51 protein-coding genes and 2 pseudogenes are annotated in these 56,658 nt (G+C 59.4%); 17 read left to right on the top strand and 36 right to left on the bottom strand.

The window, feature by feature from the left end; translation table 11 throughout:
• Positions 1-58 precede the first annotated feature (58 nt).
• The 14 genes from BLU75_RS27495 to ccoN (BLU75_RS14450) form a co-directional block, all read right to left on the bottom strand.
• Positions 59-241, bottom strand: a complete 183-nt coding sequence (locus tag BLU75_RS27495; protein ID WP_130909374.1) for a hypothetical protein — start codon at positions 239-241, stop codon at positions 59-61.
• Between the two features lie 282 nt (positions 242-523).
• Positions 524-994, bottom strand: coding sequence for a hypothetical protein (locus BLU75_RS14510; protein ID WP_084378846.1), 471 nt, complete (start codon positions 992-994; stop codon positions 524-526).
• Between the two features lie 49 nt (positions 995-1,043).
• Entirely contained in the window at positions 1,044-1,430 is a 387-nt protein-coding gene (locus BLU75_RS14505; RefSeq protein ID WP_084378988.1) for a hypothetical protein, read from the bottom strand.
• A 1-nt stretch (position 1,431) separates the two neighbouring features.
• The gene (locus BLU75_RS14500) at positions 1,432-5,808 is read right to left on the bottom strand and encodes an RHS repeat-associated core domain-containing protein (RefSeq protein ID WP_090221487.1); all 4,377 of its coding nucleotides are present in this window, start codon (positions 5,806-5,808) and stop codon (positions 1,432-1,434) included.
• A gap of 90 nt (positions 5,809-5,898) precedes the next feature.
• Positions 5,899-6,309 carry a type II toxin-antitoxin system VapC family toxin gene (locus tag BLU75_RS14495; RefSeq protein ID WP_084381619.1) on the bottom strand — a complete coding sequence of 137 codons (411 nt, stop codon included), beginning with the start codon at positions 6,307-6,309 and terminating at the stop codon, positions 5,899-5,901.
• Positions 6,309-6,563, bottom strand: a complete 255-nt coding sequence (locus BLU75_RS14490) for a type II toxin-antitoxin system Phd/YefM family antitoxin (RefSeq protein WP_084381618.1) — start codon at positions 6,561-6,563, stop codon at positions 6,309-6,311. The genes BLU75_RS14495 and BLU75_RS14490 overlap by 1 nt, the downstream gene beginning before the upstream one ends.
• Before the next feature lie 147 nt (positions 6,564-6,710).
• Positions 6,711-7,694, bottom strand: coding sequence for a cytochrome-c oxidase, cbb3-type subunit III (gene ccoP, locus BLU75_RS14485; protein WP_084381617.1), 984 nt, complete (start codon positions 7,692-7,694; stop codon positions 6,711-6,713).
• Positions 7,691-7,876 (bottom strand): CcoQ/FixQ family Cbb3-type cytochrome c oxidase assembly chaperone, encoded by a 186-nt coding sequence (locus BLU75_RS14480; RefSeq protein ID WP_003175465.1) that lies wholly within the window; start codon positions 7,874-7,876, stop codon positions 7,691-7,693. Before BLU75_RS14480 ends, ccoP (BLU75_RS14485) begins: the two co-directional genes overlap by 4 nt.
• 5 nt (positions 7,877-7,881) lie before the next feature.
• Complete coding sequence (gene ccoO, locus BLU75_RS14475; RefSeq protein ID WP_084381616.1) at positions 7,882-8,490, bottom strand: cytochrome-c oxidase, cbb3-type subunit II; 609 nt, start codon at positions 8,488-8,490, stop codon at positions 7,882-7,884.
• Positions 8,490-9,932: a cytochrome-c oxidase, cbb3-type subunit I gene (gene ccoN / locus BLU75_RS14470; RefSeq protein ID WP_084381615.1), complete on the bottom strand. Its 1,443-nt coding sequence runs from the start codon at positions 9,930-9,932 to the stop codon at positions 8,490-8,492. Before ccoN (BLU75_RS14470) ends, ccoO (BLU75_RS14475) begins: the two co-directional genes overlap by 1 nt.
• A 464-nt stretch (positions 9,933-10,396) precedes the next feature.
• Complete coding sequence (gene ccoP / locus BLU75_RS14465; RefSeq protein WP_084381614.1) at positions 10,397-11,344, bottom strand: cytochrome-c oxidase, cbb3-type subunit III; 948 nt, start codon at positions 11,342-11,344, stop codon at positions 10,397-10,399.
• Positions 11,341-11,556, bottom strand: a complete 216-nt coding sequence (locus BLU75_RS14460) for a cbb3-type cytochrome oxidase subunit 3 (protein WP_084381613.1) — start codon at positions 11,554-11,556, stop codon at positions 11,341-11,343. The genes ccoP (BLU75_RS14465) and BLU75_RS14460 overlap by 4 nt, the downstream gene beginning before the upstream one ends.
• A gap of 3 nt (positions 11,557-11,559) precedes the next feature.
• Positions 11,560-12,168 (bottom strand): cytochrome-c oxidase, cbb3-type subunit II, encoded by a 609-nt coding sequence (ccoO, locus tag BLU75_RS14455; protein ID WP_084381612.1) that lies wholly within the window; start codon positions 12,166-12,168, stop codon positions 11,560-11,562.
• Positions 12,169-12,178: 10 nt separating this feature from the next.
• Entirely contained in the window at positions 12,179-13,603 is a 1,425-nt protein-coding gene (gene ccoN / locus BLU75_RS14450; RefSeq protein ID WP_084381611.1) for a cytochrome-c oxidase, cbb3-type subunit I, read from the bottom strand.
• A 79-nt stretch (positions 13,604-13,682) separates the two neighbouring features.
• On the opposite strand from ccoN (BLU75_RS14450), the gene BLU75_RS14445 reads away from it, so the two are divergent.
• Complete coding sequence (locus BLU75_RS14445; protein ID WP_084381610.1) at positions 13,683-14,375, top strand: alpha/beta family hydrolase; 693 nt, start codon at positions 13,683-13,685, stop codon at positions 14,373-14,375.
• Between the two features lie 83 nt (positions 14,376-14,458).
• Here the strand turns inward: BLU75_RS14445 and BLU75_RS14440 are convergent, their stop codons facing one another.
• The 3 genes and pseudogenes from BLU75_RS14440 to acnA all read right to left on the bottom strand — a co-directional run bounded on the left by BLU75_RS14440 (position 14,459) and on the right by acnA (position 19,061).
• Positions 14,459-16,024 (bottom strand): methyl-accepting chemotaxis protein, encoded by a 1,566-nt coding sequence (locus tag BLU75_RS14440; RefSeq protein WP_084381609.1) that lies wholly within the window; start codon positions 16,022-16,024, stop codon positions 14,459-14,461.
• A gap of 140 nt (positions 16,025-16,164) precedes the next feature.
• Positions 16,165-16,248: pseudogene (locus BLU75_RS27285) on the bottom strand (CPBP family intramembrane glutamate endopeptidase); the annotation flags it as partial.
• Between the two features lie 71 nt (positions 16,249-16,319).
• Positions 16,320-19,061 carry an aconitate hydratase AcnA gene (gene acnA / locus BLU75_RS14435; protein WP_084381608.1) on the bottom strand — a complete coding sequence of 914 codons (2,742 nt, stop codon included), beginning with the start codon at positions 19,059-19,061 and terminating at the stop codon, positions 16,320-16,322.
• 191 nt (positions 19,062-19,252) lie between these two features.
• Here acnA and rlmM point away from each other — a divergent pair, with 191 nt between their 5' ends.
• Positions 19,253-20,326 (top strand): 23S rRNA (cytidine(2498)-2'-O)-methyltransferase RlmM, encoded by a 1,074-nt coding sequence (gene rlmM, locus BLU75_RS14430; RefSeq protein WP_084381607.1) that lies wholly within the window; start codon positions 19,253-19,255, stop codon positions 20,324-20,326.
• Between the two features lie 27 nt (positions 20,327-20,353).
• Positions 20,354-20,605, top strand: coding sequence for a sulfurtransferase TusA (gene tusA / locus BLU75_RS14425; protein ID WP_084381606.1), 252 nt, complete (start codon positions 20,354-20,356; stop codon positions 20,603-20,605).
• Here tusA and BLU75_RS14420 read toward each other — a convergent pair.
• Positions 20,602-21,984, bottom strand: a complete 1,383-nt coding sequence (locus BLU75_RS14420) for an MATE family efflux transporter (protein WP_084381605.1) — start codon at positions 21,982-21,984, stop codon at positions 20,602-20,604. The two genes, tusA and BLU75_RS14420, sit on opposite strands and share 4 nt — an antisense overlap.
• 141 nt (positions 21,985-22,125) lie before the next feature.
• Here BLU75_RS14420 and pdxB point away from each other — a divergent pair, with 141 nt between their 5' ends.
• Positions 22,126-23,268, top strand: a complete 1,143-nt coding sequence (gene pdxB, locus BLU75_RS14415; RefSeq protein WP_084381604.1) for a 4-phosphoerythronate dehydrogenase PdxB — start codon at positions 22,126-22,128, stop codon at positions 23,266-23,268.
• A 198-nt stretch (positions 23,269-23,466) separates the two neighbouring features.
• Here pdxB and BLU75_RS27490 read toward each other — a convergent pair whose 3' ends face one another.
• Positions 23,467-23,640 carry a PA1571 family protein gene (locus BLU75_RS27490; RefSeq protein ID WP_165447458.1) on the bottom strand — a complete coding sequence of 58 codons (174 nt, stop codon included), beginning with the start codon at positions 23,638-23,640 and terminating at the stop codon, positions 23,467-23,469.
• Between the two features lie 253 nt (positions 23,641-23,893).
• On the opposite strand from BLU75_RS27490, the gene BLU75_RS14410 reads away from it, so the two are divergent.
• Entirely contained in the window at positions 23,894-25,660 is a 1,767-nt protein-coding gene (locus tag BLU75_RS14410; protein WP_084381603.1) for an ABC transporter transmembrane domain-containing protein, read from the top strand.
• Positions 25,661-25,731: 71 nt separating this feature from the next.
• Here the strand turns inward: BLU75_RS14410 and BLU75_RS14405 are convergent, their stop codons facing one another.
• Positions 25,732-27,660: a transglycosylase SLT domain-containing protein gene (locus tag BLU75_RS14405; RefSeq protein ID WP_084381602.1), complete on the bottom strand. Its 1,929-nt coding sequence runs from the start codon at positions 27,658-27,660 to the stop codon at positions 25,732-25,734.
• 213 nt (positions 27,661-27,873) lie between these two features.
• Here BLU75_RS14405 and BLU75_RS14400 point away from each other — a divergent pair, with 213 nt between their 5' ends.
• The gene (locus BLU75_RS14400) at positions 27,874-29,793 is read left to right on the top strand and encodes an ATP-binding cassette domain-containing protein (protein WP_084381601.1); all 1,920 of its coding nucleotides are present in this window, start codon (positions 27,874-27,876) and stop codon (positions 29,791-29,793) included.
• Between the two features lie 122 nt (positions 29,794-29,915).
• Here the strand turns inward: BLU75_RS14400 and BLU75_RS14395 are convergent, their stop codons facing one another.
• On the bottom strand, positions 29,916-30,353 hold the full coding sequence (locus BLU75_RS14395; protein ID WP_084381600.1) for a universal stress protein: 438 nt from the start codon (positions 30,351-30,353) through the stop codon (positions 29,916-29,918).
• A 105-nt stretch (positions 30,354-30,458) separates the two neighbouring features.
• On the opposite strand from BLU75_RS14395, the gene BLU75_RS14390 reads away from it, so the two are divergent.
• The 7 genes from BLU75_RS14390 to BLU75_RS14360 all read left to right on the top strand — a co-directional run bounded on the left by BLU75_RS14390 (position 30,459) and on the right by BLU75_RS14360 (position 38,872).
• On the top strand, positions 30,459-30,896 hold the full coding sequence (locus BLU75_RS14390; protein ID WP_084381599.1) for a hypothetical protein: 438 nt from the start codon (positions 30,459-30,461) through the stop codon (positions 30,894-30,896).
• Positions 30,897-31,383: 487 nt separating this feature from the next.
• Positions 31,384-33,531 carry a fatty acid oxidation complex subunit alpha FadB gene (gene fadB, locus BLU75_RS14385; protein WP_084381598.1) on the top strand — a complete coding sequence of 716 codons (2,148 nt, stop codon included), beginning with the start codon at positions 31,384-31,386 and terminating at the stop codon, positions 33,529-33,531.
• A gap of 29 nt (positions 33,532-33,560) precedes the next feature.
• Entirely contained in the window at positions 33,561-34,736 is a 1,176-nt protein-coding gene (gene fadA / locus BLU75_RS14380) for an acetyl-CoA C-acyltransferase FadA (protein WP_084381597.1), read from the top strand.
• 96 nt (positions 34,737-34,832) lie between these two features.
• Entirely contained in the window at positions 34,833-35,069 is a 237-nt protein-coding gene (locus BLU75_RS14375; RefSeq protein WP_084381596.1) for a DUF1653 domain-containing protein, read from the top strand.
• Positions 35,070-35,183: 114 nt separating this feature from the next.
• The gene (gene topA / locus BLU75_RS14370; protein ID WP_090221486.1) at positions 35,184-37,805 is read left to right on the top strand and encodes a type I DNA topoisomerase; all 2,622 of its coding nucleotides are present in this window, start codon (positions 35,184-35,186) and stop codon (positions 37,803-37,805) included.
• Between the two features lie 205 nt (positions 37,806-38,010).
• Positions 38,011-38,532 carry a DUF6586 family protein gene (locus BLU75_RS14365; protein ID WP_084381594.1) on the top strand — a complete coding sequence of 174 codons (522 nt, stop codon included), beginning with the start codon at positions 38,011-38,013 and terminating at the stop codon, positions 38,530-38,532.
• Between the two features lie 103 nt (positions 38,533-38,635).
• Complete coding sequence (locus tag BLU75_RS14360; protein ID WP_084381593.1) at positions 38,636-38,872, top strand: hypothetical protein; 237 nt, start codon at positions 38,636-38,638, stop codon at positions 38,870-38,872.
• Positions 38,873-39,026: 154 nt separating this feature from the next.
• On the opposite strand, the pseudogene sulA reads toward BLU75_RS14360, so the two are convergent.
• Together sulA and lexA are read right to left on the bottom strand one after the other, a co-directional pair.
• A pseudogene (gene sulA / locus BLU75_RS14355) lies at positions 39,027-39,501 on the bottom strand (SOS-induced cell division inhibitor SulA).
• A gap of 10 nt (positions 39,502-39,511) precedes the next feature.
• Positions 39,512-40,120, bottom strand: a complete 609-nt coding sequence (gene lexA, locus BLU75_RS14350) for a transcriptional repressor LexA (RefSeq protein WP_003172575.1) — start codon at positions 40,118-40,120, stop codon at positions 39,512-39,514.
• Between the two features lie 263 nt (positions 40,121-40,383).
• On the opposite strand from lexA, the gene BLU75_RS14345 reads away from it, so the two are divergent.
• Positions 40,384-41,091 carry a TetR/AcrR family transcriptional regulator gene (locus BLU75_RS14345; protein WP_084381591.1) on the top strand — a complete coding sequence of 236 codons (708 nt, stop codon included), beginning with the start codon at positions 40,384-40,386 and terminating at the stop codon, positions 41,089-41,091.
• 156 nt (positions 41,092-41,247) lie between these two features.
• Positions 41,248-42,258: a beta-N-acetylhexosaminidase gene (gene nagZ / locus BLU75_RS14340; RefSeq protein ID WP_084381590.1), complete on the top strand. Its 1,011-nt coding sequence runs from the start codon at positions 41,248-41,250 to the stop codon at positions 42,256-42,258.
• A 54-nt stretch (positions 42,259-42,312) separates the two neighbouring features.
• Here the strand turns inward: nagZ and BLU75_RS14335 are convergent, their stop codons facing one another.
• The 5 genes from BLU75_RS14335 to minC all read right to left on the bottom strand — a co-directional run bounded on the left by BLU75_RS14335 (position 42,313) and on the right by minC (position 46,625).
• The gene (locus BLU75_RS14335) at positions 42,313-43,602 is read right to left on the bottom strand and encodes a M18 family aminopeptidase (RefSeq protein WP_084381589.1); all 1,290 of its coding nucleotides are present in this window, start codon (positions 43,600-43,602) and stop codon (positions 42,313-42,315) included.
• Positions 43,603-43,776: 174 nt separating this feature from the next.
• Positions 43,777-44,412, bottom strand: coding sequence for an RluA family pseudouridine synthase (locus BLU75_RS14330; protein ID WP_084381588.1), 636 nt, complete (start codon positions 44,410-44,412; stop codon positions 43,777-43,779).
• 193 nt (positions 44,413-44,605) lie between these two features.
• Complete coding sequence (gene minE, locus BLU75_RS14325) at positions 44,606-44,860, bottom strand: cell division topological specificity factor MinE (protein WP_084381587.1); 255 nt, start codon at positions 44,858-44,860, stop codon at positions 44,606-44,608.
• 3 nt (positions 44,861-44,863) lie between these two features.
• A complete protein-coding gene (gene minD, locus BLU75_RS14320) occupies positions 44,864-45,676 on the bottom strand; it encodes a septum site-determining protein MinD (RefSeq protein ID WP_084381586.1) in 813 nt (270 codons plus the stop codon).
• Between the two features lie 211 nt (positions 45,677-45,887).
• Entirely contained in the window at positions 45,888-46,625 is a 738-nt protein-coding gene (minC, locus tag BLU75_RS14315) for a septum site-determining protein MinC (protein WP_084381585.1), read from the bottom strand.
• A 118-nt stretch (positions 46,626-46,743) separates the two neighbouring features.
• Here minC and BLU75_RS14310 point away from each other — a divergent pair, with 118 nt between their 5' ends.
• Positions 46,744-47,676, top strand: a complete 933-nt coding sequence (locus BLU75_RS14310) for a lipid A biosynthesis lauroyl acyltransferase (RefSeq protein ID WP_084381584.1) — start codon at positions 46,744-46,746, stop codon at positions 47,674-47,676.
• A 32-nt stretch (positions 47,677-47,708) separates the two neighbouring features.
• Positions 47,709-48,863, top strand: a complete 1,155-nt coding sequence (locus tag BLU75_RS14305) for a patatin-like phospholipase family protein (RefSeq protein ID WP_084381583.1) — start codon at positions 47,709-47,711, stop codon at positions 48,861-48,863.
• Positions 48,864-48,984: 121 nt separating this feature from the next.
• Here the strand turns inward: BLU75_RS14305 and BLU75_RS14300 are convergent, their stop codons facing one another.
• The 8 genes from BLU75_RS14300 to puuE all read right to left on the bottom strand — a co-directional run bounded on the left by BLU75_RS14300 (position 48,985) and on the right by puuE (position 56,271).
• Complete coding sequence (locus BLU75_RS14300) at positions 48,985-49,770, bottom strand: outer membrane protein OmpK (protein ID WP_084381582.1); 786 nt, start codon at positions 49,768-49,770, stop codon at positions 48,985-48,987.
• Positions 49,767-50,162: a hypothetical protein gene (locus tag BLU75_RS27280; RefSeq protein WP_130909294.1), complete on the bottom strand. Its 396-nt coding sequence runs from the start codon at positions 50,160-50,162 to the stop codon at positions 49,767-49,769. The genes BLU75_RS14300 and BLU75_RS27280 overlap by 4 nt, the downstream gene beginning before the upstream one ends.
• A gap of 59 nt (positions 50,163-50,221) precedes the next feature.
• Positions 50,222-51,577 (bottom strand): nucleobase:cation symporter-2 family protein, encoded by a 1,356-nt coding sequence (locus BLU75_RS14295; protein ID WP_084381581.1) that lies wholly within the window; start codon positions 51,575-51,577, stop codon positions 50,222-50,224.
• 188 nt (positions 51,578-51,765) lie between these two features.
• Complete coding sequence (locus BLU75_RS14290; RefSeq protein WP_084381580.1) at positions 51,766-53,064, bottom strand: urate hydroxylase PuuD; 1,299 nt, start codon at positions 53,062-53,064, stop codon at positions 51,766-51,768.
• Positions 53,065-53,115: 51 nt separating this feature from the next.
• Positions 53,116-53,619 (bottom strand): ureidoglycolate lyase, encoded by a 504-nt coding sequence (locus BLU75_RS14285; protein WP_084381579.1) that lies wholly within the window; start codon positions 53,617-53,619, stop codon positions 53,116-53,118.
• A gap of 176 nt (positions 53,620-53,795) precedes the next feature.
• Positions 53,796-54,791 (bottom strand): allantoicase, encoded by a 996-nt coding sequence (gene alc / locus BLU75_RS14280; protein ID WP_084381578.1) that lies wholly within the window; start codon positions 54,789-54,791, stop codon positions 53,796-53,798.
• 41 nt (positions 54,792-54,832) lie between these two features.
• Positions 54,833-55,348 (bottom strand): 2-oxo-4-hydroxy-4-carboxy-5-ureidoimidazoline decarboxylase, encoded by a 516-nt coding sequence (gene uraD, locus BLU75_RS14275; RefSeq protein ID WP_084381577.1) that lies wholly within the window; start codon positions 55,346-55,348, stop codon positions 54,833-54,835.
• A complete protein-coding gene (gene puuE / locus BLU75_RS14270) occupies positions 55,345-56,271 on the bottom strand; it encodes an allantoinase PuuE (RefSeq protein ID WP_084381576.1) in 927 nt (308 codons plus the stop codon). The genes uraD and puuE overlap by 4 nt, the downstream gene beginning before the upstream one ends.
• Between the last annotated feature and the right edge of the window lie 387 nt (positions 56,272-56,658).

Genomic DNA, 56,658 nt, shown 5'->3' with positions numbered 1-56,658 from the left:
AATTTGAAGTTGGTATGAATTTTGAGTTGTTTCCGTTGATAGTTGTTTTCATTCTGGCTCAGAAAGCATATACCCAAAGTTCCTCGAATATAAAATCGAGTGCCAAGCTGTCGGTTAGAGACTCAAAGTCATCATGTTCCTCAGGCAGCGAAAGACCAATGCCACTGACTTTATCTGTTTGCACGAAGCCAGACCATGCTGTTTGCTCTTTAGAGTGTTTAAGTACTTCTGCTACGCTCATGCCGGCCCATAATTTATTTTGGTAGTTTCCGGTGAACGTTTGGTTGCAGGAAACTGCTGTGATAATTCCATCTGCGTCATGGTACGCCCTGATAAAGCCATCATGGGCGTTGGCGGCGTTTCAGCATAGTAGGGGACGGATCACATAAGGTTGGCGGACCGGAACGACAGGAACCGCATCCCTGCAGGGATCCTTTCGAATATCGGGTCGCCATGTCCGTTCGATGAGTGTGCCCCCTCGCCGTAGAAGCTTGGGTGCTACCGTGTTCGGGTTAGGCTGCTGTTATTGCGGTGTATTAATCCAAGAAGAAAAGTCGGATATGTAAATTTCATCCAGAGTTATCATCGGCGGTATATTTTCGATGTTGTCGGCTATCTCATCATAAGGCGCGGGTAAGACATAGCAGAGGCCGAAATCCTCATTGAGGATTAAAGCTCCATTAAAGATGCGCTGGCGTTCTGTAAGCTTCTTTATCTGGCTAAAAGGCATTCCTGTGGAAAGCATGTTTTTGTAAAGGCCTTTGTAGTGCGCGTTACAACCTATTGAAAATATTGTTCCGTCAGGTAGGGTAGAAATAGTGAGTGTGCGATCCACTACATACGCTGTTCTTGTTTCGCCGTCAGGGAGGTTATAGGTTTTTATCTCGATTTTATGGTTCTCATAAAGGTCGTTGATATAGCTTGAGATGTTGTCTTGCAATAAAACGTTCGCAATTGAGTGCTTGGATTTTATGTCGGCTGCGAAGTAAATCATTTGGGCGTCTCCGCTCAGCAGTGTCCAAGTTGTGTGGGCTAGGTAGTCTTTATTGTTCTGTTGTGTACACATAGATTGCATCTTCTGAAATGTATATTACCTCTCTGTCGGGTTGTGCTCTCACTGGAGAGATTAATAGCTCGCGCAAATCGCCTGAAGTGATAGCGTCATCAAGAAAACTCAAAATATCATTTTTTTTTGCCTTGCATAGTTCACCGTTGAAGATTATTTTTTTACCTCGACGAGTATGGAGTTTGTGTGCTATGTAATAACAATCCGAAGTCATGTGGGGCTTCAGGTCTTCGAGTGAATCGAGTGCTTGATCGAAATTGCCTGAAATTGTTGGTTGTAACATAAACGAATAGATGGTTTCTCTGTTTTCATTCGGACTTAATTCAATTTTTTTCAGTTTTTCTAATCGATAGTTATTTTTCATGTTAGTTAGGAATGTCATAGAATATATGACCGTCCCCTCCATTGTTGTACCACTTGATATGAGGTGTATCCCCAAAACCGCCCTCTGGAGCCATGTGTTGTTCATATCCCTTCGGATACTTTGCTACGCCATCAGCGCGAGCACTTTGCGTATGGGCTTTGTAGCGGTTCATATTGCCTTGTGATTCTTTCAAGAAAGCCTTGGCGTCTGAGCTTGAGTTTACTTTTACCTGGAATTTTTCCCCATTGGCCATGGCTGTCCGGCTATCTATGACTGCTTGTTTCCACTCTTTTGAGCCCTTAGTCATTGCACGCATCTGGGATGCTTTTTGATTCAGTTTTCCCCTATAAGCACTGCACGCCAAGCCTTTAGGGTCGACCCACCCAAAAGGGTTCGGCGAATATTGATAAAGGTTAAATCCCCCTACCAACCCAATCGGATCCGGCGTCGTAAACCGCCCCACATCCGGATCATAAAACCGAAACGTATTAAAGTGCAGCCCCGTCTCCCGGTCCAGATACTGGCCCTGAAACCTTAGGTTCTGCTCCTCGATGTAATACGGCTCGCGCACTTCTTCCAGCGTGTTGCCCCACACCCGATACGTCGCTTGCCAAACGTTATGTCCATCCGCTTCGGTGAGTTGTTCCGGCAGGCCGTTGAGGTCGTTGTGGTAGTAGCGGATTTTTTGCAGCGGGCCGCTGCCGTCGACGCGGGCCAGGGGTTGGTAGCCTTCGTCTTCGTAAACATAAAGGCTGGTCTGGCTGTGTTTGTGTTCCTGCAGCAGGCGCAGGCCGTCCCAGGTGAAGCGGGTTTCGCCGAGGGGATAACCGTCGCTGCCGTGTTCGGTTTTTTCGATGCGCCGGCCCAATGGGTCGTAGGTCATTTTGACCACGCTGGCGTTGTCGTTGCGCACTTCGATCAGGCGACCTTCGGCGTCGTAGGCGAAGCGTTGCAGGCCGCGTGTGGCGCTGCGTTTTTCGATCATCCGGCCAAAGGCGTCGTAACGGTAGCGCTTGTCCTGGTAGGTCAGCAGTTTGTTGTGCACCACCAGCCCGGCACCGGTTTGCGGGCCGTCGAGCAGGTTGGCGGCGGCGTCGTAGGCGAAGGTTTCGCGCTGGCCGTGCTGGCTGTCTTGGCTGGCGATGATGCGGCCGGTGGCGTCGTAGTGCAGCAGTTGGCGCTGTTGCGCGGCGGGCTGTTGGTCGAGTTTGCCGATCAGGTTGTCGGCGGGGTCGTACTCGAAGTGTTTTTGCAGCGCCGCCGGCATCAGCGCGGGTTGGCTGCTGTGGCGGCGTTGGCGGGCGCGCAGGCGGCCGGTGCGGTCGTATTCGCTGCGGGTGCTGATCTGGCCCTGGGTGCGCAGCACTTCGCGGTGCAGGCGGTCGCGTTCGAAGTCGCTGATGACCTGGCCGTCGAGGTTGATCTGGTGCAGGTGGCCGCTGCCGTAGTACAGGCGATTGAGCCAGCGGCCGTCGGGCAGTTGGCTCTGGATGAGGTTGCCGAGTTCGTCGTAGTGATGCTGCAGGCTGCCGGTGGCGCTGTGTTCGCTGAGCAACTGGCCGAGCGGGTCGTAGGCAAAACCCAGGGTTTGCGCGGTGCCGTGCAGATCGGTGAAGGTGACGGCGGTGAGCTGGTCTAGCGCATCGTAAGTGTATTCGGTGCGGCCATCGTCGGTGACCTTGGCGATCAGTCGGCCCACGGCGTCGCGTTCCAGGCGGTGGACGATGGGCGCTGGCGGCGCTTCGGGAATGACTGCCAGGCCCGTGCCGTAGGGCGCGGGGAGCGCCGTCAGCGCCGCGACGTTGTCGAGTAAATCGTAGGCGTAGCGCTTGGCGCTGCCGTCCAGATCCTGCTGCTCGGTTAGCCGATCGCCGGCATCCCAGGCGAACCGATAACGCTCGCCGTTTTCGTTGGTCAGCGTTTGCAGCCGCCCGTAGCTGTCGTAGCCGAATTGCACCTGCCGCCCATGGGCGTCGGTGCGCTGGCGGACCTGGCCGCGGCGGTTGTGTTGGTAGAGCGTGGTGTGCCCGGCGGGATCGGTGTAGCCAGTCAACTGCCCGGCGATGTCGCGTTGGTAGTGCTCGGTGCGGCCGTCCGGCAATTGGCTGCTGAGCAAACGCCCCTGGGCGTCGTAGCTGAACTGGGTGCGCTCGCCGAGGGCGTCGGTGATGGTCTGTAAATAGCCGCGTTGGTCGTAGCTGAAGCGTGTCGGGTAGCCCGAGCAATCGATGTGTTCCACCAATTGGCCGAAGGGATTCCAGCGTAGTTTTTTACTTTTGCCGCTGGCGTCGATGATTTCCACTACTTGGCCGTGGGCGTCGTAGCGGTAGCGGGTGACATGCCCCAGCGGATCGGTTTCGGCGGTGCAGTTGCCGCGCTGATCGTAGCGGTATTTCCAGCTGTGGCCAGCGGCGTCGGTGTCTACCAGCGGCAGGGCCCAGTGTTCCAGCCATAACGTCGAATCGCTGCGGCCCAACGGATCGGTTTCGCCGATCAGGTTGCCAGCTTCATCGTAGCTGTAAGCATAGCGCCCGCCTTGCGGATCGGTGGCGCTGAGCATCTGGCGTTCGTCGTTCCACTCGAACAGCCAGGTCTGGCCGAGGTTGTCGCTGTAGCGGGTGATCTGGTGCTGGCTGTTCCACTGCCGCGTGCTGACCCGCTGCAAACCGTCGGTGATGCGGGTGAGGCCGGCCTTGAGGTCATAGTCGAACTGGTAGGCGTCGCCCTCGTCGGTCCAGTGGCGGACCACGCGCCATTCCAGCTCGTCGATCAACCCCCATTCGTAGAAGCAACGCAGCCCTGTGGGCAGTTGGTGTTCCACCATGCGCTGGCCGGCGTCGTAGCTGAAGCGCCGTTGCACCTGGCCGCTGGCGTCGCGCACTTCGCTCAGGTTGTGCGTCGCGTCGTAGGCGTAGCTGACCAGCACTTCGCGCTGTTGGTCGGGGTAGAGGCGTTCCAGGCGGCTGAGGTGTTCGCCTTCGCGGATCAGCTCGACGTGCACCTGATCGAAGGTGTCGCGCAGGCGTATCAGGCGTCCGGCGGCGTCGTAGTCGAGGAAGATGCGGTTGTCGTTGCGGTCGCCGAGCTGGCTCAGGCGCAGCCGTGAGGGGTTGGCGGGCGTGGGTTCGAACAGGCGATACAGGCCGTCATCGCTTTCGATCAGCATCTGCCCGTTGAGGTGGCGCCGCACGGCGAGGCCTTCACCGGGGCTGAACACCGCGCCGCCCAACGGGATCGCGCCCATGTCGATGAGCCGCGCCTGTTCGTCGGTGTAGACCAGGGTTTCGCCGCCTTCGGGGTGCGGACGGCTCTCGACGCACACTTCATAGGGCACGCTCCAGCCCGCACCCAGCAGGCTGCCCGAGCGTTCGTCGCGGCTGTTGTAGAAGCGCTGCCAGTCGATCGGCAGCACGCCGGGCAAGACGAAGTCCAGCTCTTCATCGCGACCCAGCACCTTGGCCCCGGTCGCGGCATGCACCGGGTTCGACGAGCCCATGGCGGCATTGGCCGCCGCGCCCATGGCGCTGCTGACCGCCATCGACGCCGCGCCCCCGGCCAGCATGCACGGCAGTTTGCTGAAGAACTTGCCCTTGCCACCCTTGAGCATCAGCAACGCGGTGACCGCCAGGCCCACGCCCGGGGTCTTGCCGCTGCGGATCTCACGCACCACCACCGAACCGCCGCCAATGGTCACGTTCGAGGAAATCAGCCCGGCTGACACCACCGTTGCATCGCAGGTGCTGCGATCACCGCTGCGCACCGCGGGCTGGCCGTTGATGGTGACCTTGTCCGAGCCTTCGGCCATGAATTGCGGCGGCATCGGCGGGTGCTTGGTGCAGATCACCAGGTCTTCCGGCCGGGTCTCGGTGCCGGGGGCGGGCGTGGCGACGGTGGGGCGCCACATCTGCGAGAAGAAATTGCCGGCCATGTCCAGGTAACTGGGCTCGGGTTGTTCTTCCGGCTCGAGCATCTCCAGCTCGGTGCCGGCCGGCGCCACATGCGACATCACGGCGCCGGCGGCGCGGGCCGAGGCGATATTGTTGGTGAAGGTGTCCTTGGAGCCGGTGAGGATGTTGGCCTGCACCGTGGGCGGAAACAACGCGTTGCCAATGCCCTCGCACATATCGCTCAGGCCTTCATCGGCGCCGGTCTTGCTCATGGCGATGCCAACGACCGTCCCCACCACTGCGCCAAGCAGGAAGCAACCCAGCCCGCCGGTGGCCACGGTGATACCGGTGGCCGCGACCACGGCAGCCGTCGCCAGGGCAGTGATCGCGATATTGGCCGCCACCTCCAGCACACCGCCGAGAATGTCGGCCATCATCGAGGTGTGGTTGAGCGCGTCGCCCATGCGGGCGGCCCAGAGCGCGTCAGACATGCAGGGTGCTCAGCGTTACGCGCTTAAGTGTTTCGATATCCATTGCGCCTATTTCCTTGGCGGTAATTGAGGGTCCGTCGCGAGGTTATATTAGCTTGACCACGGATTGAGCAGCGCCACGCCACTGTTTTGGAAGTCCGTCACGTTGCGGGTGACCACGGTCAATCCATGGACCAGCGCGGTGGCGGCAATCAGTGCATCGCATTGATTGCTGCGATCCGCTACGTGCAGGTGAGCGCAACGCAACGCGACGGCGCGGTCGACCGCCAGGATTCTGCCCGCAAACGCCGGCAGGACATGGTTATCCAGCCATGCCCGCAGGCGGCCGCCTTGTAGCGGATCCTTGCGTTCGAACCGCAACACACCGGTTTCCAGTTCCAATACGGTAATTGCCGAGACATACAGATTGGAGGCGGGCACGCTACGTGCCCAAGCCTGTACGTGTTTATCGGCCTGGGGTTTGCGCAATTCCGAGATGACGTTGGTGTCGAGCAAAAACATCAGGACAGGTCCACCGGCCGGGGAGTGATGACGGCGCGTTCGGTCTCGAAATCGATATCCGACGCATCGGGCATGACCAGCAACTCGACAAGGCTTGCGCCGATGCCGGTCAGTTTCTGGTACTCCTCAATACTTAGCAGCACATGGGCCGGCTTGCCACGGTCGGTGATGATGACCGGCCCCTGGCGGGAGGCTTTTTTGGCACCACTTGTGTCGTGGTTGAATTCGCGGCTGGAAATGGTGGTGATGGACATGACGGTGCCCTCGGAACTCGAATGTAGGCACGTTACTACCTGTGGCGGCTGTGAGCAAGCCAGACCGCCCCGACTCGTGGCGCCCACCCACAAAAAAGGCCCCGCCAACATTGCTTGACGGGGCCTTGAGTGTAACCAGCGGATGCCTTACTCGGCGTTCGCCGCTGGAGCCTGCTCGCCATGGGACAGGCTGTAAACGTAGGCAGCCAGCAGGTGCACCTTGTCGTTGCCTTGCAGGTGTTCCTGCGCAGGCATCTGGCCCTGGCGGCCGTAACGGATGGTCTGCTGCAACTGCGCGAAGCTCGAGCCGTAAATGAATGCGCCCGGATGAGTCAGGTCGGGTGCGCCCATCGCTGGAGTACCTTTACCGGCTGGGCCGTGGCACGCCACGCAGTTGGCGGCGAAGAGTTTCTCGCCGTTGGCCACGTCGGCCTTGGCGCCTTCCGGCAGCTTGCGGCCATCGAGCTGGGTCAATACGAACGCGGACACGTCGGCCACGCCTTGTTCGCCAATGACTTCGGCCCAGGCTGGCATCACCGCGTGACGGCCGCCCATGATCGAAGCCTTGATGGTTTCCGGCTCGCCGCCCCAGCGCCAGTCGGCGTCGGTCAGGTTCGGAAAGCCATAAGCGCCCTTGGCGTCGGAGCCGTGGCACACCGAGCAGTTGGAGGCGAACAGACGGCCGCCCATCTTCAACGCTTGCGGATCCTTGGCCACTTCTTCAATCGGCATGGAGGCGAACTTGGCGAAGATCGGCCCGAACTTGGCCTCCGAGCGTGCCATTTCCTTTTCCCACTCGTGCACGCCGGTCCAGCCGGTCTGGCCGTTGGCGAACGGGGTTTGCTTTTCGTTGTCGAGGTAGGCGTAGCCCGGCAGCAAGCCTTTCCAGTTGCCCAGGCCGGGGTACAACGCCAGGTAGCCCAGGGCGAAAACGATGGTGCCGACGAACAGCATGAACCACCACTTTGGCAGCGGGTTGTCGTATTCCTCGATCCCGTCGAACGAGTGGCCAACCGTCTCGTCCGTTTGCTCGGCGCGCTGGCCCTTGCGGGTCGACAGCAGCAGCCAGGTCAGGGCAAAAATGGTACCCAGACTGAGGACTGTGACGTACAGACTCCAGAACGTAGTCATTCTTTGTTACTCCTAGAAGCTTGCTCGACGTGCTTGATGGCTTCGGGATCATCCGCGAAAGGCAGCAAGGTCGCGTCTTCAAACTCTGACTTGCGCTTGGGGCTGAATACCCACAACGCCAGACCGATAAAGGCCACCATCACGACAACGGTGCCCAGGCCTCGAATCATCCCGATATCCATCTAAATCACCGTTTGCTTTTGATGATGGTGCCCAGGCCTTGCAGATAGGCCACCAGCGCGTCCATTTCGGTCTTGCCCTTTACAGCGGCCTCGGCACCGGCGATGTCTTCGTCGGTGTAAGGCACGCCCAGGGTGCGCAAGACTTGCATTTTCTTCGCCGTGTCTTTGCCGTCGAGCTTGTTTTCCACGAGGAACGGGTAGGCCGGCATTTTCGACTCGGGCACCACGTTGCGCGGGTTGTACAAGTGCGCACGCTGCCAGTCATCGGAGTAACGCCCGCCGACGCGCGCCAGGTCCGGCCCGGTGCGCTTGGAGCCCCACAGGAACGGGTGATCCCATACGCTTTCACCGGCTACCGAGTAGTGGCCGTAGCGTTCGGTTTCGGCGCGGAACGGACGGATCATCTGCGAGTGGCAGCCGACACAACCGTTGGCGATGTAGATATCGCGGCCTTCCAGTTCAAGGGCGGTGCGCGGCTTCATGCCTTCCACCGGCTTGTTGGTGACGTCCTGGAAAAACAGCGGGACGATCTGGGTCAGGCCGCCGATACTCACGGCGATGACCATGAAGAAGGCCAGCAGGCCGATATTCTTCTCTACGGCTTCATGCTTCATCAGTGCGCTCCCACAACGGCGATCTTGGCGGCGGCTTCGGCCTCTACAGAGTTGGAGGCACGCACGGTGCGCCAGACGTTGTAGGCCATGAACAGCATGCCGCTGGCAAAGAACGCACCACCGATGGCACGGACGATGAAACCAGGGTGGCTGGCTTGCAGCGCTTCGACGAAGGAGTAGGTGAGGGTGCCGTCATCGTTGATTGCACGCCACATCAGGCCCTGGGTGATGCCGTTGACCCACATCGAGGCGATGTAGAGCACGGTACCGATGGTGGCCAGCCAGAAGTGCGTATTGATCAGGCTGGTGCTGTGCATCTGCGCACGGCCGTAGAGCTTGGGAATCATGTGGTACAACGCGCCGATGGAAATCATCGCGACCCAGCCCAGGGCGCCGGCGTGTACGTGGCCGATGGTCCAGTCGGTGTAGTGCGACAACGAGTTGACGGTCTTGATCGCCATCATCGGACCTTCAAAGGTCGACATGCCGTAGAACGCCAGGGACACCACGAGGAAGCGCAGGATCGGGTCGGTGCGCAGCTTATGCCAGGCGCCCGAGAGGGTCATCATGCCGTTGATCATGCCGCCCCAGCTCGGTGCCAGCAGCACGATCGACATCGCCATGCCCAACGACTGCGCCCAATCCGGCAATGCAGTGTAGTGCAGGTGGTGCGGGCCGGCCCAGATATACAGGGTGATCAGTGCCCAGAAGTGCACGATGGACAGGCGATAGGAGTAGATCGGACGCTCGGCCTGTTTCGGCACGAAGTAGTACATCATTCCCAAAAAGCCGGTGGTCAGGAAGAAACCCACGGCGTTATGACCGTACCACCATTGGATCATCGCGTCCGTTGCCCCGGAGTAGGCCGAGTAGGACTTGAAGAAACTCACGGGCAGCGACGCGTGGTTGACGATGTGCAGCATCGCCGTCACGACGATAAACGCACCGTAGAACCAGTTGCCCACGTAGATGTGCTTGGTCTTGCGCTTGACGATGGTGCCGAAGAACACGATGCCATAGGTCACCCAGACGATCGCCAGAAGGATGGCAAGGGGCCATTCCAATTCCGCGTATTCCTTGGTGGTGGTGAAGCCCATTGGCAGGGTGATGATGGCGCCGATGATGACCGCTTGCCAGCCCCAGAAGGTGAAGGCGGCGAGACCGTCGGAAATCAGTCGCGTCTGGCAGGTTCGCTGCACGACATAGTAGGAAGTGGCAAACAGTGCGCATCCGCCGAAGGCGAAAATCACCAGGTTGGTGTGCAGCGGGCGTAGGCGTCCAAACGTCGTCCATGGCAAGTCGAAGTTCAACTCCGGCCAGACCAGTTGCGAGGCGATGAAGACTCCGAGCCCCATGCCAAGGATCCCCCAGACCACCGTCATGATGGCGAACTGGCGGACTACCTTATAGTTATAAGCAGTCGGACTGATTGCTGTGCTCATTCTAAGGTTCCACGGTTTAGGTGTTTTATTAGGATAAAAATCGGTCGCAAGTATGGAGAAAGCGGGGTGCCATTGCAACGTAACGCTGACCTGTGTCAAGGCGTTCCAAACCAGATTCTGCGCCCTTTCCATGTTTTGCGTAAGGACAAAATCCGAAATATAAAGTTGATCAAGTGGACAGGTTTTTCTCTGGTCGCGACGATTGTAGCCGCGTACGCCAAAACCGCTCCGCTGTGAGAGCAAGCGTAGACCCGAATGGCAGGAGGGGAAAGGTGTGCTTTGGAAGGGTGTGACACTTTGTCGCGTGTAACGGATTGCTGTAGGAGCGAGCTTGCTCGCGAAGATCGTCAACGATAATGCGCCAATCCTGAATGAGCGCGGTACCTTTGAGGTTTTCGCGAGGCTTACCCCTCGCTCCTACAGAAAAACCAGTTGCCGCCCCGGATCGGAGCGGCAGTCAACGCTTATTGCCCGGGGCTTTCAGGCGTTGCGCCATCAGCGTTGTGGGACAGACTGTAGACGTAGGCCGCCAGCAGGTGAACCTTGTCATTGCCTTGCAGCGCCTGCTGGGCCGGCATCTGGCCCTGGCGCCCGTGGCGGATGGTTTGTTGCAACTGCGCCAGGCTGGTGCCGTAGATAAAACCGGCAGGCTGCGTCAGGTTCGGCGCGCCCATGGCTTCGACACCATGACCTTCAGGACCGTGGCACGCAACACATGTGGTGGCGAACGCTTGCTGCCCGGCCGCCAGGTCGACCTGGCTGTCAGCTGGCAGCGGTAACTTGGCCAGGTCGTGACGCACATAAGCGGCGACGTTCTTGACGCCCTCTTCACCCAGCACTTCACCCCAGGCCGGCATTGCGGCATGGCGACCGTTCATGATGCTCTGCTTGATCGCTTCGGCCGAACCGCCCCAGCGCCAGTTGCTGTCCGCCAGATTCGGAAAGCCGTAGGCGCCCTTGGCATCCGAGCCGTGGCACACCGAACAGTTGGAGGCAAACAGACGGCCGCCCATTTTCAAGGCTTGCGGGTCTTTAGCCACTTCTTCTACGGGCATGGCTGAAAATTTGGCGAAGATAGGCCCGAACTTGGCGTCAGCCCTGGCCATTTCCTTGTCCCATTCCTTGGTTTGAGTCCAACCGTCTTCATAGCCTGGCAATAGGCCTTTCCAGTTACCCAGGCCCGGATACAGGATCAAGTAGCCGACGGCAAACACCAGCGTGCCGACGAACAACAGGAACCACCATTGGGGCAGGGGATTATCGTATTCCTCGATCCCGTCGAAAGCGTGGCCCATGGTCTGGTCGGCGCTGCCCTTGGTCTCGCCCCGGCGGGTGCCGAAAAGCAACCAGGTCAGGCCGATCAGGCTGCCGAGGGTCAGTACACAGATCCATGTACTCCAAAAGGTAGTCATGGCCGGATGCTCCTTGTTACAGGCTCTTCTTGAGCGTCGGATGGGGTGGCGATGTCCGGTGACGGTTCATCGGCAAATGGCAGCAGGCAGGCTTCGGCGAACTCCGGGTTGCGCTTGGCGTTGAACACCCACAGGGACAGGCCGATGAAGGCAAGCACCACCACCAGTGTGCCGAGGCCGCGGATCATTCCGATATCCAGTTCAAGTCCCATGGTTCACCTCTTGCTCTTGATCGCAGTGCCGAGCACTTGCAGATAGGCGACCAACGCGTCCATTTCGGTCTTGCCCTTGAGGCTGTCCACTGCGCCACTGATGTCGGCGTCGGTGTACGGCACGCCGAGGGTCCGCATGACCTTGAGCTTGGTTTCGGTGTGGCTGCTGTCGACTTGGGCGGTGACCAGCCATGGATAGGCCGGCATCTTCGATTCCGGCACTACGTTGCGCGGGTTGTACAGGTGCGCGCGATGCCAGTCGTCCGAGTAGCGAGCGCCGACGCGCGCCAGGTCCGGCCCGGTACGTTTGGAGCCCCACAGGAACGGGTGATCCCACACGCTTTCCCCGGCGACCGAGTAGTGACCGTAGCGTTCGGTCTCGGCGCGGAACGGCCGGATCATTTGCGAGTGGCACTGTACGCAGCCTTCGCGGATGTAAATGTCGCGACCTTCCAGTTGCAGCGCGGTGTAAGGCTTCATGCCTTCCACCGGCTTGTTGGTGACGTCCTGGAAGAACAGCGGCACGATCTGCGTCAAGCCACCGATGCTCACGGCGAGCACCATCAGCAGCATCAGCAGGCCGACGTTTTTTTCAATGGTTTCGTGTTTCATCACTGACTCCTCAGGCCATCTGCGCCGCAGCGGTGATTTCGGCGGGTTGCGCCGAACGCACGGTGCGCCAAGTGTTGTAAGCCATCAGGAACATGCCGCTGAGGAAGATCGCGCCACCCACCAACCGCACGATAAAGCCTGGGTGGCTGGCCACCAGGGTTTCGACGAAGGAGTAGGTCAAGGTGCCGTCTTCGTTGACCGCACGCCACATCAGGCCCTGGGCAATGCCGTTGACCCACATCGAGGCGATGTAGAGCACGGTGCCGATGGTGGCCAGCCAGAAGTGCGCGTTGATCAGGCCGAGGCTGTACATCTGCTCGCGACCGAAGACTTTCGGGATCATGTGGTACAGCGCGCCGATGGAAATCATCGCTACCCAGCCGAGGGCGCCGGCGTGTACATGGCCGATGGTCCAGTCGGTGTAGTGGGACAGCGAGTTGACGGTCTTGATCGCCATCATCGGACCTTCGAAGGTCGACATGCCGTAGAACGCCAGAGAGACCACAAGGAAGCGCAGGATCGGGTCGCTGCGCAACTTATGCCAGGCGCCTGAGAGGGTCATCATGCCGTTGATCATGCCGCCCCAGCTCGGGGCCAGCAGCACCAGCGACATCACCATGCCCAGCGATTGCGCCCAATCCGGCAGCGCGGTGTAGTGCAGGTGGTGAGGGCCGGCCCAGATATACAGGGTAATCAGCGCCCAGAAGTGCACGATGGACAAACGATAGGAATACACCGGACGCTCGGCCTGTTTTGGCACGAAGTAGTACATCATCCCCAGGAAGCCGGCGGTCAGGAAGAAACCTACCGCGTTGTGGCCATACCACCATTGCACCATGGCATCTGTCGCACCGCCGTACAGCGAGTAGGACTTGGTCAGGCTGACCGGAATTTCCAGGTTGTTGACGATATGCAGGATTGCCACGGTGAGGATGAAGCCGCCAAAGAACCAGTTACCGACGTAGATGTGTTTGGTGTTGCGCTTGGCCACGGTGCCAAAGAACACGATGGCGTAGGCCACCCAGACAATGGTGATCAGAATATCGATGGGCCATTCCAGTTCGGCGTATTCCTTGGAGCTGGTGTAGCCCAGCGGCAAGGAGATCGCAGCCAGGACAATGACCAACTGCCAGCCCCAGAAGCAGAACGCGGCGATTTTCGGCGCGAACAGTTGTGTCTGGCAGGTGCGCTGTACCGAATAGAAAGAGCTGGCGAACAGCGCGCAACCACCAAAGGCGAAGATCACCGCGTTGGTGTGCAGCGGGCGCAACCGACCGAAACTGGTCCAAGGCAAGTTGAAGTTGAGTTCGGGCCATACCAACTGGGCCGCGAGAAAAACCCCGAGGCCCATGCCGACGATGCCCCACACCACCGTCATAATGGCGAATTGGCGGACCACCTTGTAGTTATAGGCGGTACTTAAAGTAGTGTTCATGGTTCCCCATCCACGGTTCAACCCAAGTCGATGCGGCACTTGGGCTGGAGTTATAGGCAGACTAAAAAGCGAGGCAAGCATGGGCAAAGAGCACAAGGCCAGTATTGACGGGGATCAATGGGCGCAGTGTGTGCGTGAGCGCGGCTGGCTGTGGGATGTGGCCTCGGGCGCAGCGCCGGGCCACGGCGCGACGCTGATTCTGGCCCACGGCGCCGGTGCGCCGATGGACTCAGGTTTTATGAATGACATGGCTGCACGCCTTGCCGGGCATGGGGTCAACGTATTGCGCTTCGAGTTTCCCTACATGGCCCAGCGGCGTCTGGACGGTGGCAAGCGACCGCCAAACCCGGCACCTAAACTGCTGGAGTGTTGGCGTGAGGTATATGCCCAGGTGCGACGCCATGTCACGGGGCGACTTGCCGTCGGTGGCAAGTCCATGGGCGGGCGGATGGCCAGTTTATTGGCCGATGAGCTGGCGGCTGATGGGCTTGTGTGCCTGGGCTACCCGTTCTATGCGGTGGGCAAGCCGGAAAAGCCGCGGGTCGAGCATCTGGCCGGGCTGAAGACGCCGACGTTGATTGTTCAGGGCGAACGGGATGCGCTGGGGAATCGAGCGGCGGTCGCGGGGTACGCACTGTCGCCGAGCATCGAAATGCTCTGGCTGGTGGCGGGGGATCATGATTTGAAGCCGTTGAAGGCCTCGGGGTTCAGTCATGCACAGCATCTGGAGGCTGCGGCAGTGCGAGTGGCGGGATTCCTCGGCGCCTGTTAGGGCCGCATCGCAGGCAAGCCAGCGCCTACATTTGAATGTATTCGCAATTCAAGTGTAGGCGCTGGCTTGCCTGCGATAGCGATCTATCGGTTAAAACGTTCCACCAGGGAGTACTGCGTATTCGCCGTGTGGGTCAGCTCTTCACTCAACTGCGCCGAGTTCAAGGCCTGTTCCGAGGTCTGATCCGCCAGCAGTGCGATGGTGCTGATGTTGCGGCTGATCTCTTCAGCCACCGAGCTTTGTTCTTCGGTCGCGGCGGCGATCTGGGTGGTCATGTCGGTGATATGCGCTACGGCTTCGCTGATGCCCACCAGCGCCTGATCCGCCTCCATGACACGGGCCACGCCTTCTTCTGCCTGACGATGCCCGGCGTCCATGGTTTGTACGGCGGTGCTGGCGGTCTGTTGCAGCTTGGCGATCAGCGCGTGAATCTGCCCGGTGGATTCGCTGGTGCGTTGGGCCAGTTGCCGCACTTCGTCGGCGACCACCGCAAAACCACGGCCCATCTCACCGGCACGGGCCGCTTCGATGGCGGCGTTCAGGGCCAGCAGGTTGGTCTGGTCGGCGATGCCTTTGATCACATCCACCACGCCGCCGATTTCGTCACTGTCCTTGGCCAGTTGAGTCACCGTTGCACCGGTTTCCCCGACCACTACTGACAAGCGCTGAATGGCTTCGCGGGTTTCCCCGGCGATATCGCGACCGCGACCGGTCAGGCGATTGGCTTCCTGGGTGGCATCGGCCGTGCGCTGCACATGGCTGGCGACTTCCTGGGTGGTCGCGGCCATCTGATTGATCGCCGTGGCCACCTGCTCGGTTTCCACCCGCTGGCGTTCCAGACCGGTGGAACTGTTATGCGCCAGGGTATTGGACTGCCGCGCCTGGTCGTTGAGGTGCTCGGCGGTGTCCTGCAAACGTGTCAGACAGGTTTTCAAGCGCGCTTCCTGGCTTAGGATCGACATCTCCAGTCGTGCTTGTGCACCACGGCTGTCGGTGTACATCTGCGCGATCAGCGGGTCCGAGGTGGTTTGCTCGGCCAGGCGCAACAAACGCTTCAGACCGCGCTGTTGCCAGCTCAGGCCGAGCAATCCCAGCGGCACCGAGAGGGCAGCGGCCAGGGCGAAACCCCATTGGGAATTGAGCCAGATGCCGATCAGGAAACTCAGTTGGCTGACCAGAATAAAGGGTAGCCAGTCCTGCAGTACCGGCAGCCATTTGTCGCTGCGTGGAATGGCCGACTTGCCTTGGTTGATGCGCAGATACAGCGCTTCGGCCCGACGGATCTGCTCGGCCGTGGGTTTGACCCGCACCGATTCATAGCCGACCACCTGTTGGCCCTCGAAGACCGGTGTCATGTAGGCATTGACCCAGTAGTGGTCGCCGGACTTGCAGCGGTTTTTAACGATACCCATCCAAGGCAAGCCTTGTTTGAGCGTCACCCACATGTGTGCGAACACCGCCGTCGGCACGTCCGGGTGACGCACCAGGTTGTGCGGGGCACGGATTATTTCTTCCCGGGAAAACCCACTGATCTCTACAAACGCATCGTTGCAGTAAGTGATCACGCCTTTGGCGTCAGTGGTGGAGATCAACCGTTGCTGAGCGGGGAAGGTACGTTCGCGCTGGGTAACGGGCTGGTTATTACGCATGACTGTTCAATCCGCAAGGCTTTGATAGGTTGTCGACCAGCCGCGCCTTTTATTTAACTTGTTTTTGCAATAATTAGCGCGGCTTCGCGCATCCCTCAGCCGCTGCTGGCGTATGTCGCAATCGTTGTGTGATCAGGCTTTCAGCCCGCCAGCAGCGGATAGGTGAATAATCCGAAATGCAGCAAATTCAAGCCAAAATGAGTGGCAATAGCCGCGACCAAACCGCTAAGCCACCGCACACGGCAGCCCACATGAAAACACCGCCCGAAGGCGGTGTCTTGTCAGGCGTGGTGCCTTATGCCTCGATCAGTTGGCGCAGCACGTAGTGCAAGATCCCCCCGGCCTTGAAGTACTCCACCTCATTCAACGTATCGATCCGGCACAGCACCTCGACCTGCTCGCGATTGCCATCTTCGCGGGTTATCACCAGCGTCAGGTTCATTCGAGGGCCAAGCGTCGCACCGGTCAGGCCGAGGATGTCGATCTTTTCCTTGCCTGTCAGCTTCAAGCTCTTGCGGTTCTGATCCAGCTTGAACTGCAGCGGCAGCACGCCCATGCCTACCAGGTTGGAACGGTGAATCCGTTCAAAACTCTCGGCAATCACCGCCTTGACCCCCAGCAGATTGGTGCCCTTGGCGGCCCAGTCGCGGCTCGACCCGGTGCCGTATTCCTGGCCGGCGATGACCACCAGTGGCGTGCCGGAGGCCTGGTATTGCATTGCGGCATCATAAATCGGCATTTTTTCCCCGGTAGGGATATACAGCGTGTTGCCGCCTTCTTCGCCGCCCAGCATTTCATTGCGGATGCGGATATTGGCGAAGGTGCCGCGCATCATCACTTCATGGTTGCCGCGGCGTGAACCGTAGGAGTTGAAGTCCCGAGGTTCGACACCCTGTTCGCGCAGGTAACGACCGGCCGGGCTGTCAATCTTGATGTTGCCGGCAGGGGAAATGTGGTCGGTGGTCACCGAATCGCCAAGCAAGGCCAGGACATTGGCGCCCTGAACATCCTTGATTACCGGCAAGGGCCCGGCAATATCATCGAAGAACGGCGGATGCTGGATATAGGTGGAATCGTCCTGCCACACGTAAGTCGCGGCTTGCGGGACTTCGATGGCCTGCCATTGTTCGTCGCCGGCAAACACTTCGGCGTATTCCTTGTGGAACATGCCAGTGCTGACTTGGGCCACGGCGTCGGCGATTTCCTGGCTGCTGGGCCAGATGTCGCGCAGGTAAACCGGCTTGCCATCCTTGCCTTCGCCCAGCGGCTCACTGCTGATGTCGATACGCACGGTCCCTGCCAGGGCGTATGCCACGACGAGAGGCGGCGAGGCCAGCCAGTTGGTTTTCACCAGCGGATGGACGCGGCCTTCGAAGTTACGGTTACCCGACAGCACGGACGCGACGGCGAGGTCGGCTTTCTGGATAGCTTTCTCGATAGGTTCCGGCAATGGGCCGGAGTTGCCGATACAGGTGGTGCAGCCGTAACCCACCAGGTCGAAACCCAACTGATCCAAATAGTGGGTCAGGCCGGCGGCCTTGTAGTAATCGGTGACGACTTTGGAGCCAGGTGCCAGGGAGGTCTTTACCCACGGTTTGCGGGTCAGGCCTTTCTCCACGGCTTTTTTCGCGACCAGGCCCGCCGCCATCATCACGCTCGGGTTGGAGGTGTTGGTGCAAGAGGTGATCGCGGCGATCACCACCGCGCCATTTTTCAGGCGATACGTCTGACCTTCAAAGTCATAGTCCGCTTCGCCCACCATATCCGCGTTGCCTACTGCGACGCCGCCGCCGCCTTCGCTTTCCAGGCGGCCTTCTTCTTTGGTGGCGGGCTTGAACTGCAAGTCGAGGAAGTCGCTGAAGGCCTGGCCGACATTTGGCAGCGATACGCGATCCTGAGGGCGCTTCGGTCCGGCGAGGCTGGCTTCGACGGTACCCATGTCCAAGGCCAGGCTGTCCGTGAACACCGGCTCCTGGCCAGCGTTGCGCCACAAGCCCTGGGCTTTGGTATAGCTCTCCACCAATTTGATGGTTTCAACGGGGCGGCCTGACAGGCGCAGGTAGTCCAGCGTCACCTCGTCCACCGGGAAGAAACCACAGGTGGCGCCGTACTCCGGTGCCATGTTGGCGATGGTGGCGCGGTCGGCCAGCGGCAGATCGGCAAGGCCATCACCGTAAAATTCGACGAACTTGCCCACCACGCCTTTTTTACGCAGCATTTGCGTCACGGTCAGCACCAGGTCGGTGGCGGTGATGCCTTCCCTGAGTTTGCCGGTGAGCTTGAACCCAATGACTTCGGGGATCAGCATCGACACTGGTTGGCCGAGCATCGCGGCTTCGGCTTCAATCCCGCCCACGCCCCAGCCCAGTACGCCAAGGCCATTGATCATGGTGGTGTGGGAATCGGTGCCGACCAGCGTGTCGGGGAAGGCGTAAGTGCGGCCGTCTTCATCCTTGGTCCATACCGTACGACCGAGGTATTCCAGGTTTACCTGGTGGCAGATGCCGGTGCCGGGCGGCACCACGCTGAAGTTGTCGAAGGCGCTTTGGCCCCAACGCAAGAAAGCGTAGCGTTCGCCGTTGCGCTGCATTTCGATGTCGACGTTCTGTTCGAAAGCGTCGGCGTTGCCAAATTTGTCGACCATCACCGAGTGGTCAATCACCAGGTCGACCGGTGACAGCGGGTTGATGCGCTGGGGATCGCCTCCGGCCTTGGCCATGGCGGCGCGCATGGCGGCCAGGTCGACCACCGCGGGCACGCCGGTGAAGTCTTGCATCAGCACCCGCGCCGGGCGGTACTGAATCTCGCGGTCCGAACGGCGCTCCTTGAGCCAGGCGGCAATCGCCTTGAGGTCGGCACCGGTGACGGTTTTTTCGTCCTCCCAGCGCAGCAGGTTTTCCAGCAGCACTTTCAGGGACATCGGCAGCTTATCCAGATCGCCGAGGCTCTTGGCGGCTTCGGGCAGGCTGAAATAATGGTAGGTCTTGTTGTCTATTTCGAGTGTCTTCAGGGTTCTCAGGCTATCAAGGGATGACATTACATGACTCCTTTAGTCCGCACGGCTACGGACCTGACGGGACAAACAGAACTTCTAAACTAGCGCTGTTTTAGGTAGCTGGCTAATAACTGGACTCTATGGACATAACCAAGGTTCCGAAGTCAGCTATCATGCGCGCGTTTTCATGACAGGCTTTGCGCCAGAGCAAGGTCGGTGATCCAGGAGAATCGATGAACACCCTTTTTATGCACTGCCGCCCGGGCTTTGAAGGCGAAGTCTGTTCCGAGATAGCGGAGCACGCTGCCCGCTTGAATGTCTCGGGCTATGCCAAGGCCAAGACCGGCAGCGCTTGCGCCGAATTTATCTGCACCGAGGAAGAGGGCGCGCAGCGCTTGATGCACGGCCAGCGTTTTGCCGAGCTGATCTTCCCGCGGCAGTGGGCGCGCGGGGTCTTTATCGACTTGCCGGAGACTGACCGCATCAGCGTGATCCTCGCTCACCTGCACAGCTTCCCGGTATGCGGCAGCCTGTGGCTGGAGATGGTCGATACCAATGATGGCAAGGAGCTATCGAACTTTTGCAAAAAGTTCGAGGTTCATCTGCGCAAGGCGCTGCTGGCCGCCGGCAGGTTAGTGGAGGATGCCAGCAAGCCGCGCCTGCTGTTGACCTTCAAGAGCGGCCGTGAAGTGTTCATGGGGCTGGCCGAGTCAAATAACTCGGCAATGTGGCCAATGGGTATTCCGCGCCTGAAGTTTCCTCGCGAGGCGCCGAGCCGTTCGACCTTGAAGCTGGAAGAGGCCTGGCACCACTTCATCCCGCGCGATCAGTGGGAAGATCGCCTGCACGGCGACATGACCGGTGTCGATCTGGGGGCCGCACCGGGTGGCTGGACCTGGCAATTGGTCAATCGCGGCATGCTGGTCACGGCCATCGACAACGGACCGATGGCCGAAAGCCTGATGGACACCGGTCTGGTGCAGCACTTGATGGCCGATGGTTTTGTCTTCACACCCAAACAGCCGGTGGACTGGATGGTCTGCGACATCGTCGAAAAGCCCGCGCGTAATGCGGCGCTGCTGGAAACCTGGATCGGCGAGGGTCATTGCCGCGAAGCGGTGGTTAACCTCAAGTTGCCGATGAAACAGCGTTACGCCGAGGTAAAACGCTTGCTGGAGCGGATCCAGGAAGGCTTCAAGACGCGTGGCATTCGTGTGGAAATCGGTTGCAAGCAGCTGTACCACGACCGTGAGGAAGTGACCTGCCATTTGCGTCGATTGGACGTAAAGAAAACCAAGGCCCGTTGAACGTGTGGCCAGTTTCAGGAGTGAATGATGAGCGAGATTTTTGACCCCGTCGTTGACGGCACCCTCGACGCCACCGGCCTGAATTGCCCGGAGCCCGTGATGATGCTGCACCAGCACATCCGCGACCTGGCCCCTGGCGGCCTGCTCAAGGTGATCGCGACCGATCCGTCGACCCGTCGCGACATTCCCAAGTTTTGTGTGTTCCTCGACCATGAACTGGTGAACCAGCAAGAGCAGGCGGGGACCTATCTGTACTGGATTCGCAAGAAGTCCGATTAAACCGCGTGAATCCGCCTGCGCGCACTGCGTGCCAGGCGCACCAGCAACATGGCCGCCGCGCAACTCAAGCCAACGATCAGCCCTTGCCACAAGCCGCTCGGGCCGTTGGCCTGGCCCAACCAATCGGTCAGCCCCAATGCATAGCCCACCGGCAGGCCCACGCCCCAATAGGCGAACAGGGTCAGGACCATGGTCACCCGCGTGTCTTGATAACCCCGCAAGGCGCCGGCGGCCGTGACCTGGATCGCATCGGAAAACTGGAACAGTGCGGCAAACACAATCAGCATCGCCGCCACCTGGATCGCTAACGGGTCCGAGGTGTAGATGCTGGCAATCTGTTCGCGGAACACCAGCATCAAGCTGCAGGACACGCAGGCATAAGCCAGCGCGGTGCCCATTCCCACGCCCGCGGCAAAGCGTGCCTCGCGGGGGTCGCTGCGGCCCAGGGCCTGGCCGACCCGAACGGTCACGGCCATGCTCAGGGAGTAAGGAATCATGAACACCAACGAGCTGAAGTTCAGCGCAATCTGGTGTCCCGCCACCACTGTGGCGCCGAGGCTGCCGATCAGCAGGGCAATCACCGCAAAGATGCTCGATTCGGCAAAGATCGCGATGCCGATCGGCAGGCCAATATTCAATATGCGTTTGATTACCTTCCATTGCGGCCAGTCGAAACGCGTGAACAACTCGCTGGCCTGATACACCGGTGCCCAACGGGTCCAGCCGGCCAAACCGAGCATCATCACCCACATCACGATCGCCGTGGCCCAGCCGCAGCCGACGCCGCCCATGGCCGGCACGCCAAAATGACCATAGATGAATATGTAGTTCAGCGGGATGTTCAGTGCCAGCCCGCACAGACCGAGGACCATGCTCGGCCGCGTGCGCCCCAGCCCATCACTGAAACAACGCAACACGTAATACAGCGCAACGGCGGGCATGCCCGAGGCGATCCCGTGCAGATAGCCCATGCAGGGGGCGATCAATTCGGGATCGACGTTCATCGCATGCAGGATCGGTTCGGCGCTGATCAACAACAATAAGGCGATGACCCCGACCAGCAATCCCAGCCACATCGACTGACGCACCAGCGGGCCGATCTCCTTGTGGGCACCGGCGCCGAAGCGCTGGGCGACTTTAGGCGTGGTCGCGAGCAACGTGCCGGTCATCAACAGATACACCGGAATCCAGATCGAGTTGCCCAGGGCGACCGCCGCCAGGTCCCGCGCGCTGACCCGCCCGGCCATTACCGCATCGACAAAGCCCATCGCGGTGGTTGCCAGTTGCCCGATCATGATCGGCAAGGCCAGGGTCAGCAAACTGCGGACTTCCAGGCGGACGCGGGCGGGACGGGAGAGGGCGTGGGTGGCAGTGTTCACGTGCAGGTGTCCGATAAGGGGAACGCAGGACGGCGCATTCTACGCCTTGACGTGTCAGTCAGGAAAAAACCTGTGTTGCTGATTTGTAAACGCTTCAGCGAGTGGTGCCTGTACACTGCTGATCCGCTAAAGGAGCCTGCCATGCTGATTGTTGCCGACGAAAATATTCCGCTGCTCGATGCTTTTTTTGAGGGCTTTGGCGAAGTTCGCCGGGTGCCTGGCCGAGCCATCGACCGCGCTACTCTTGAGCAGGCGGATGTGCTGCTGGTGCGTTCGGTGACCAACGTCAATCGGCAACTGCTTGAAGGTACGCCAGTGCGTTTTGTCGGTACGTGCACCATCGGCACTGATCACCTGGACCTCGATTACTTGCAAAAAGCCGCTATCCGCTGGTCCAGTGCGCCGGGTTGCAATGCCCGTGGCGTGGTCGACTATGTGCTGGGCAGCCTGCTGACCCTGGCCGAAATCGAAGGCGCGGACCTGAACCAGCGCACGTATGGCGTGGTGGGCGCGGGTGAAGTGGGTGGCCGACTGGTCAAGGTGCTCAAGGGCCTGGGCTGGAATGTGCTGGTGTGCGATCCGCCGCGACAGCTTGCCGAAGACGCCGATTACGTCAGCCTGGAGCAGATTGTCGAGCAGTGCGATGTCATCAGTGTGCACACGCCGCTGAAAAAGTCCGGCGATGATTCGACTTGGCATCTGTTTGATCGTCAGCGCTTGAATCAGCTCAAACCGGGTACCTGGCTGATCAACGCCAGCCGTGGTGCGGTCGTGGATAACGCTGCGCTCAAGGAAGTGCTGCTGGAGCGTGAAGACTTGCAGGCGGTGCTGGATGTCTGGGAGGGTGAGCCCGAAGTGGACGCCGCGTTGGCCGACTTGTGCGTACTGGCGACGCCGCACATTGCCGGTTACAGCCTGGATGGCAAGCAGCGCGGCACCGCGCAAATCTATCAGGCGTTTTGCGAGCATCTAGGGCAGGCGCCCAGCGTTCAACTGAGCGAGTTGTTGCCGCCGCCGTGGCTTGCCGAGGTCAGCCTGGACGCCAACACGGATCCGGCCTGGGCGCTGGCCATGCTGTGCCGCAGTGTCTACGATCCGCGGCGTGATGATGCGGATTTTCGGCGCAGCCTGGTGGGAAGTGTGGACGAGCAGCGCCAGGCGTTCGACCTGCTACGCAAGCATTATCCGTTGCGCAGAGAGATTGATGGTTTGAAAGTGCGGATCAACGGTGAGTCGAAGGATTTGTCGAGGATCGTAGCGGCGTTGGGCGCGCAGCACGCGTAGAAAAAGGTCAAAAAAGCCGGCCTTGGCTTTTTGTAGGAGCGAGCTTGCTCGCGAAGAACTCAAAGGCGCCGCGTTTATCCAGAATGCACGCGTTATCGTTGACGTTTTTCGCGAGCAAGCTCGCTCCTACAGGATGTCTCATTCGCTTAACTGATCGACATTAGGCCCGCAGGCCGGTTTCAATCGAATTGGGGTGTGTCAGCCTTGGCGGGCAGGCGTGACCAGTTTTTTGTCCAGTTCAGCACACGCGCTCTGGATCATTTCTTCAGTGATCTGCACTTCGCGGCCCTGGGCATCGATATACGAGCAAGGCAATTGTTGCGGTTGGCGGATGACTTCAACTTTTTCAGTGCTGCTGGTTTGCAAGGACATGCCTGTCTCCTCATCAGGTTGTGTTCCCACTTTAATTCCACCGCATGACCGAGCTATGACAACTCCTTACAAGATCAGCGGATCAAGTGCCCAGTCCAGCAGAAACCACTCGGGATTTCCACCTTCGCTTTAGAACGATAGTTTCTAGCGCTCAGTCATACGGGGCATAATTAACCTGACTCATTGTGATTTACCCAAGTTCCATCTATTTGCAGTGTAGGCTTGAGGCTGTATCCCTCAGGTGGTGTCATCCATGCTTTCTGCCCGTCAACGTCGCGCCATTCGCCTGGCCAGCCGCTTTATCGCCCCTTATCGCTGGCAGGCGCTGGGCGCCCTGCTGGCACTGATCGTTACCGCCGGGATTACTTTGTCCATGGGGCAAGGCATTCGTTTGCTGGTGGACCAAGGCTTCATGACCCAATCGCCGCACCTGCTCAATCAGTCCATAGGTCTGTTCATGGTGCTGGTGCTGGGCTTGGCGGTAGGTACCTTCAGCCGCTTTTACCTAGTGTCATGGATTGGCGAGCGCTGTGTCGCGGACATTCGCCGGCAGGTATTCAATCACCTGATTTACCTGCATCCGGGCTTCTACGAAAACAACCGCAGTTCCGAGATTCAGTCGCGGTTGACCGCGGACACCACGTTGCTGCAATCGGTGATTGGCTCTTCACTGTCGTTGTTTCTGCGCAATGCGTTGATGGTGATCGGTGGTGTAGTGCTGCTGTTTATCACCAATCCCAAGCTCACCAGCATCGTCGTGGTGGCGCTGCCGCTGGTGCTGGCGCCGATCCTTATCTTTGGCAGGCGCGTGCGCAGCTTGTCGCGTCAGAGCCAGGACCGTATCGCCGATGTCGGCAGCTATGTGTCCGAAACCCTCGGCCAGATCAAGACCGTGCAGGCTTACAACCATCAGGCGCAGGATGAGCAGCGGTTCGCGCTGACCGTGGAAGAGGCCTTTGCCACCGCGCGCAAACGTATCGTCCAGCGCGCCTGGCTGATTACCCTGGTCATCATGCTGGTGCTGGGTGCCGTGGGTGTAATGCTCTGGGTGGGCGGCATGGACGTGATTGCCGGGCGTATTTCCGGGGGCGAACTGGCGGCCTTCGTGTTCTACAGCCTGATCGTCGGCAGCGCCTTTGGCACCTTGAGCGAAGTGATTGGTGAACTGCAACGGGCGGCCGGCGCGGCGGAGCGGATTGCCGAACTGCTGCAGTCGAGTAATGAAATCCAGGCGCCGGACAACGCTCTGGTCAAGTTGCCCGAGCGGGTCAGTGGTCGACTGGAGCTGCAAGACCTACGATTTTCATATCCGTCGCGTCCCGATCGCTATGCCATCGATGGCCTTGACTTGACCATTGAGCCCGGTGAAACCCTGGCGTTGGTCGGGCCGTCAGGCGCTGGCAAATCAACGATTTTCGACCTGCTGCTGCGCTTCTACGATCCGCAACAAGGACGCGTCCTGCTGGAAGGCCAGTCGCTGACCGAGTTGGACCCGTTGGATGTGCGTCGCTGCTTTGCGCTTGTGTCCCAGAGCCCGGCGTTGTTTTTCGGCAGTGTCGAAGACAACATCCGGTATGGCAACCCGTCGGCCACTTTTGCCCTGGTCGAGGCGGCGGCGCGTATTGCGCATGCTCACGACTTTATCCTGCAAATGCCTGATGGTTATCAGACGCATCTGGGCGACGGCGGCATCGGCCTCTCCGGCGGTCAAAGGCAACGCTTGGCTATCGCCCGGGCGTTGTTGGTGGACGCACCGATTCTGTTGCTGGATGAGGCCACTAGCGCGCTCGATGCCCAGAGTGAGCACTTGATCCAGCAGGCGTTGCCGCAATTGATGCATGGGCGGACCACGCTGGTGATTGCCCATCGTCTGGCGACGGTGAAAAACGCCGATCGAATCGCGGTGATGGATCAAGGCAAATTAGTGGCGGTAGGTACGCACCAGCAATTGATCGCGAGCAATCCGTTGTATGCGCGACTGGCGGCGCTGCAATTTAGCGATGGGCATGACCAAACCTAAAAAAATGCCCGCATCTGACAATGCGGGCATTTCACTTGCAGCCTCAAGCCTGGAACTTTTAGCGGTTTTTTTTACTGATCATCGAAGTAGCGTTCATGCCAATCCACCAAGGGTTGCGGCGAGTTGAGCTTCTGACCGTAGATCACCGAATAGGACAGCACGTTCTGCACGTACTGGCGTGTTTCGTCGAAAGGAATGCTCTCTACCCAGACGTCGAAGCTCAAGTGGTCGGCGCCGCGCAGCCACTGGCGCACGCGCCCTGGGCCGGCGTTGTAGGCGGCGGAGGCGAGCACACGGTTGCCATTGAACTGGCTGTGGACCTGGCTCAGGTACGCTGTGCCGAGCTGAATGTTCTTGTCCGGATCCAGCACTTGTCGCGGTGATGCCAGGGGAATGCTGAACTTGCGCGCGGTTTCCTTGGCGGTGGCGGGCATCAGTTGCATCAGACCGGTGGCGCCAACGCCAGAGCGGGCGTCGTCCATGAAGGCGCTTTCCTGGCGAGTAATGGCGAACACCCAGCTCGAATGCAGGCCACGTACCTTGGCCTCGCGCACCAGTGTGGCGCGGTGGGCCATGGGGAAGCGGATATCCAGGTCGTCCCAGTACTTTGCCTGGCTGATAGTGCGGATCGCCGGGAAATACCATTTCATGTCATAGGCAAGTTTGGCCTGGGCGACCATTTCGTCACGGTTGAAGTGGCGGGTGACGTGATACCACTCGCGACGGCCATCGACAATCTGGCCGCGGGCGTAGAACTCCAGGGCGCGCCGCACGCCGGGGGTGTTACGTACTTTATTGAGCAGCGCCTGGCTCAACACCAAAGGTCGATTGTTCAGTTGGTACGGCGCCTGGGAGCGATCCGCCGCGAGGAAACCATAGAAGTCCCGCTCCCGTGCCAGGTCTTTGTACAGCACCAGGGGCTGAGGGTTCTTGGGTTCGGCCAGTTCCAGCGCGCGGGCCTGCCAGTAGCGCCAGCGGCTGGTGGTGGCCAGGTCCTCGGGCAGCTTGCGGGTCAGTTGGTAAGCATCCTCCCGGCGGGCCAGGCGCAACAGCAGGCGCAGGCGCCATTCGGAGACTGTGTTGTCACGCAGTTCCGGGTCGTACTTGGTCATTACGTCGAGGGCGCGAGGGTCGAAGCGGCGCGCCAGAGTCAGGCCGATCTCTCGGGCAATCGAGACTTTTTCGTCACGGGAGAAGTGCATGCTGGCGGCGTAACCGTCCAGCAGCGCCATGGCCTTTTCGGGATCCTGGCGAGCCAGGCGACGAAGGCCCAGGCCGACTGCGTCGGACATGGCTTCGCTGGCTGGCAGGAAGCGTGACGGGTCGTTCAGCAAGGCAGGCTTTTGCGCGACATCGACCATCAGGCGACCTTGGGGCGCGAGGGTGGTCAGGGTTTTCACCAGGCTGTTGGCCAGGCCGTAGTTACGGGCTTCGGCGGCCAATTTAGTGCGCTTCCAGCGTTTCTGTTCGGTCAGTTGGCCATCGGCGGACCACTGTGCGAACAGCGCATCACAGGCCGCCGGCTGGGATTTGCCGCTCAACCACAGTTTTTCGGCGCTGGCGTAACCCTCGGCCTTGAGGTTGTGGCTCAGTTGGTATTGACCGTGGAGGCAGTCCAGTTCCGTGAAGTTAAGCTTGGCGTCGTAATACTTTTCAAACGTCTGCCATTCGCCACGTTCGGCCAGCCAGCGCAACCAGCGCAGTTTCATCCAGTTGGCCTGGGGCAGATCGCCATGCTTGCCCAGGAACTGTTCGATTTCCTGATTACTGGCGGTCTTCAGGCGGGCGGTGAGCTCGTCGTACGCCAGATACGGTGTCAGCGGATAATCGGCCAGGGCTCGGCTGTATTGCATGTAGGGCCCGCTGTCGCCTTTGGCCAGCGCGCGCTTGGCTTGATCGTAATATTGGCGTTGAGTGGTCAAATCCACGGCCTGGGCGCTTTGAACGGCGGTGGTAGAAAGAAGCAGGCAAGATAAGAAACTGAAAAGGCGACTGCGCATGAGACGTCCGTGCAAAGAAATCAGGACTAGTGCCGACGCGGGTCGACACTGATTGCCCCTAGCTTAGCCTTTTGCCGGCGGCCGTTGAAAGCTTTGCCGAATGCTTCGTCCAAGTTATCGGGAAATGTCCTTCAGAACGTGTCAAGGATGAAAATGCCGGCCGCTTAACCCCCCAACTCAGGTAGAATGCGCGCCCGGTTTTTGGAGAAGCTCATGACCCTGCTCAAATTCAGCGATGTGTCCCTTGCTTTCGGCGCTATGCCGTTGTTGGACAAGGTGTCCTGGCAGATCGCCCGTGGTGAGCGGGTGTGCATCATCGGCCGTAACGGCACTGGCAAATCCAGCATGATGAAGCTGGTGAAGGGCGATCAGAAGCCTGATGAAGGCTCCGTTTGGCGTGCCCCAGGCCTCAAGATCGGCGAATTGCCGCAAGAACTGCCAGTGGCCGACGGACGGACTGTGTTCGACGTGGTCGCCGAAGGCCTGGATGGTGTTGGCGCGTTGCTCGCCGAATACCATCACCTGAGCCAGAACATCGTTACCGACGCCGACCTGGACAAGCTGATGCATGTCCAGCAAGACCTCGAAGCCCGTGACGGCTGGCGCTTGCAGCAATTGGTCGACAGCACGTTGAGCCGCCTGCAACTGCCGGCCGACAAAACCCTTGCAGAGCTGTCCGGCGGCTGGCGTCGTCGTGTCCTGCTGGCCCAGGCCCTGGTTTCCGAACCGGACCTGCTGCTGCTCGACGAGCCGACCAACCACCTGGATATCGGTGCAATCGCCTGGCTGGAAGAAGCCCTCAAGGACTTCCAGGGCGCCGTGTTGTTTATCACGCACGACCGTTCCTTCCTGCAAAACCTGGCCACGCGCATCCTCGAACTGGATCGCGGCGGTCTGATCGACTGGAACGGCGACTACGCCAGCTTCCTGGTGCACAAAGAAGCGGCCCTGGCCGCCGAAGAAACCGCGAACGCGTTGTTCGACAAGAAACTGGCCCAGGAAGAAGTCTGGATTCGCCAGGGCATCAAGGCTCGCCGCACCCGCAACGAAGGTCGCGTGCGTGCTTTGAAAGCCCTGCGTGTCGAGCGCAGCGAACGTCGCGAGCGCACCGGCAAGGCCAACATTCAGCTTGATACCGCCGACAAGTCGGGCAAGCAAGTGATGGTGCTGGAAAACGTCAGCTTCCATCACCCGGAGGGTCCATTCCTGATCAAGGACTTCTCCATGGTCCTGCAGCGCGGCGATCGTATCGGCCTGTTGGGCGCCAACGGTACCGGCAAGACTACCTTGCTCAAGTTGATGCTCAGCGGTCTGCAGCCGACCAGCGGCACGGTGGAAGAGGGCACGCGCATCGACGTGGCCTACTTCGACCAGTTGCGCCACCAGTTGGACCTGGAAAAGACCGTGATCGACAACGTCGCCGAAGGTCGCGACTTTATCGACATCGACGGCCAGAGCCGCCACGTACTGAGCTATCTCGGTGACTTCCTGTTCAGCCCGCAGCGTGCCCGTACGCCGGTCAAGGCATTGTCTGGTGGTGAGCGTGCGCGCCTGTTGCTGGCCAAGTTGTTCAGCAAGCCAGCCAACCTGTTGGTGCTCGACGAACCGACCAACGACCTGGATGTGGAAACCCTCGAGCTGCTGGAAGAGGTTTTGCTGACCTTTAATGGCACCGTGCTGATGGTCAGTCACGACCGGGCATTCCTTGACAACGTGGTCACCAGCACCCTGGTGTTCGAAGGTGAAGGCAAGGTTCGCGAGTACGTCGGTGGTTATCAGGACTGGTTGCGTCAGGGCGGTTCGCCGCGCCTGTTGGGCGTGACCGAGAGCAAGTCCGGCAAGGCTGACCTGAACTCTGCGGTGGTCACTCCGGTGGCCGCAGCGGCGCCTGCCCAGGACGCCGCGCCGGCGGTCAAGAAGAAGCTCAGCTACAAGCTGCAACGTGAACTGGAAGCCTTGCCGGGCGATATCGACGCCAAGGAAAAACAGATCGCCGCAGTTGAGGCTGAAATGGCTGACGCGGGTTTCTATCTGCGTCCTGCAGCGGAAACCGCGAAGGTCATTGCGTCTCTTGAACAGTTGAACAAAGAGCTGGATGCGCTGGTTGAGCGTTGGGCCGAGCTGGATGCCTGAGTGATCCAGGGCTGATAAAAAACCCGGCGCTCATTCCTATGGGCGCCGGGTTTTTTACATGAAATTCGGTTGAGAAATGTGGGAGCGGGCGTGCTCGCTCCCACATTTGATTGCCGTCGCTCTTAAGTATTTTTCAGCAGTCGCACCGCCAGCACATCACACGGCGCACTGTGCAATACATCGTTGGCGGTGGAGCCCAGCAGCAAGGCCAGGCCGTGCCGACCATGGCTGCCGACGACGATCAAGTCGCAGTTCTGTTCCTTGGCAAGGTGGTGGATTTCCTGGCGCGGTTGGCCGTAAGTCAGATGGCTATGCTCTTTTTTCAGTGTCGGATACTTGGTTATCAGTCGATCAAGGCGTTCCTTTGCCTGATCGAACTGCTGTTGCTGCAATTGCGAAAGGTCCATCGGCACGTCGCCGCCAAAGGCCATCGCCATGGGTTCGACGATATGTACCAGGGACAACTTTGAAACGTCGCCGGCCAGGCCGAGGGCGCGCTTGATCACCGGATCGCACTCTTCGGTCAGATCCACGGCGACCAGGATGTGTTCATAGGGCATGAGGCGTTCCTCCAGGGGACTGCAATAAGTTCAGTATGGCTGCTTTCAAGCGGATGGGGTTGCGTCAGGTCAAATCCGCTCATCTAGAAGTTAGGGAGTACACATATGACGGTCTGGATAGTGGTGTCAATCCTTGTGGTGGTTCTGAGCCCCTTGGCATGGTTGCGCCCCTCGCGCCATCAGAGCGGGCGCATGGCGCTGCGCATGGAGGCGCGACGCATCGGTCTGTCCATGCAACTGACGCCCCAGGAATGGCCGCACTGGCTCAAGCAAGAGCCGCCGAGCCCTTGTGCGCAGTACCATCGGCCACGGCGCGGGAGCAAGCCTATGACCTGGAGTTATTGGCAGTTGGAACCGGGTGTGTGGGTCAACCAGTGGCAGGAAGTGTGTGCTGATGAAAAGTTGTTGCCGCATTTTGCAACGCTGCCGGCGAATGTCTACAAGGTCGAGGCGGACAAGCAAATGATCGCTCTGTGTTGGGGCGAGAAGGGCGAACTGAGCGTGTTGCAGGATATCAATGCGCTGCTCAAGGCGCTGGCGTGACGCAGCCTCATTGTAGGCGCCAGGGCGAGCGACCAATCCTTACTCGCGAAAATCGTCGAGGATAACGCGGGCATTCAGGGTGAGCGTGGGGTCCTCGGGCTTCTCGCGAGCAAGCTCGCTCCTACAGAAAAGCAAGAGCGGATATCCGTTGTCGTACAGCTCGTGCGTGTATTTCTCTGATTATTGATTTTGTGAATGTCTGCGTATTGATCTGGCGTGGCGGTTGCGAAGTGACTGCAAAGTCGCGTTTTCATGGCCCTTTCGAGCGATTGACAATTGTCGTTAATTGGATGAAGGTGACGTACCCAAATCAAACGGGCGTATGAATTGAGCGTTTGTCTTTCAGACGATTCGTACAGAATCCCGACTATCGCGTTGGCGGGTGTGCCTGGCGAATTGGCGTTAGCATCGACGGTAACGTCAGTGTCTACGCTGAGGCCTGCGTCCGACGTGTACTGTTCAGCTTCCATATCGTGGAGATCAGTTGATGATTTACGAAGGTAAAGCCATCACGGTTACGGCTCTTGAAAGTGGCATCGTCGAATTGAAATTCGACCTCAAGGGTGAGTCCGTCAACAAGTTCAACCGTCTAACCCTGAACGAACTGCGTCAGGCCGTAGACACCATCAAAGCAGATGCGTCGGTCAAGGGCGTGATCGTTTCCAGTGGCAAGGACGTGTTCATCGTCGGCGCCGACATCACTGAATTCGTCGACAACTTCAAGCTGCCCGATGCCGAGCTTGTGGCTGGCAACCTCGAAGCCAACAAGATTTTCAGCGATTTCGAAGACCTTAACGTACCGACTGTTGCCGCGATCAATGGCATCGCGCTGGGCGGCGGTCTGGAAATGTGCCTGGCCGCGGATTTCCGGGTCATGGCCAGCAGCGCAAAAATCGGCCTGCCGGAAGTCAAGTTGGGCATCTACCCAGGCTTCGGCGGTACCGTGCGCCTGCCGCGTATCATCGGTGCCGACAACGCCATCGAGTGGATCGCCGCGGGTAAGGAAAACCGTGCTGAAGACGCATTGAAAGTCGGCGCAGTGGATGCTGTGGTGGCTCCCGAGAAACTGGCAGAAGCGGCACTGAACCTGATCAAGGGCGCCATCAGCGGCGAATTTGACTACAAGGCCAAGCGTCAGCCGAAGCTGGAAAAACTCAAGCTCAACGCCATCGAACAAATGATGTCGTTCGAGACCGCCAAGGGCTTTGTCGCGGGCCAGGCCGGTCCGAACTACCCGGCGCCTGTCGAAGCCATCAAGACCATCCAGAAAGCTGCGAACTTCGGTCGTGACAAGGCGCTGGAAATTGAAGCGGCTGGCTTCGTCAAACTGGCCAAGACCTCTGCCGCGCAGAGCTTGATCGGCTTGTTCCTGAACGATCAGGAGCTGAAGAAAAAAGCCAAGGCCTACGACGAAATCGCCAAGGACGTGAAGCAGGCCGCCGTACTCGGCGCCGGCATCATGGGGGGCGGTATCGCTTATCAGTCGGCGTCCAAAGGCACACCGATCCTGATGAAAGACATCAACGAACACGGGATCGAGCAGGGTCTGGCGGAAGCCGCGAAACTGTTGGTGGGCCGCGTTGATAAAGGCCGCATGACTGCTGCGAAAATGGCTGAAGTGCTTAACGGCATTCGTCCGACCTTGTCCTACGGCGACTTCGGTCACGTCGACCTGGTGGTCGAAGCGGTTGTCGAGAACCCGAAGGTCAAGCAGGCGGTACTCGCTGAAGTCGAAGCCCAGGTCAAGGAAGACACCATTCTGGCGTCCAACACCTCGACCATCTCCATCACCTTGCTGGCCCAGGCCCTCAAGCGTCCGGAAAACTTCGTCGGCATGCACTTCTTCAATCCGGTGCACATGATGCCGCTGGTGGAAGTGATCCGTGGCGAGAAGTCCAGTGAGCTGGCCGTTGCCACCACCGTGGCTTACGCCAAGAAAATGGGCAAGAACCCGATCGTCGTCAACGATTGCCCGGGCTTCCTCGTTAACCGTGTACTGTTTCCGTACTTCGGCGGTTTCGCCAAGTTGGTCAGCGCCGGCGTGGACTTCGTGCGCATTGACAAGGTCATGGAGAAATTCGGCTGGCCAATGGGTCCGGCGTACCTGATGGACGTGGTCGGCATCGACACCGGCCACCACGGTCGCGACGTGATGGCTGAAGGGTTCCCGGACCGCATGAAAGACGACCGCCGTTCGGCTGTCGACGCGCTCTACGAAGCCAAGCGCCTGGGCCAGAAGAATGGCAAGGGTTTCTACGCCTACGAGACCGACAAGAAGGGCAAGCAGAAGAAAGTCGCCGATCCTTCGGTGCATGAAGTGCTCGCGCCGATTGTCTACGAACAGCGTGAGGTGTCCGACGAGGACATCATCAACTGGATGATGATCGCCCTGTGCCTGGAAACCGTACGTTGCCTGGAAGACGGCATCGTTGAAACCGCCGCCGAAGCCGATATGGGCCTGGTCTACGGTATTGGTTTCCCTCCATTCCGTGGTGGTGCGCTGCGTTACATCGACTCGATCGGTGTGGCCGAGTTCGTTGCCCTGGCTGATCAATACGCTGATTTGGGCCCGCTGTACCACCCGACCGCGAAGTTGCGTGAGATGGCCAAGAACGGCCAGAGCTTCTTCGGTTAAGCGCCCAAACGACTAGAGCGAGAATATTTATGAGCTTGAATCCAAGAGACGTCGTGATTGTCGACTTCGGTCGTACGCCGATGGGCCGCTCCAAAGGCGGCATGCACCGCAACACCCGTGCCGAGGACATGTCGGCGCACCTGATCAGCAAAGTGCTGGAGCGCAACGTCAAGGTCGACCCGAACGAAGTCGAAGACGTGATCTGGGGCTGTGTCAACCAGACCCTGGAGCAGGGCTGGAACATCGCGCGCATGGCGTCGCTGATGACCCAGATCCCGCACACCGCTGCCGGCCAGACCGTCAGCCGCCTGTGCGGCTCCTCCATGAGCGCGCTGCACACTGCCGCCCAGGCAATCATGACCGGCAACGGTGATGTATTTGTGGTCGGCGGCGTGGAGCACATGGGTCACGTCAGCATGATGCATGGTGTCGACCCGAACCCGCACATGTCCCTGTACGCGGCGAAAGCCTCGGGCATGATGGGCCTGACCGCGGAAATGCTCGGCAAGATGCACGGCATCACCCGCGAAGCCCAGGACGCCTTTGGCCTGCGCTCCCACCAGTTGGCCCACAAGGCAACCGTGGAAGGCAAGTTCAAGGATGAGATCATCCCGATGAACGGCTACGACGAGAACGGTTTCCTGAAATTGTTCGATTACGACGAAACCATTCGTCCGGACACCACCCTGGAAAGCCTGGCGGCCTTGAAGCCAGCCTTCAATCCCAAGGGCGGCACCGTGACGGCCGGTACTTCGTCGCAGATCACCGATGGTGCCTCGTGCATGATCGTGATGTCGGCCCAGCGTGCCCAGGATTTGGGTATTCAACCGCTGGCGGTGATCCGCTCGATGGCGGTGGCGGGTGTGGACCCCGCGATCATGGGCTATGGTCCTGTACCGGCCACACAAAAAGCACTGAAGCGCGCGGGTCTGAGCATCTCTGACATCGACTTCTTCGAGCTCAACGAAGCTTTCGCCGCACAGGCTCTGCCAGTGTTGAAAGATTTGAAAGTACTCGACAAGATGAATGAGAAGGTTAACCTGCACGGCGGCGCGATTGCCCTGGGTCACCCATTCGGGTGTTCCGGTGCGCGTATCTCCGGCACTTTGCTGAACGTGATGAAGCAAAATGGCGGCAACCTCGGGGTAGCCACCATGTGCATTGGTCTCGGCCAAGGTATCTCGACCGTCTTCGAACGCGTTTAAGCGTTGCGGTGATGGAAGCCGGGGCCCAGTGCCCCGGTTTTTGTTTTTTGGGATTTTTTATATTTTTTTTTAACAAGGTTTCTGAGGCGCCAGAGCATGAAAGTCGAACCAGGGCTCTACCGGCATTACAAAGGTCCGCAATACCGCGTTTTTAATGTCGCGCGACATTCCGAGACTGAAGAGCAAGTGGTGTTTTATCAAGCACTGTATGGCGATTACGGTTTTTGGGTACGTCCCTTGAGCATGTTCCTGGAGACGGTCGAGGTTGACGGCGAACAGGTCCCGCGCTTTGTATTGATCCAGGCCGAACCCAGTCTTTTTTCAGGGCAATGACGGCAGGTCGCGCAGGTTGCTGCGCTTGACCTCACTCTGTTGCCACTATATATAGCGTTGCCGCGTCAGGCGCCAACCGCCTTTCACTTCTCGAATTCAGGAATTTTCCGATCCATGGGCAAATCGCTGGTCATTGTGGAATCCCCGGCTAAGGCCAAGACCATCAACAAGTACTTGGGCAACGAGTACGTGGTGAAGTCGAGTATCGGCCATATCCGCGACTTGCCCACGAGCGGCTCGGCGAGCGCCAGCAAGGAGCCTGCCGCCAAGCGCGGCAAGGCGGCTGCGGGCGAAGGTCCGGTGCTCTCGCCGAAAGAGAAAGCCCGCAAGCAGTTGGTCTCGCGCATGGGTGTCGATCCTGATCATGGCTGGAAAGCCAAGTACGAGATCCTCCCAGGCAAGGAAAAAGTCATCGAAGAGCTGCGCCGGCTCGCCAAGGATGCTGACACCATCTATCTCGCGACGGACTTGGACCGCGAAGGGGAAGCCATTGCCTGGCACCTGCGGGAAGCCATTGGCGGCGATGACAGCCGTTACAAGCGGGTGGTGTTCAACGAAATCACCAAGAAGGCCATCCAGGAAGCCTTTTCCAAGCCGGGCGAACTGGACATCGATCGTGTCAACGCCCAGCAGGCGCGGCGTTTCCTCGACCGCGTGGTGGGCTACATGGTCTCGCCGCTGTTGTGGGCGAAGATTGCCCGTGGCCTGTCCGCCGGCCGTGTGCAATCGGTCGCGGTGAAGCTGGTGGTCGAGCGTGAGCGCGAGATTCGCGCGTTCATTCCGGAAGAGTACTGGGAAGTCCACGCTGACCTGGGTACCACCAAGGGCGCTACCGTGCGCTTTGACGTGGCTCGCGAGAAGGGCGAGGCCTTCAAGCCGCTCAACGAAGCCCAGGCCATGGCGGCACTGGAAAAGCTCAAGGCGTCCAGCTACAGCATCGTCAAGCGCGAAGACAAGCCGACCAGCAGTAAGCCCTCGGCGCCGTTTATCACCTCCACCCTGCAACAGGCCGCGAGCAACCGCCTGGGCTTTGGGGTGAAGAAGACCATGATGATGGCCCAGCGTTTGTATGAAGCAGGCTACATCACTTACATGCGTACCGACTCCACCAACCTGTCGGTGGACGCGGTGGCGATGGCGCGTACCTATATCGAAGGCGAATTCGGCAAGAAGTACCTGCCGGAATCCCCGAACGTCTACAGCAGCAAGGAAGGCGCACAAGAGGCTCACGAAGCGATTCGCCCGTCCGATGCCAATACCGAGCCAAGCAAGCTGAGCGGCATGGAGCGCGACGCTGAGCGCCTCTACGAGCTGATCTGGCGCCAGTTCCTCGCCTGCCAGATGCTGCCGGCGCAATACCTGTCCACCACCGTCAGTGTCGGTGCCGGGGACTTCGAGTTGCGTGCCAAGGGGCGCATCCTCAAGTTTGACGGCTACACCCGTGTGATGCCGCAAATCGCCAAGCCGGGCGATGACGACGTGCTCCCGGACATGGCCCAGGGTGACGTGCTGAAGTTGATCAAGCTTGATCCGTCCCAGCACTTCACCAAGCCACCGGCGCGTTATTCGGAAGCCAGTCTGGTCAAGGAGATGGAAAAACGTGGTATCGGTCGTCCTTCGACTTACGCGGCGATCATCTCCACCATCCAGGACCGTGGTTATGTGGCCCTGCACAACCGTCGTTTCTATTCGGAAAAGATGGGCGATATCGTCACCGAACGACTCTCCGAGAGTTTCTCCAACCTGATGGACTACGGTTTCACCGCCGGCATGGAAGAGAACCTCGATGATGTGGCCCAGGGCGAGCGCGACTGGAAAAACGTGCTCGACGAGTTCTACGGCGACTTCAAGAAGAAGCTCGAGGTGGCGGAAAGCCCTGACAGCGGCATGCGCGCCAACCAGCCGGTGATGACGGATATTGCGTGCCTGACCTGTGGGCGTCCGATGCAGATCCGCACCGCGTCTACCGGCGTGTTCCTGGGGTGCTCGGGTTACAGCTTGCCGCCGAAAGAGCGTTGCAAGGCCACCGTCAACCTGGTGCCGGGCGATGAAATTGCCGCCGATGACGAAGGTGAATCCGAGTCGCTGGTACTGCGTGGCAAGCACCGTTGCCCAATCTGCAGCACTGCGATGGACGCCTATCTGCTGGATGAGAAGCACAAACTGCACATCTGCGGTAACAATCCGGATTGCAACGGCTACGAGATCGAGGAAGGCACTTACCGCATCAAGGGCTACGAAGGTCCGAGCCTGGAGTGCGACAAGTGTGGCAGTGAGATGCAGCTCAAGACGGGCCGGTTCGGCAAGTTCTTCGGCTGCACCAACGCGACCTGCAAGAACACCCGCAAACTGCTGAAAAGCGGTGACGCGGCGCCGCCGAAGATGGACCCGGTGAAGATGCCTGAACTCAAATGCGAGAAGGTCAACGACACCTACATCCTGCGTGACGGCGCTTCGGGCCTGTTCCTGGCTGCCAGCCAGTTCCCGAAAAACCGCGAGACCCGTGCACCGCTGGTGCTGGAAATCATGCCGCACAAGGATGAAATCGATCCCAAGTACCACTTCCTTTGCGAGGCGCCGAAGAAGGACCCCGACGGTCGTCCGGCGGTGATCCGCTACAGCCGCAAGACCAAGGAGCAGTACGTGCAGACCGAAGTGGATGGCAAGCCTACCGGTTGGAAGGCGTTTTACGACGGCGGCAAGTGGAAGGTCGAGGACAAGCGCCAGGGCGCCTGATCCGCTAGCCTCAGAGAGACCATGGCGGCCTGTGCTGGCGGCCATGGTCTACTGTAGGAGCGAGGGGGACGCCTGGTTCTTGCTCGCGAAGGTCGTAAGGATGATGCAGAAAACCTGACACCCAGCGGTGCTCTCGGGTTTTTCGCGAGCAAGCTCGCTCCTGCATAGTCAGCATCACGCTTCTTTCGTTGTGGAGATTGCCGTTATGGCCAACGAGCTCTATACGCGTACCAACCAGAAAATCTATTTCGCGGGTTTGTCCCTGGAAGCCCTTGGTCGTGCCGAGGAAGGGAAGGAGATGAATGCCATCGCGCTGGTACAGGCGGGACGTGAGTCGGCGTTGTTTCACCTCTATGGGGCTTTGTTGGGCCTGTGTCATGAAATCGCCGGGTTCTACCGCTTGCCTCAGGCCGGCGCTCCCCGTGCGGAAACGATCATGAATCGTGAAGTGCTGGAGAACACGGCCATTCCCGAGTTGGCCGAGCTGGTGGAAATGGCTCAGAGCCCCGACAGTTGGGTCGCGCGCTTGCTCAAGGCGCATAGCGACATGTTTCAGCCGCCACGTATTCCCCATATTCCCAAGGGTGATGTCACTCAGCCGTTGATCGTGACCGTTTCGATGGCCGAGGAGGAGCCAGCGCCCTTGAGCCGCGAAGAGCTTGAAAGCTGGCGCCAGGAACTGAAAAAGCTCGCGATCCGCTTTCGGGATGGGTTGAACGAGTGCTGATCGACTGACGATCATCGGGAGGGCGGACGTTGACCCTTAGTGTGGCGAGCCGGCTTGCCGCAAGACTGATATAATCCCGGCCTTTCGTGGAGAACAGACTTTTATGCCAACGTCCTTTTTGGAAATTGTTGAATTGCCCGACGGCCGAATTGAGCTGCGCAGGGCTGAGGACGAGGGTTCTCTGGTGACTCTGGACTTTTCCGAGGACGCTAAAGCATTCCTGCAAGGTCAGCATGTAGAAGTAGCAAAGGCCATGTTGAGCGTCGGTGTACAGATGGCTGGGCGTCTTGCCGAAGGCGATGAGCCGGAAAAAGAAGGCGGTGCACGCGTACTTCACTGAGTCCGTTTGTCGGTTTTTTCGCGTTTAACCTTACACGTCCGTCTCAACCCTGTAGAAGCCTTGCGTCCATCGCAGACACTGACTCAGTGTCAGGGCTGCAATCGGACAGTCTTTGAGCGGATGCCTGGATACGCATTACGCGGCGCTCCAGAATTTATCCCAATCGAATATTCAAGCTTTGTGCATCGCCAATACGAGCAGCGCTGATCAGTTGCTGTTTGGCTGTGGGGCTCAATGGATTCAACCAGCTGACCACAGTGTGGCTACGCCCCAGGCGCAAAGCTTCGCACGCCAATTGCTGTGCACTCTGAGTGCCCCGAGGCTGCAACAGCAGGATGCGCTCGCGGTTCAGGCCTGCATCCCGCAACCAGGCCTGGGTCAGGCTGGAAGGGGGGGGCGATCAGGGTCAGCCATCGAGCGTCCTGCTCCTGGCTCAATTCACGAAGAATAGGGGCGAGCAAGCTCAGGCAGTTCCCGGCAGCACCGCGCAACGACAATTCACTGAATACCTCGGGTTCGTTGATCCACGGGGTTTCAACTGTTTCCTTGAGGATGGGTGCCAGCGGCTGGGCCATGAAGGCCTCGAACAGCGGCAGTTGTGTGTGTTGCTGGGCGTGCGGGAACTGCATGATGCCTCCGTTAGCGGCGAATAACGCCGACACTCAAGCCTTCTATCACCAGATCCTGATCTTTCAGGTTCACTTCTATGGGTGCGAACTCGGGGTTTTCGGCCAGAAGCCAGACCTTGCTGCCTTCGCGCTTGAAGCGCTTGACTGTCACCTCGTCACCGATGCGCGCAACGACGATCTGGCCATTGCGGGCTTCGCGCGTGGTATGGACGGCGAGCAGGTCGCCGTCAAAAATGCCGACGTCCTTCATGCTCATGCCGTGTACCCGCAACAGGTAATCAGCCCGGGGATGAAAGAACGTCGGGTTGATGTTGCAGGATTCTTCGACGTGCTGTTGCGCCAGGATAGGCGCGCCGGCAGCGACACGACCAATGATCGGCAATGTCGACTCGTCAGCCTTGGCCTCGAAGCCGGGAATGCGAATGCCTCGGGAGGCCCCAGGCGTCATTTCGATTGCGCCTTTGCGCGCCAGGGCCTTCAGGTGTTCTTCGGCGGCATTGGGGGACTTGAAGCCCAGTTCCAATGCAATTTCGGCGCGGGTCGGCGGATAGCCGTTATCGTCGAGGCAGCGCTTGATAAAAGCGAGAATCTCAGCTTGGCGTGGCGTCAGTTTTAGCATGTTGATCGCTCTGTCTTTTTATACAGTGACTGGGATTATATACAGTGAATCGCGCTTGGCAATCACCGTTTTTCTTAACGCCGCCGGACGGTCATCCGTCGGCGCTTCAAGCGCCTGCGCAGAGTGCTGCCTACCTACACCGGAAGATGTGATTAAATAAGCGCCTAACGGCTGATTGAGCAGCCGGAAAACGGCTGCGCAGGCTTGACATCGCACTAAGTGAAACGTATGTTTCAAACAAGTGTTTGTCAGGCGGAGTAGCCATGGCCCAGTCGGAAACCGTTGAACGCATTCTCGATGCTGCTGAGCAGTTGTTCGCGGAAAAGGGATTTGCTGAAACTTCATTGCGGCTGATCACCAGCAAGGCCGGGGTCAATCTCGCTGCGGTGAATTACCATTTTGGTTCGAAAAAGGCCTTGATCCAGGCGGTGTTCTCACGTTTTCTGGGGCCGTTTTGTGTCAGCCTCGATCGTGAGCTGGAGCGTCGCCAGGCCAAGCCGGACCATAAGCCGAGCCTGGAAGAGCTGCTGGAGATCCTGGTCGAACAAGCGCTGGTGGTGCAGCCACGGAGCGGCAACGACCTGTCTATTTTTATGCGTCTGCTGGGCCTGGCCTTCAGTCAGAGCCAGGGTCACCTGCGGCGTTATCTGGAGGATATGTACGGCAAGGTGTTTCGCCGTTACATGTTACTGGTCAATGAGGCCGCCCCTCGCATCCCACCGATTGAATTGTTCTGGCGCGTGCATTTCATGCTGGGTGCCGCGGCGTTCAGCATGTCGGGGATCAAGGCCTTGCGGGCGATTGCCGAAACTGATTTTGGCGTCAATACATCGATCGAGCAGGTCATGCGCCTGATGGTGCCGTTCCTTGCCGCCGGCATGCGTGCGCAAACCGGTGTCACCGATCAGGCCATGGCGGCCGCACAACTGCGCCCACGCAGCAAGTCCGTGCCTACCGTTGCCAAGGTTTAACCGCTTCCGGGTGGGCGTGGCTGCTGGCATCCGCTAAGCTAGCGGTCCATGCCGATTTCAGATGATTATCCACAATCCATTGCTCTTCGTGAGCGTCCATTGCCAGGCCTGAACCTGGCGATGCGATGGGTTGCGCGCGCTATTTAAGGAAAATTTATGACTGCTGCCCTGCAAGGCTCTTTGATGGTGGATGTCGCCGGTACCTGGTTGACGGCTGAGGATCGCCATTTGTTGCGTCAACCTGAAGTGGGCGGGCTGATCATTTTTGCGCGCAACATCGAACATCCGCGCCAGGTGCGTGAATTAAGCGCAGCCGTTCGTGCCGTGCGTCCTGACGTATTGCTGGCAGTCGATCAGGAGGGTGGACGGGTTCAGCGCTTGCGCCAGGGTTTTGTGCGTTTGCCGGCCATGCGCGCCTTGGCTGACAATCCAGATGCCGAATTCCTGGCCGAGCAATGTGGCTGGGTCATGGCGACAGAAGTGCTGGCTGTCGGTCTGGATCTGAGTTTTGCCCCGGTGCTGGATCTGGATTTTCAGCGCAGTGCCGTCGTCGGCACGCGCTCGTTCGAAAGCGATCCGCAACGTGCCGCGCTATTGGCTGGCGCCTTTATCCGGGGCATGAACAGCGCTGGCATGGCGGCCACCGGCAAGCATTTTCCGGGGCATGGCTGGGCCGAGGCGGATTCTCACGTCGCCATTCCCAATGATGAGCGCAGCCTGGAGCAGATCCGCGCCAGCGATCTGGTGCCGTTCGCTCGCTTGAGCAAGCAACTGGCAGCTGTCATGCCGGCTCACGTCATTTACCCGCAGATCGATAAGCAGCCTGCCGGTTTCTCGCGCCGCTGGCTGCAGGACATCCTGCGTGGCGAATTGCAGTTCGACGGGGTGATTTTCAGTGATGATCTGTCGATGGCCGGCGCTCACGTGGTGGGTGATGCCGCCAGCCGCATCGAGGCGGCCCTGACGGCCGGTTGCGACATGGGACTGGTGTGCAACGACCGCGCCGCCGCCGAGTTGGCGCTGAGCGCCGCTCAGCGCATGAAAGTCACACCGTCGGCACGGATTGCGCGGATGCGCGGTCAAGCCAGTGCGTCTACTGATTACAAGCAGGATCCGCGTTGGCTCGCGGCATTGCGTGCACTGCGCAATGCGCAACTGATCGAATAATGCGTCGCCGCTGTCGGGCTCCATCGGGGATCGACAGCGGCGAGGGGAGCCTCGTCAGGGCAGGTCGCGACTCGCATAAAACGCGCTCAGCACTTTCACCAGGTGTGCCAGGTCATGGCTGCCGCACAGCTCACGAATCGAATGCATGGCGAAGGTCGGCAGGCCGATGTCCACGGTGCGCACGCCCAGGTGGCTGGCGGTGATCGGGCCGATGGTCGAGCCACAGCCCATGTCGCTGCGCACCACGAAGCTCTGTACCGGGACCTCCTCGGCCATGCACAGGTGGCGGAAGAAACCGGCGGTTTCGCTGTTGGTGGCATAGCGCTGGTTGCTGTTGACCTTGATCACTGGGCCGGCATTGAGTTTCGGGCCATGATTGGCGTCGTGCTTGTCGGCGTAGTTCGGGTGTATGCCGTGAGCATTATCGGCGGACACCAGCAGCGATTTCTGAATAGTGCGTACGAATTCATCGCCTTCGGGTAACAGGCGGCGCAGGGTCTGTTCCAGCATCGGACCGTCGGCACCGCACGCCGAGCAGGAACCGACTTCTTCGTGGTCATTGCAGACCAGGACGCATGTCTCATCGGTTTCGGCAGTGAGCAAGGCTTGCAGGCCGGCGTAGCACGACAGCAGGTTGTCCAGGCGTGCCCCGGCAATAAAGTCGCCGTGCAGGCCGATGACGGCAGCGTCCTGAGTGTCGTAGAAGCTCAGTTCATAATCGAGCACCACATCGGCATTCAGTCCATGCTCGCGGGCCAATTGGTCGGTGAGCACCGCACGGAAGTCCACGCGCTCGTCACCGGCAAACTGCGCGAGGATTGGCGGCAGCTCGGTCTGGGCATTGATCGCCCAGCCCTGATTGGCTTCACGGTTCAGGTGAATGGCCAGGTTGGGGATGGTGGCGATAGGTAGCTTGAAGTCGATCAACTGGCTTTCGACCTTGCCGTCGCGGCGGAAGGTCACGCGGCCCGCCAGGGATAGGTCGCGGTCGAACCACGGAGCAAGCAACGCACCGCCATAGACTTCCACGCCCAGTTGCCAGAAACCCTGGCGCTGCAGCTCCGGTTGCGGCTTGACGCGCAGGCACGGGCTATCGGTATGGGCGCCCACCAGTCGGATACCGCCCTGCAGCGGGGCATGACGGCCTAGTTTGAAGGCAATGATCGAAGAGTCGTTACGGGTTACGTAATAGCGACCGTTGGCCTCGGTGGTCCAGGTTTCGCGCTCGTCAAGCGGCTGGAAACCGGCGGCTTCCAGGCGCTGGGCGAGGGCAGCGGTGGCATGAAAGGGAGTGGGGGAGGCCTTGAGGAAGTCGATCAGGCCTTGGTTCAACGCTTCGCGCATAAGTAGCTCCAGACAGCAATGGCGCGAGTCTACCGTATTGGCCCTGTTGATTCATTGTAGGAGCGAGCCTGTTCGCGAAAATCGCCAACGATAACGCAGGTATTCTGGGTGTGCGCGGCGCTCTCGGGTTTTTCGCGAGCAAGCTCGCTCCTACGGATGATCGTGTCTAGCCGTTCAGAAAGGAGCGGGGCACTCGAAGCGCAGGCGTTCGCCGCTTTGCGGGTGGGTGAAGCTCAACATGCTCGCGTGCAGGCACAGGCGCGGCCAGGCGGCCAGGGCTTGTTCGTGGGCATACAAACCGTCGCCCAGCAACGGATGACCGATGGACAACATATGCACGCGCAGTTGGTGCGAGCGCCCGGTAATCGGCGTCAGTTCAACCCGGCACCAGTCGCCATGGCGCTCCAGCACTTTCCAGAAGGTCAGGGCGTGCTTGCCGAACTCATGGTCCACCACGTGACGCGGTTTGGTCGGCGGATCGTAGCGTAACGGTAGGTCGATGCTGGCGCTGTCCAGCTGCGGCTGGCCCCAGCACAAGGCGGTGTAGGCCTTTTCGGTTTCGCGGTCGTGGAACTGGCGAGACAGTTCGCGATGGGTATCGGCATCCCGCGCAAGCAGGATGATGCCCGAGGTTTCCCAGTCCAGGCGATGGACGATGCGGGCTTCGGGGTAGCCGTTTTCCTGCAGGCGTGTGATCAGGCAGTCTTTGTTGTCATCGGCGCGACCGGGCACCGACAGCAGCAGGGTTGGCTTGTTCACCACCAGGACGGCGGCGTCCTGGTGAAGAATGTGGATATTGGACAGCGGCATTAAACAGCCTCGTAACAAACGCCAACGGCGGCTCCGCTATTTAGCTTTCCTGTAGGAGCGCGCTTGCTCGCGAAGAACCTGAGGACGCCGCGTTTATCCTGAATGAACGCGCTGCCCTTGAGTTTTTCGCGAGCAGGCTCGCTCCTTCCATGGAGGCTGTTTAGCGGAGCCGCCGTGACGACTACCGGTTCGATCAGCGATCAGGCAGGGTGATATTGAGTTCCAGAATCGAGCAGCTGCCGTCGTTTTCCAACGCCACATGCACGTCATCGTTACCGATATTGACGTACTTGCGAATCACTTCGACCAGTTCCTTCTGCAAGGCTGGCAGGTAATCCGGGGTGCTGCGTTGGCCGCGTTCATGCGCCACGATGATCTGTAGACGCTCTTTCGCTACCGACGCGGTGCTTGGCTTTTTGCTGGCACGAAAGAAGTCGAGAAATTTCATTGTTTAGTTGCCTCCAAAGATACGCTCGAAGAATCCCTTCTTCTTTTCGTCGAGGAAGCGATGTTCCACGGTCTTGCCCAGCAGGCGATCGACAGCATCGCTGTACGCCTGGCCGGCGTCGCTCTGGTCGTCAAGAATGACCGGAACGCCTTGGTTGGAAGCCTTGAGCACAGCCTGGGACTCCGGAATCACACCGAGCAAGGTCACGGCGAGGATATCTTTGACGTCTTCAACACCCAGCATTTCACCCTTGCTCACGCGCTCAGGGTTGTAGCGGGTCAGCAACAGGTGCTCCTTGATCGCTTCTTCGCCCTTTTCGGCGCGGCGCGATTTGCTGGCCAGCAGGCCGAGCATGCGGTCTGAGTCACGTACCGAGGAAACTTCCGGGTTGGTCACGACGATGGCTTCATCGGCGAAGTACATCGCCAAGTGGGCACCGGTCTCGATGCCGGCCGGGGAGTCGCACACGATGTACTCAAAGGTTTCCTTGAGTTCCATCAGGACTTTCTCCACGCCTTCCTTGGTTAGCGCGTCTTTGTCACGGGTCTGGCTGGCGGCCAGTACATACAGGTTCTCAAGGCGCTTGTCCTTGATCAGGGCCTGTTGCAGGTTGGCTTCGCCATTGACCACGTTGACGAAGTCATACACCACGCGGCGCTCGCAGCCCATGATCAGGTCGAGGTTACGCAGACCGACGTCGAAGTCGACGATAACTGTCTTGTGACCGCGCAAAGCGAGGCCGGTACCGATAGCGGCGCTGGTGGTGGTCTTGCCCACACCACCCTTGCCGGATGTACCCACGAGAATCTTGGCCAAGGTGTTTCACCCCTAAGGAAAAAGGACTTTCCAGTCCCTGAAAAACATCTCTTGAAACTCGCCGCAGGCGGACAGCCTGTGTAGGAATGAAGGTGAAAAACTGCGACTTACCCGAAGGTCAACTTCGCCTGTTAATCACTCCTACTCAAATCTTGCCGTTTTCGCTTTGCTATCAGAGTCTAGAGATGCTTGGAAAATGCGGCAGTATCCGTTAAAGACGGATGATGTTCAACACATCGCCCGACAGGTTGACTTGTACCCCGGCTCCCCATAGCGGATCGCGGCGCAAATCTTCTGAAACCTTGTACTGACCTGCGATGGACACGAGTTCAGCGGTCAACTGCTGGCAAAAAATACGCGCCTTGGTATCACCCTTGATGCCGGCCAGTGCGCGTCCGCGCATAGGGCTGTATACATGGATGTTTCCATCGGCGAGAAGTTCCGCACCGGGACTGACTGGAGCAATCACCACCAGGTCGCCGCCCTGGGCGTAAATCTGCTGTCCGCCGCGTACGGGAGAGGTGATGATCTTTGTCGGCTTGATCGTCGGCTCGGGTGGTTTTTCGGTTTTTTTCTTGATTTCGCCTTCCACCGGGTCGAGCGCGCGCTCGCGGGCACCGGACGGTGGCAATACTGGCAGTTCAATGGCGATGGCTGCGGCAATGTCTTCGATGCGACTGGCGCGAATAGCCAGGGTGCGCAGCCCATGTTGGCGGCACACACGCATCAATCCGGGCAGATCAACGGCGCCTTGGCCTGCGGGCAATTTATCCAGGGCCAGCACCAGCGGGGCGTTGTTGAAGAAGTTCGGGGCCAGGGCAACCTTGGCGGCGAGTTGGCGGTCCAGTGCGTCGAGGTCGTTGCGGGCCAGTTCCAGCACGGTAATGGCGAGCATGCTGCCTTTGAGCTGGAATACGGGATCTTGGTCTAGCGATTCATTTTGGCTCATGGTCGGCAAAGCGGCTTGTCACGAAAAGTGTCGAGACTTATAGCGAGAACATCTGCTAGCCGCAAGCCGAGTCGAACCGTTGTAGAATGCGCGGCCCTTGTCTTTACCGGAATCTGTAATGGATCGCCCGCGTTTTCGAGCTGTATTTTTTCATCCGCGTTTCTGGCTGCTTTGGCTGGGACTTGGTCTGCTGTGGCTGATCGTGCAGTTGCCATACCGGGTTTTGCTGGGGATTGGCCGTGTCCTGGGCGCGTTTATGTACCGGGTGGCCGGTGAGCGTCGACGCATTGCCGCGCGAAACCTGCAATTGTGCTTCCCGGAACAGTCCGCCGAAGAACGTAAACGTTTGCTCAAGGAAAACTTTGCCTCCACCGGCATCGCCTTTTTCGAAATGGCCATGAGCTGGTGGTGGAGCAAGCCGCGGTTGGCGCGCCTGGCCCACGTCGAAGGCCTGGAGCACCTCAAGCAGGCGCAACAGGAAGGAAAGGGCGTGATTCTCATGGCGCTGCATTTCACCACCCTGGAAATCGGCGCTGCTTTGCTGGGGCAGAAGCACACCATTGACGGCATGTACCGGGAGCACGGCAATCCGTTGTTCGACTTCATCCAGCGTCGTGGTCGCGAGCGGCACAATCTGGATTCCCTGGCAGTCGAGCGCGAAGACGTACGCGGCATGCTCAAGCTGCTGCGGGCTGGCCGGGCGATCTGGTATGCGCCGGACCAGGACTACGGCGCCAAGCAGAGCATTTTCGTACCGTTGTTCGGGATTCAGGCCGCGACGGTTACCGCCACCAGCAAGTTTGCCCGCTTGGGCAAGGCCCTGGTCGTGCCGTTTACCCAAGAACGGCTGGCGGACGGCAGCGGCTATCGTCTGGTGATTCACCCACCGTTGAGCGACTTTCCTGGCGAAACCGATGAAATCGATTGCCTGCGTATCAATCAATGGGTGGAAGCGTCGGTTCGTGAGTGTCCCGAGCAATACTTGTGGACCCATCGTCGCTTCAAGAGCCGGCCGCCGGGTGAACCCAAGCTGTACGAAAAGCGCCGCTGACGGCACGACCCAATCCCACATGGAGTGATGCAATGCGTCCAGCTGAACCGGTCACAGGTCTGATTCTATCCGGCGGCGGGGCGCGAGCGGCCTATCAAGTGGGGGTGCTGGCGGCGATCGCCGAACTGCTGCCGCCGGGCGCACCCAATCCCTTTCCGGTGATCGTCGGCACCTCGGCCGGGGCAATCAATGCCGTGAGCCTGGCCAGTGGCGCTCTCGACTTCACCGCCGCCATCCAGCGGCTCACGGCCTTCTGGCAGGGTTTTCGCAGCCATATGGTGCTGCGCAGCGACTGGCCTGGCGTGATGCGCCAGGCGAGTCGGTTCCTTGTCCGCAGTCTGTTGGGCCTGGGGGCGCCGGTCCCGGTGGCATTGCTCGACAGCTCGCCGCTGCGGGAGCTGCTGCAAGACAGATTGCACCTTGAAGGAATCGACGAAGCGATCCGCCACAAGCACTTGCACGCGGTGGCCGTGACCGCATTTGGCTATGAGTCCGGACAAGCGGTGACCTTTTATCAGGGCGGCGGCACCATCGACCCCTGGTTGCGCCATCGCCGCATTGGCTTTCCCACGTCGTTGACCGTGGAGCATCTGTTGGCCAGTTCCGCGATTCCCTTGCTGTTTGCCCCGGTCAAATTGGATCAGGAATATTTTGGGGATGGCGCGGTGAGGCAATCGGCCCCCATCAGCCCAGCCTTGCACCTGGGCGCCAACCGGGTGCTGGTGGTCGGCGTCAGCGGCAACCCGCGATCCTTCGATCCTTCGGTGCCGCAGCAACGCAGCTATACCGGGCAGCAGCCGACCCTGGCGCAGATCGGCGGGCATATGCTCAACAGCACCTTCATTGACAGCCTTGAAAGCGATATCGAATTGCTGGAGCGTCTGAACCAGTTCAGCCACCTGCAGCCGGCGGACAGCGCTGCACGCGGCTTGTCGCCGGTGGATGTGTTGGTGATCGCACCCAGCCAGCCTATCGATGAAATAGCCGCGCGCCATCGCCAGGAGTTGCCAGCCGCGTTACGCCTGTTTTTACGTGGGCCAGGGGCGACCAAGACCAGCGGGGCGGGGGTGCTCAGCTATCTGTTGTTCGAGGCGGGGTATTGCAGTGAGTTGATTGAATTGGGCCGGCGCGATGCATTGGCCAAGCGTGAAGAACTTTCGCGCTTCCTCGGCCTGGCTACGCCGTGAGTTTTGAATAGGGGCTTACCCGCGAGGCACCGTAATAGTACGCGGCTGTCGAGCCCTGATACAACCTCGCCAGGGCTCGACAGCTGCTACTTAACAGGGCTGCGCTTCAAGCATTCAGCGCTTAGAAGTGATACTTGACCAGGAAACTCGCCGTATCCTGGGTGGTTTTGAATGCGCCCGAGTCTTCAATCCCGTACTTGTTCTTCCAATAGTCGTATTCGAAACCGACATACAGCTGCTTGTCGCCCCAATTCATCGCCTTGCCCAGGTCATATTTGACCTGTGGGTTGAAGTGCAAGTTGGCATGGTAAGTACCACGGGCGTTTTTATCGTTATCCACTACCCAGTCCATAAAACCGTCGATCAGCACGTCGGAGTTACCCACGGGAATGGTGTACGACCAAACCGGAGTGATTTGCCATACACCGTCACCCGGGCGATTGCCTTCGGTCTGGCGCTGATAGAAATTCAACTGGAAGTAGTCGAAGCCGGGGATTGCCAAGTCAAAGGCCGGGCCCAGCAGATAGGATTCGTTGTCGCCTTCACCGAACTCGTAAGTGAACGCCAGCAAGACGTCTTTGATCGGTCCGAAGGACAGGTTCTTGTCGAGGATTTTGCCAAGCGACAAGCGTGGGCTGAACTCACCGTAGTAAGTATTGGGGCCGACGTTGCCATCTTCCTTGCCGTTGTAAAAGATACGGTCGAGGAAGAAGAAGTTGTCGCCGTACTTCCAGGCATCGGCGTGCTCGAACGTGACGGTTTGCTGGATCTGCGGGTTAACAGTGAAGTTCTTGCCCCACAAGTAGGTCAGGCTGTTGTTCTGCCACTGCAGCAGATCGCCGGCCATCGCCTGGCCCCCACCCAACAGGGTTCCTGCCAGCATCAGGCTGTTCACGGTACGTTTCATTCGGTTGCTCCCGAGTTAAGGTTTTGTGTTTTTCTTCTAGATAAAACGCTCTGGTCTGGCGCCTTTTGAGGTGTTGCAAAAATCGTCTGTTTGGTCAGCTTTAGTGCTTTTAGCAAGAGCTGCGCCAAGGCGTAAAAAAAGCCAAAAAAACCCCGTCGGCTGTGATAACCACAGTCGAATTCAAAGTTTTTGTGCAGGCCAGGGCGGCTGACCGTGGGCCGGGATAAGTTGGCCTTGAAGTCAGGTTTTACATTCGCTGTTTTTTTTTGAGTTGATTTGAGCGGGCGCGGAGAATACTGGCTCCCAGGCCTGTGCTCAAGTGCGCCGTTACAGAGCGCGTGGGACGAGAGTGGGGCACGGCCTGAAGCCGGCCCCGGGTGAGTGGCGTGCATGGTGTTGCTCCCTGATCGTTCTTATTGTTGTTGTGACGCCGGGTGAGCGAGGTTCTGAGTCAATGCGTGTGCGCGTGTACGCTGGCCGCCGCCCGTTCGGCGCCGCCCAAAATGTTGAACAGCAGGTTCAGCGATAATGCGCTGAGGGTGGCCATGGCGATGCCGCTATGGGTAATCGGGCTCATCCACAGCGGCAGTTGGGCGAAGAACTCAGGGCGCACTACCGGAATCAGGCCCATGCCGATACTGACGGCCACCAGCAACTGGTTGCGGCGATCGGCAATGTCGGCTTCCTGGAGGATCTTGATCCCGGTCGCCGCCACCATGCCGAACATCGCGATCGCCGCGCCGCCGAGCACCGCCGGGGGGATCGAGGCAACCAGGAAGGCCGCCTTGGGCAACAGGCTGAGGATGATCAGGAAAACTCCGGCCGCGAGGGTCACCGACCGACAGCGCACGCCGGTCATCTGCACCAGACCAATGTTTTGTGCGAAAGAGGAGTGGGTGAAGGTATTGAAGAACCCGGCGAAGAACGACGCGCCGGCGTCACACAACAAGCCGCGTCGTAGCATCCTTGGCGTGACCTCTTGGCCGGTGATCTTGCCCAGGGCGATGAACATGCCGGTGGACTCGACAAAAATAATCACCACCACCAGGCACATTGACAGGATCGGCGCCAACTCGAATTTCGGCATGCCGAAATGCAACGGCGTGACCACTTGCACCCAAGGCGCCTGGGCCAGACCGCTGAGGTCGACCATGCCGAGGATCCCGCACAAGGCGTAGCCCAGGGCCATGCCGATCAGCACCGAAATGTTGACCCAGAAACCGTGCATGAAGCGGTTGATCAGCAGAATGGTCGCGAGCACCAGCGCAGCGATGCCCAGATAGATAGGTGAGCCGAACTGCGCCGCGGCGGCACCACCGCCGGCCCAATTCACCGCCACTGGAAACAACGAAAGACCGATGGCGGTGATCACGGTGCCGGTCACCAAGGGGGGAAAGAAGCGCACGACCTTGGACATGAACGGTGCGATCAGCATGCCAAAAAAGCCAGCGGCGATGGTCGCGCCGAAGATCCCTTGCAAGCCGATGCCCGGCATGCCTGCCATGGCGACCATGCTGCCGACGGCGGCGAAACTGGCACCCATCATCACCGGCATGCGAATGCCCACCGGACCGATACCCAGGGATTGCACGATGGTGGCGATCCCCGCGACCAGCAGGTCGGCGTTGATCAGGAATGCGATTTCCTCACGGCTCAAACCCGCGGCTTCACCGATGATCAATGGTACCGCCACAGCGCCGCCGTACATCAGCAACACGTGTTGCAGGCCCACCAGGATCAGTTGCAACAAGGGCAGCCGCACCATGCTCGGCGCGGCAGGAATCTGCGGTTCGGCTAACTCGGACATGCAACACCTCGGATCTTTTTTATTTTTGTTGTCTGGCTGTCAATAGCCAGTAGCGTTGCCCTCGATTCCTGCAGGAGAGAGCTTGCTCGCGAAGAACGTCAACGATCACGCGCACATCCAGGATGAACGCGGTGCCTTCGAGTTTTTCGCGAGCAAGCTCGCTCCTACAGGGGAGGGGTGGCCTATGATTAGTTGGTACGCGCTCCCTGAGTGATCCAGCTACCAATCAAGTCCCGCTCCTGCTGGGTCATTTGAGTGATATTGCCCAGTGGCATGATTTGGGTCGCTACGGCCTGTGCCTGAATCCGCGCCGCCTGTTGCTGGATCTGTGCGGGCGTATCAAACATCACCCCGCCAGGCGCGGCACTGAACAGCGGGCTGGTGGGCTTGGCCGAATGGCACGCGGTGCAACGTTCTTCGATCACGCTGTGGACCTTGCCGAAGTCCGTCGACGCCTGGGCCGGTGCTGGTTCGGTGGCCGGAGCGGGGGTTGCGGGCGCGGCGGGTTTGAGGCCACCCCCCAATGCGGTTTCCGGCAATGGCTGGTACTCGATGGCGGCGGGCGCCTTCGCCACCTCCGGTGCGCTCGCCACGGGTTTGGGGCCGGTGACATAGGCCAGGCAAATCATCGCCAACGCGCCTGCGGGCAAGGTCCACGCGTATTTCTGGCTGTCATGGCGGGTGTTGAAGTAGTGACGCACCAACACTGCCGCTACTGCGATCCCGGCCAGGATCAACCAGTTGTACTGGCTGCCATAGGTGCTCGGGAAGTGGTTGCTGATCATGATGAACAGCACGGGCAAGGTGAAGTAGTTGTTGTGGCGTGAGCGCAACAGGCCTTTGGCCGGCAGCGCCGGATCAGGCGTGCGGTTCTCCGCGATTGCCGCTACCAGCGCACGCTGTGCCGGCATGATGATGCGGAACACGTTGCCCACCATGATGGTGCCGATCACGGCGCCCACATGCAGGTAGGCGCCGCGACCGCTGAACACCTTGCTGAAGCCGTAGGCCGCTGCAATCAACAGCACGAACAGGATCAAGCCGAGCAGGGCAGGGCGCTTGCCCAGGGCCGAGTCGCAGAGAAAGGAGTAGATGAACCAGCCGACGAACAACGAACCAATGCCCAGCAATACGCCTTCGGTGCCGCTCAGGCTGCTGCCGGGGGCCAGCAGGTACAACGTCGGATTGAGATAGAACACCACGCACAGCAGCGCGACGCCCGACATCCAGGTGAAATAGGCTTCCCATTTGAACCAGTGCAGGTTGTCCGGCATGGTCGGCGGAGCCAGTTTGTATTTTTCCAGGTGGTAGATACCGCCACCGTGGATCGCCCACAAGTCGCCGGCGAGACCATTCTTTGGGTTGGCGCGGTTAAGGTTGTTTTCCAGCCAGACAAAGTAGAACGAAGCGCCGATCCAGGCGACGCCGGTGATCATATGAACCCAGCGCACGCTCAGGTTCAGCCATTCCAACAGATGTGCTTCCACAGTCTTTACCTCTCGCCCGTCACCCTTGTTGTCGGGTGATCGGACCTTCTCTTATTGGTGGGGGGCGAGGATCAACCGCTCATCCTCTTTGAAGAAATGCTCATCGCAGTTATTGCCTGTGCCACTGCGATCAACCACCAGGAAGTCATCCCGCTTTTCGATCGTCAGCACCGGGTGGTGCCAGACGCCGCGATGGTAATTAATGCCCTGCCTGCCGTTAGTCACGAAGGCGCGGACCAAGCCTGATACAGGTGCATCGCCAAGTGGCGCGACCACGATCAGAAAGGGGTTGCCGAGCAGCGGAATAAAGGCCTGGCTGCCCAGCGGGTGTCTCTCCAGCATGCACACGGTCAGTGGCATATCCTGCGCGTCGGCGCGGAAGATGCTGATGATTGCGTGGTCTTCTGGCGTGGCGGTTTCAACCGTCGCCAGTTTATGAAAACGCATGGTCGAGCCGTTGTTGATCATGAAGTGATCGCTGCCATCGGTTTCGATAACGTCTCCGAAGGGGGCGAAGGCTTCTTTGGTCAAGGGTTCGATCATCAGTGTGCGCATGGCTGTCTTCTTATCCGAATACTGTGTTGTTGGTCGTGGCGAGGGGGCTTGTCCCCCGTTGGGCTGCGCAGCAGCCCCAATCAGGTATCGCGTCTCTACAGCTGGAATGCGTTGCCTGGTTTCAGGGCCGCTTCGCGCCCCAACGGGGGACGAGCCCCCTCGCCACAGGTCACCGCTTATTTCGAAACCTTGCCCAGCACGCGCAAGCGACTCACGCCACCATCCGGGAATACGTTCAGGCGGATGTGGGTAATCGGCCCCAGTGCCTTGATCTGCTCGGCGAAGGTGTGTTCAGCGTGCATTTCCAGTTTCTGCGCCGGCAACAGTTCACGCCAGAACAGCGATTGGGTTTCGATCTGGCTGTCGGTGCCGCCTTTGACGAACGCGCCCTGGATCGAGCAAGTGTCTGGGTAGTTGCCCTTGAAGTGCAGGGTGTCGACGATGACCTTTTCGATCTCGCCGGCGTGACCCAGGGCGACGATCACCCAGTCATTGCCTGGCGTGCGACGACGGGCTGTTTCCCAGCCATCGCCCATGTTGATGCCACGGCCCGGGTTGAGGATGTTGCCCATGCGCCCGAAGTGTTCGTCGGAGCACGCCAGGGCACGCCCGCCGTTGAGCGAGGACGCCAGGTCGATCTGCTCGTTGTCGCCCACCGCCGACCAGTCGCGGAACGGAATACCGTACACCCGCAGACGGGCCACGCCACCATCCGGGTAGATGTTGAAGCGCAGGTGACTGAAGGCCTGGTCGTGGTTGATCTCGTGGAAGTGATGGCTGTTGCCCTGCAATTCGACGGCAGACAGTACTTCGACCCACTGGGTGTTTTCAGTCGGTTCGCCTTCGGCCAGGAAGCAGCCTTCCAGGGACGCCGACGGTGGGAAGTTGCCGGTGAAGAACGAAGTGTCGATGTCCACGCCTTTGATCGCGCCGGGCACGCCCAGGCGGATCACCGCGCTGTCGTAGCCTTCGAAGCGCTTGCGACGCGACTCCCAGCCGTCCATCCACTTGCCGTTGTCATCGAACACGCCCTCCTTCCATACGGCTGGGGTCGGTTGGAACAGGCGGTTGGCGTCGGCGAACCAGTCATCCGTCACGGAGATGATCTTGGTGCCCAGGCGGGCGTCAGCGAGGTTGACGAACTTTTCGAAAGGGACGGCGTAAGCTTTCATTCTTCTTGTCTGCCTTGAATTGAGTGGCTGGGGATGGTCGTTTAGAGGGTCAGTAATCGGAACAACGCGATCTTGTTGATCTCTGCCAGCGCGCACTTGAACTCGGTGTCGGTCGAGTTGTGGATGCGCGTTTCAAACGCAGCGAGGATCTGATGCCGGTTGCTGCCTTTTACCGCCATGATGAAGGGAAACTTGAACTTGGCCTTGTAGGCGTCGTTCAGCTCGGTGAAGCGCGAAAACTCTTCGGCCGTGCATTGGTGAATCCCCGCGCCAGCCTGTTCTCCAGTGCTGGCCGCGGTCAGTTGGCCCTGGACGGCAGCTTTGCCGGCCAGGTCCGGGTGAGCGTTGATCAGCGCCAGTTGGCTTTGCTGATCCGCGCTCAACAGGATATCGCTCATGCGCTGGTGCAGGCTTTCGATCTGGTCGAGCGAAGCGTCCTGGCCCAGGTCGAAGGCCTTTTCGGCCACCCATGGCGAGTGTTCATAGATATCGGCGAAGGCGGCGACAAACGCAGCGCGGCTCAAGGTCGAGGGTTTCAAGGTCTGGAAAGCGGTCACTTGGCGACTCCCGGGTAAGGATGGGTTGCATGCCAGTGGCGGGCAATGTCGACGCGGCGGGTGAACCACACCTGTTCATGGCCCTTGGCGTATTCGATGAAGCGCTTGAGCGCGGCCAGCCGGGCAGGGCGGCCAATCAGGCGGCAATGCAAACCGATGGAAAGCATTTTCGGTGCCTCGGCGCCCTCGGCGTACAGTACGTCGAACGCGTCCTTGAGGTACTCGAAGAAATCGTCGCCCTTGTTGAAACCCTGGACCTGGGTGAAGCGCATGTCGTTGGTGTCCAGGGTATAGGGGATCACCAGGTGCGGCTTGCCGGTCGGGTTGTTGGGTTCCCAGTAGGGCAGGTCGTCGTCGTAGGTGTCGCAGTCATAGAGGAAGCCGCCTTCTTCCATCACCAACCGACGGGTGTTCGGGCCGGTGCGCCCGGTGTACCAGCCGAGCGGGCGTTCGCCGGTCAGTTCGGTGAGGATGCGGATCGCTTCGAGCATGTGCTCGCGCTCCTGGGCCTCGTCCATGTACTGGTAGTCGATCCAGCGGTAGCCGTGGCTGCAGATCTCGTGACCGGCGGCGACCATCGCGCGGATCACCTGCGGATGACGCTGGGCGGCCATCGCCACGGCGAAGACAGTCAGCGGAATGTCGAATGCCTTGAACAACTTGAGGATGCGCCACACCCCGGCACGGCTGCCGTATTCGTACAGCGACTCCATGCTCATGTTGCGCTCGCCCTGCAGCGGTTGTGCCGAGACCATTTCCGAAAGGAAGGCTTCCGACTCTTTGTCGCCGTGCAGGATATTGCGCTCACCACCTTCTTCGTAGTTGAGTACGAACGACAAGGCGATGCGCGCCTTACCCGGCCAGTGGGGATGAGGAGGGTTACTGCCGTAACCGATCAGGTCGCGTGGGTAGTCAGCGCTCACTGCAGTCTTCCTTCTTGTTCGTGGTAGCGAGTGTGTGGCGGCCAGCGAAAAGACTGGGTGGCGTCACAGCGATGGAATGATTGTATACAACTTGCTGGCCACTTTGTAAGCCTGTATTTCTGCATTTTTTCTGAACGGTCGGTTTTCAAGGGTTGCAAGAAACCTGCCTGGTTGGTCAGCTAAACCAAAATAAGTACCCGCGCTGAATTTATCCTTTGCGCGCGCTTACTGTAGGAGCGAGCTTGCTCGCGAGAAACGTGAGTGCACTGTGGGAAACCTGCTGCACTGCATCATCGTTGGCGATTTCGCGAGCAACAGCTGGGCGCGCGCCCTCGCGCCTACAGTATTGGTCGGAAGCTGATAGCAGAAGATGTTTAATTTATTGTG

The sequence above is a fragment of the Pseudomonas mucidolens genome (assembly GCF_900106045.1).
GTDB lineage: Bacteria > Pseudomonadota > Gammaproteobacteria > Pseudomonadales > Pseudomonadaceae > Aquipseudomonas > Aquipseudomonas mucidolens.
The sequence above is the reverse complement of the archived record's forward strand: the minus strand, read 5'-3'. Positions and strand labels throughout refer to the sequence as shown.

What these genes read in the sequence shown, in the direction of transcription:
- BLU75_RS14310 (WP_084381584.1), top strand. Translation starts at nt 46,744, where the DNA reads ATGGATCGCCCGCGTTTTCGAGCTGTATTTTTTCATCCGCGTTTCTGG.
- BLU75_RS14285 (WP_084381579.1), bottom strand. Translation starts at nt 53,619, where the DNA reads ATGCGCACACTGATGATCGAACCCTTGACCAAAGAAGCCTTCGCCCCC.
- BLU75_RS14365 (WP_084381594.1), top strand. Translation starts at nt 38,011, where the DNA reads ATGGCCAACGAGCTCTATACGCGTACCAACCAGAAAATCTATTTCGCG.
- BLU75_RS14445 (WP_084381610.1), top strand. Translation starts at nt 13,683, where the DNA reads ATGGGCAAAGAGCACAAGGCCAGTATTGACGGGGATCAATGGGCGCAG.
- lexA (WP_003172575.1), bottom strand. Translation starts at nt 40,120, where the DNA reads ATGCTAAAACTGACGCCACGCCAAGCTGAGATTCTCGCTTTTATCAAG.
- BLU75_RS27495 (WP_130909374.1), bottom strand. Translation starts at nt 241, where the DNA reads ATGAGCGTAGCAGAAGTACTTAAACACTCTAAAGAGCAAACAGCATGG.
- BLU75_RS14390 (WP_084381599.1), top strand. Translation starts at nt 30,459, where the DNA reads ATGACGGTCTGGATAGTGGTGTCAATCCTTGTGGTGGTTCTGAGCCCC.
- BLU75_RS14375 (WP_084381596.1), top strand. Translation starts at nt 34,833, where the DNA reads ATGAAAGTCGAACCAGGGCTCTACCGGCATTACAAAGGTCCGCAATAC.
- BLU75_RS14440 (WP_084381609.1), bottom strand. Translation starts at nt 16,024, where the DNA reads ATGCGTAATAACCAGCCCGTTACCCAGCGCGAACGTACCTTCCCCGCT.
- ccoN (WP_084381611.1), bottom strand. Translation starts at nt 13,603, where the DNA reads ATGAACACTACTTTAAGTACCGCCTATAACTACAAGGTGGTCCGCCAA.
- minE (WP_084381587.1), bottom strand. Translation starts at nt 44,860, where the DNA reads ATGAAATTTCTCGACTTCTTTCGTGCCAGCAAAAAGCCAAGCACCGCG.
- BLU75_RS14510 (WP_084378846.1), bottom strand. Translation starts at nt 994, where the DNA reads ATGATTTACTTCGCAGCCGACATAAAATCCAAGCACTCAATTGCGAAC.
- minC (WP_084381585.1), bottom strand. Translation starts at nt 46,625, where the DNA reads ATGAGCCAAAATGAATCGCTAGACCAAGATCCCGTATTCCAGCTCAAA.
- ccoN (WP_084381615.1), bottom strand. Translation starts at nt 9,932, where the DNA reads ATGAGCACAGCAATCAGTCCGACTGCTTATAACTATAAGGTAGTCCGC.
- ccoO (WP_084381616.1), bottom strand. Translation starts at nt 8,490, where the DNA reads ATGAAGCATGAAGCCGTAGAGAAGAATATCGGCCTGCTGGCCTTCTTC.
- BLU75_RS14490 (WP_084381618.1), bottom strand. Translation starts at nt 6,563, where the DNA reads ATGTCCATCACCACCATTTCCAGCCGCGAATTCAACCACGACACAAGT.
- pdxB (WP_084381604.1), top strand. Translation starts at nt 22,126, where the DNA reads ATGCTGATTGTTGCCGACGAAAATATTCCGCTGCTCGATGCTTTTTTT.
- acnA (WP_084381608.1), bottom strand. Translation starts at nt 19,061, where the DNA reads ATGTCATCCCTTGATAGCCTGAGAACCCTGAAGACACTCGAAATAGAC.
- topA (WP_090221486.1), top strand. Translation starts at nt 35,184, where the DNA reads ATGGGCAAATCGCTGGTCATTGTGGAATCCCCGGCTAAGGCCAAGACC.
- rlmM (WP_084381607.1), top strand. Translation starts at nt 19,253, where the DNA reads ATGAACACCCTTTTTATGCACTGCCGCCCGGGCTTTGAAGGCGAAGTC.
- BLU75_RS14300 (WP_084381582.1), bottom strand. Translation starts at nt 49,770, where the DNA reads ATGAAACGTACCGTGAACAGCCTGATGCTGGCAGGAACCCTGTTGGGT.
- nagZ (WP_084381590.1), top strand. Translation starts at nt 41,248, where the DNA reads ATGACTGCTGCCCTGCAAGGCTCTTTGATGGTGGATGTCGCCGGTACC.
- BLU75_RS27490 (WP_165447458.1), bottom strand. Translation starts at nt 23,640, where the DNA reads ATGTCCTTGCAAACCAGCAGCACTGAAAAAGTTGAAGTCATCCGCCAA.
- BLU75_RS14500 (WP_090221487.1), bottom strand. Translation starts at nt 5,808, where the DNA reads ATGTCTGACGCGCTCTGGGCCGCCCGCATGGGCGACGCGCTCAACCAC.
- ccoP (WP_084381617.1), bottom strand. Translation starts at nt 7,694, where the DNA reads ATGACTACGTTCTGGAGTCTGTACGTCACAGTCCTCAGTCTGGGTACC.
- BLU75_RS14400 (WP_084381601.1), top strand. Translation starts at nt 27,874, where the DNA reads ATGACCCTGCTCAAATTCAGCGATGTGTCCCTTGCTTTCGGCGCTATG.
- BLU75_RS14360 (WP_084381593.1), top strand. Translation starts at nt 38,636, where the DNA reads ATGCCAACGTCCTTTTTGGAAATTGTTGAATTGCCCGACGGCCGAATT.
- ccoO (WP_084381612.1), bottom strand. Translation starts at nt 12,168, where the DNA reads ATGAAACACGAAACCATTGAAAAAAACGTCGGCCTGCTGATGCTGCTG.
- BLU75_RS14480 (WP_003175465.1), bottom strand. Translation starts at nt 7,876, where the DNA reads ATGGATATCGGGATGATTCGAGGCCTGGGCACCGTTGTCGTGATGGTG.
- BLU75_RS14335 (WP_084381589.1), bottom strand. Translation starts at nt 43,602, where the DNA reads ATGCGCGAAGCGTTGAACCAAGGCCTGATCGACTTCCTCAAGGCCTCC.
- BLU75_RS14505 (WP_084378988.1), bottom strand. Translation starts at nt 1,430, where the DNA reads ATGAAAAATAACTATCGATTAGAAAAACTGAAAAAAATTGAATTAAGT.
- BLU75_RS27280 (WP_130909294.1), bottom strand. Translation starts at nt 50,162, where the DNA reads ATGCACGCCACTCACCCGGGGCCGGCTTCAGGCCGTGCCCCACTCTCG.
- BLU75_RS14410 (WP_084381603.1), top strand. Translation starts at nt 23,894, where the DNA reads ATGCTTTCTGCCCGTCAACGTCGCGCCATTCGCCTGGCCAGCCGCTTT.
- tusA (WP_084381606.1), top strand. Translation starts at nt 20,354, where the DNA reads ATGAGCGAGATTTTTGACCCCGTCGTTGACGGCACCCTCGACGCCACC.
- BLU75_RS14345 (WP_084381591.1), top strand. Translation starts at nt 40,384, where the DNA reads ATGGCCCAGTCGGAAACCGTTGAACGCATTCTCGATGCTGCTGAGCAG.
- fadA (WP_084381597.1), top strand. Translation starts at nt 33,561, where the DNA reads ATGAGCTTGAATCCAAGAGACGTCGTGATTGTCGACTTCGGTCGTACG.
- fadB (WP_084381598.1), top strand. Translation starts at nt 31,384, where the DNA reads ATGATTTACGAAGGTAAAGCCATCACGGTTACGGCTCTTGAAAGTGGC.
- BLU75_RS14405 (WP_084381602.1), bottom strand. Translation starts at nt 27,660, where the DNA reads ATGCGCAGTCGCCTTTTCAGTTTCTTATCTTGCCTGCTTCTTTCTACC.
- ccoP (WP_084381614.1), bottom strand. Translation starts at nt 11,344, where the DNA reads ATGACTACCTTTTGGAGTACATGGATCTGTGTACTGACCCTCGGCAGC.
- BLU75_RS14460 (WP_084381613.1), bottom strand. Translation starts at nt 11,556, where the DNA reads ATGGGACTTGAACTGGATATCGGAATGATCCGCGGCCTCGGCACACTG.
- BLU75_RS14305 (WP_084381583.1), top strand. Translation starts at nt 47,709, where the DNA reads ATGCGTCCAGCTGAACCGGTCACAGGTCTGATTCTATCCGGCGGCGGG.
- BLU75_RS14495 (WP_084381619.1), bottom strand. Translation starts at nt 6,309, where the DNA reads ATGTTTTTGCTCGACACCAACGTCATCTCGGAATTGCGCAAACCCCAG.
- BLU75_RS14295 (WP_084381581.1), bottom strand. Translation starts at nt 51,577, where the DNA reads ATGTCCGAGTTAGCCGAACCGCAGATTCCTGCCGCGCCGAGCATGGTG.
- alc (WP_084381578.1), bottom strand. Translation starts at nt 54,791, where the DNA reads ATGAAAGCTTACGCCGTCCCTTTCGAAAAGTTCGTCAACCTCGCTGAC.
- BLU75_RS14330 (WP_084381588.1), bottom strand. Translation starts at nt 44,412, where the DNA reads ATGCCGCTGTCCAATATCCACATTCTTCACCAGGACGCCGCCGTCCTG.
- BLU75_RS14395 (WP_084381600.1), bottom strand. Translation starts at nt 30,353, where the DNA reads ATGCCCTATGAACACATCCTGGTCGCCGTGGATCTGACCGAAGAGTGC.